This window comes from Tepidiphilus sp. HLB4, assembly GCF_054823945.1.
The window spans coordinates 1-55,581 of record NZ_JSYB01000016.1; the positions used below are offsets into that span (position 1 = coordinate 1).

A 55,581-nucleotide genomic window follows, 5' to 3' on the forward strand; every position below is an offset into this window, starting at 1 on the left:
AACGCCAGCTGCCCGACATCCCCGCCGTCGACCACTACGCCGGCAGCGAGAAGTTCATGCGCCGGGCGCTGGCCTTGCAGGCCGAGATGGGGCCCGTGTTCGACGTCACGCTCGATTGCGAAGACGGCGCACCGGCCGGCAATGAAAAGGCACACGCAAAGATGTGCGCCGAGCTCGCCGTCTCGAGCGAAAACCGCCACGGCCGCGTCGGCGTGCGCATCCACGATCTCACCCACCCGCACTGGCTGCGCGATCTGGAAACCATCCTGCCGATCGCCGCAGGCCGCCTTGCCTACCTCACCGTGCCCAAGGTGCGCTCGGCGCGCGACGTGCGCACCGTGCGCGAAGCGATGCGCCCGCTGTTGCCGCCCGGCACTCGGCCCCCGCCGCTGCACGTACTCATCGAAACGCCGGAGGCGCTCGCCGAAGTCGCGCGCATCGCCCATGAACCGGGCGTGGAATGCCTCGATTTCGGTCTGATGGATTTCGTCTCTTCGCACCGCGGCGCGATCGGGGCAGAGGCGATGCGCTCGCCCTTGCAGTTCGAACACCCCCTGATCCGCCGCGCCAAGGCCGAGATCGCCGCCGCCGCGCACGGTGCGACCATCGTGCCGGCGCACAACGTCTGCACCGAGCTAGAGGATGCCTCCCTCGTCTATGCCGACGCACATCGCGCCCGCACCGAGTTCGCCTTCCTGCGCATGTGGAGCATCCATCCCAACCAGATCCGCCCCATCCTCGAAGCGATGCAACCCAGCGCGGCAGAGATCGAAGACGCGGTGCGCATCCTCACCGCAGCCCAAGACGCCGCCTGGGGTCCGATCCGCGATGCGGGCCACCTTCACGACCGCGCTTCCTACCGCTATTATTGGGCCGTGCTGCAGCAGGCGCGGCGCACCGGCATCGCGCTCGCCGACGAAATCCTGCATCGATTCTTCGGATCCGAATCGTGAACCGCCCGCCCTTTTTCGCGCCACGGCGCTTTCCACGCTGGCTCGTCCCCTTGCTTCTGGCGCTGCCGGTGGCCGGGGCCAACGGGCAATCCTATCCTTCGCTTTCCGCGGAGGAATTCCGCGCCTGCCTCGAGCGCCTCGCCCCCGAAGCCGAGCGGCGCGGCATCCCGGCCGAGCGCTTTTCCGCCCTCACGGCCAGCCTCAGCCCCGACCCGAGCGTGATCGCCCGGCTGGATCGTCAGCCCGAATTCGTCATCCCCATCTGGCAGTATCTCGCCAACCTCGTCGATACGCGCCGCATCCAGACGGCGCAGGAGAAGCTGCACGAGAATGAAGGCTTGCTGCGCTACGTCGAGGCCACCTACGACGTCGATGCCGAGCTCGTCGTCGCCTTCTGGGCGGTGGAGAGCAATTTCGGACAGAATCTCGGGCGCGACGACCTGCTGCAATCGCTCGCCACCCTGTCGTGCTTCGGCCGGCGGCAGAGCTATTTCCGCCCCGAATTCCTCACGGCGGTCGACATCCTCGAACGTGGAGAAACCGGCGCCGAGCGCCTGCGGGGTTCCTGGGCCGGCGCCTTCGGACAGACCCAGTTCATGCCCAGCACCTTCGCGCGCTACGCCGTCGACTTCGACGGCGACGGCAAGCGCGACCTCTATCATTCCCTGCCCGACGTTTTCGCTTCCACCGCCAACTTCCTGAAGCAAGCCGGCTGGCGGCGCGGCGAACCCTGGGCGATCGAAGTCGTACTGCCGCCCTCGTTCGATGTCCAGCTCGCAGGGCGCACGAAAAAACGCCCGACGAACGAATGGCTCGCCATGGGTCTTCCCCGCGCCGACGGCAAACCCTGGCCGCGCACCCTACCGGAAAAAGCCGCCCTGCTCTTGCCGGCCGGCCGCCAAGGCCCGGCGCTTCTGGCCTTTCCCAACTACGACGCGATCTTTCGCTACAACGCGGCCGAATCCTATGCCCTGGCGATCGGGCTCCTCTACGATGCGCTGAAAGATCCCCTGAAAGCCGCCCGCTTCGATCCCAAGCAGCCTTTCGTGCAAGCCTGGCCCACCGACGACCCGCCGCTCACCCGTTCGGAAACGCTGGAGTTGCAAGAACGTCTCTCCACCCTGGGCTACGATCCGGGCACCATCGACGGCGTGGCCGGCGCCCAGACGCGGGAGGCACTGAGCCGTTTCCAGCAGGAATGCGGCGGCCAGGCACTCGAAGCCGATGGCTGGCCCGGCACGAAGGCGCTGGAGCAGCTGCGGCGCTTCGAAGGTGGCTGCAACAAAACGCACTGAAACCAAAGCAGGCCCATTGCGCTTCGCTTCGTTCGCCGTGATCAACTCATGGAAGTGTTTTCACCTCTAAGAGTGCGCCCGTGCCGGGCGCACGCATAAAAAAAGAAGCCACCCAATCGGGTGGCTTCTCTGCTGCCAGGCGGTCCAACGTCCCGCCGCGGCGGGGCAGACGTCAGGCCTTCTGAATGTTCGACGCTTGCTTGCCTTTCGGCCCTTGCGTGACTTCGAAGCTGACTTTCTCGCCTTCCTTCAGGGTTTTGAAGCCCGGCATGTTGATCGCGGAGAAATGCGCGAACAGATCCTCACCGCCGTCATCGGGGGTGATGAAGCCGAACCCTTTGGAATCGTTGAACCACTTGACAGTACCAGTTGCCATGATGAAGCTTCCTTCGTTACTACTTTATTGAAACGGGCCATTCGACCCACGGTGTGCCGAGCAGGAATCGCGAATCTCCGCAAGCGGTGAAGACGATGCGCGCTTCGAACACTGTCGCTACGATACGCGCCTTTTACGCCGGCGTCAATACATTTTTCCCTGCGTGCAGAATTTTTTTACGCCAGCGCCCGCAGCATCCTCACGATGGCGAAACCGCCTGCCGTCGCCAGGAGCGATCCGCCCACGTGCAGCGCCAGTGCGACGAGCGCGAGCGCGAGGCGCCCGTGCTGCAGCAAGGCGAAGACTTCGGCGCTGAAGGTAGAGAACGTGGTCAGGCCGCCACAGAATCCCGTGATGAGGAAGAGGCGCCACCCCGCCGGAATCCCCGGCCAGGCCGAAAACGCCGCGATCGCCGCGCCGATCACGAATCCGCCGATGAGGTTCGCCGCGAGCGTGCCCGGTGGCAGTTCGGGAAACCAGGCATTGAGCCGCACGCCCAGCTGCCAGCGCAGCAAAGCCCCCAGCGCCGCCCCCAGGGCAATCGCCACGGCCTGCGTCACGACCCCACCGCCGCTCATCGCCCGCTCCTCGCCGTCGGTTGTCGTTCAGCGGATTCCGCTGCTATCATTCGTGACATGCGACTCACTCCCGCCCAAATCGAGCGTATCCGTTCCGTCGTCGCCGATCTGGCTGGAGCGCAGGCCACCGTGCGGCTCTTCGGCTCCCGGCTGGACGACTCGGCGCACGGCGGCGATGTCGATCTGCTCGTCGAAGTCGTAGAGCCGGTCGCCGAACCGGCCCTACTCGCCGCCCGCATCGCGGGCCGGGTAAGCCGCCTGCTCGATGGCCGCAAGGTGGACGTCGTGCTCGCTGCGCCCAACCTGAAAGAGCTCCCGATCCATCACGTCGCCCGCCGCGCAGGAATCGTTCTGTGATCGCCGATCATCGCGCCGCCGAGCGTCTGCAGCAGTTGCTGCAACTGGCCGAACGCGAGCTCGCCCATCTCCTCCTCACCGACCGGCGTCTCTTTTCCGAACCTTTTACCCCTGTCCGAGCAGTGCAACTCGAAAGGGATCCGGACCTCGCCGAACGCGTCGATGCATTCGTCGCCCGATTCGGGCGCCTACAAGATACGCTGGGCGACAAAGCTCTGCCCACTTATCTCGTCGCGCACGGAGAGCGCATCGCCACCTTCATCGACAACCTCGACCGCGCCGAACGACTCGGGTTGATCCGCGATGCCCAACAGTGGATGGACATGCGCAAATTGCGCAATCTCATGATTCGCGAATACGTCGAGGATCCGGCAGTGCTCGCCTCGGCGCTGCAAGCCGCCCACGCCTTCGTGGCCGAGCTCGCCGCCGTCGTCGAACGCCTGCGCTCGGCCGCATCCTAATCTCTTTCCTCTTTCCCCTGCCGGCGCCAACGCCTGCGCAGCGGCGTTCCCTCGCCGGCGGCGGCATGGATCTCGGCCATGCGGCGCAGCTGCGCCGCGACTGCCTCGTTCACCGTGCGTGCTCGCCCGGTGGGAATGCGCCCGTCGGGTGCACCGGCGGGGAGGCCGGTGAGCAGGGCCATCGCCTCGTCCACCGTCTCCACCGTCCAGATCGAGAAACGGCCCGCCCGGACGGCCTCGACCACTTCCTCGCGCAGCATCAGATGGCGCACGTTGCCCCGGGGGATGATCACCCCCTGCTCGCCGGTGAGTCTCCGGCGGGCGCACAGGGCGAAGAACCCTTCGATCTTCTCGTTCACGCCGCCGATCACCTGCACCTCGCCAAACTGATTGACCGAGCCGGTCACCGCGATTCCCTGGGCGAGCGGCAGGCCGGAGATGGCCGACAGCAGGGCGCACAGCTCCGCGAGCGAAGCCGAATCGCCCTCGACGAAGGCGTAGGATTGCTCCATCACCAGGCTCGCCGACAGCGACAGCGGCTGATGGCGGCCGAAGCGCCCGGCAAGGAAAGACGCGAGGATCATCACCCCCTTGGAGTGGATGGCCCCGCCGAGCTCGGTCTCGCGTTCGATGTCGACGACCTCGCCCTCGCCGCCCAGGCGCACCGTGGCGGTGATGCGCACCGGATAGCCGTAGCTCTGATGCGCGACGTCGACCACCACCAGGCCATTGATCTGCCCGGCACGCGCGCCCTCGGTGGTGATGAGCAGCTCCCCCTCGAGCATCGCCTCGATCGTCTCCTCGGCGTGGCGCGCAAGGCGCCGCTCGCGCGCGCGGACCGCCGCGCATACGTGCGCCGCTCCAATCTCGTGCGCCCCCTCGGCGTGCGCCAAGGCGTCCGCCTCCCGCAGCAGATCCACCAGGGTTCGGGTACGCAAGGTCAGCCGATGGGCGTGTTCGGCCTCGCGGGCGGCCTGATCGAGCACGGCCGCGAGCGCCGCGGCCGAGGGCGGCCGCAAGGCGTTCTCCCGCGCCAGATGCAGCAGCAAGCGCGCCAGTCCCGCCTCGGCCTCGGGCGTGCGCGGCACGTCGTCGGCCGCCTCGGCCGGGATCTTGAAGAGATCCTGGAAGTCGTCGTCCAGATCGAACAAGGTATGGAAGGTATCGGCCGAACCGATGAGTATCACCTTGAGCGGGCAGTCGATCGGCTCGGGCTCCAGCATACGGACGCTGCCCCAACCGGCCGCCTCCGGAGGCGGTTCGATGCGCACCTCGCGCCGCTGCAGAGCGCGCTTCAAGGCGTCCCAGGCCGCCGGCTGGGCGAGCAGACGCTCGGCATCGAGCAGGAGGAACCCGCCGCGCGCCCGCGCGAGCGCCCCGGCGCGGATCAGCTGGAAATGCGTGATGCGCTCGCCGAGCTGCTGCAGCGTCTCGACCCAGCCCACGAGGTTGGCATAGCTCGGGTTGTCTTCGAACACCACCGGCGCACCCTCACCGGCCTCGTGCGCCACCAGCACGTGGATCTGGTAGCGGATGAGCGGAGAAAACGCCGGATTGCGTCCGCCCTCTTCCTCGTCCTCCAGCCACTCGCGCTCACCGTCGAGGATGTCCTGCTCGATCTCGTCGAGCAGGCCGATCACCGCGGACAAACCGGCGTATTTCTCCCGCAAAGGGGTGAGCAGGTGCCGCACCACCGGTTCGAGCGCCTCGCGCTCGGCGCGCCGGATCGCGGCATAGAGCGCTTCGCGCCAGGCGGGGAATTCGTCGAGCACTTCCACGAGGCGCTGGCGCCAGCGCTCCACTGCCTGTTCGATGCGCGCCTTCTCCTTGGCCGGCAGGGCTTCGTAGCGCTCCGGTTCGAGCGGCTCGCCCGCCTCGTCCACGGGGACGAAGGCCCAACCATCGCCGGTCTGCAGCAACTTGAGCCGATCCTCGGCGCACGCCTGCACGATCGCCTCGATCGCCCGGCTCTCGCGCTCCTTGTGCGCCGACTCCAGCGCCTCGATCCGTTCCTGATGGGCTTTCGCCTCGAAGGCCGCGTTCACCGCCGGTTCGAGCTGGCGCGTGAAATTCTGCAAGTCGTCGGAGAGCACGCGCGCCGTGCCCGCGGGCAACTTGAGCAGGCGCGGGCGCTGCGGGTCGGAGAAATCATAGCGGTAGGCGAGGTCTTCCGGCGCCGGTAGGCGGCGGGCCGTCTCCCCGATGTGATGCAGCGCGATCGCGTGTCGCCCCGTGCCCGGCAGACCGAAGAGGAACACGTGATAGCCACCCACGTGATTCATCGCCAGAGCGAAGCGCAGCGCTTCCTCGGCCCGCTCTTGCCCCAGCCCCACGGGCACCGTCTCGCCCGGCTCGGCCAGCACCGCCGCGATCGCGGCCGGATCCGTGACCCGGCGCAAAGACTCGGCCGGCAGGCGATGGCGCGCCCGCGGCATTTCCCCGTCGAATTCGTCCATCGCGCGCCGTCAGTCCGCCAGCGGTTCGATGCGCAGCCGCGTGACGGCCCCCTGCACCGCCGGCAGCGTTTCGATCGCCGCGATCGCCCGGTTCATCGCTGCCTCGCACGCCTCGTGCGTGGTCATCACGATCTCCGCCCGGCCGCAGGCCGGCGCCTTCTGGATCATGGCCGCGATGGAGATCTCCTCGGCAGCGAGCACGCGGGTGATCTCCGCGAGCACCCCGGGCCGGTCGGCCACCGCGAGCCGCAGATAGGAAGCGGTACGGCACTCCTCGATGGGCAGCGCCGCCACTTCGCGCACCTGATCGGGCTGGAAGGCGAGGTGCGGCACCCGGTGTTCGGGATCGGCCGTGTGCAGCCGCGTGACGTCGACCAGATCGGCGATCACCGCACTCGCGGTGGGCTCCGCCCCTGCCCCTTTGCCGTAGAACATCGTCTGCCCCACCGCGTCGCCCTTGACCAGGACCGCGTTCATGGCGCCGTTGACGTTGGCGAGAAGGTGATCGGCCGGCACCAGGGTGGGATGCACCCTCAGCTCGAATCCGCCTTCGCGGCGCTTGGCGATCCCCAGCAGTTTCAGACGATAGCCGAGCTCCTCGGCATAGGCCACGTCGCGCGGCTCGATCCGGGTGATCCCCTCCACGTAGGCGCGCTCGAACTGGATCGGCACGCCGAAGGCGATCGAGGCCATGAGCGTGGCCTTGTGCGCCGCGTCGATTCCTTCCACGTCGAAGGTCGGATCGGCCTCGGCGTAGCCGAGCTGCTGCGCCTCGGTGAGCGCCTGGGCAAAGGTCACGCCGCGCTCGCGCATCTGCGTGAGGATGTAATTGGTGGTGCCGTTGATGATACCGGCCACCCACTCGATGCGGTTGGCGGTGAGGCCCTCGCGCAGCGCCTTGATGATGGGGATGCCGCCGGCCACCGCCGCCTCGAACGCCACCATCACGCCCCTCTCCTGGGCCCGGGCGAAGATCTCGTTGCCGTGCACGGCAAGGAGCGCCTTGTTGGCGGTGACCACGTGCTTGCCCGCCTCGATCGCCGCGAGCACGAGCTCCCTGGCGAGGGTGTAGCCGCCGATGAGTTCGACCACGATGTCGATGTCCGGCGCGCGCACCACGGCGAAGGCATCGTCCGTCACCTCCGCCGCCCCGGCGGTGAGCGCCCGGGCGCGCTCCACGTCGCGGTCGGCCACCCGCGTGATGCGGATCGGCCGCCCGGCACGGCGCGTGATCTCCTCGGCGTTGCGCTGCAGCACGCGCCACGTCCCGCCACCGACGGTCCCGATCCCCAACAGCCCCACCTGCATCGCCTTCATCGTCATTTGTCATTTATCCTTTTTCGCTGAACCCATCACCACCTGATGCCGTCGCCGGTAGCGCTCCAGAAAGCGCTCGATGCGCCCGATCGACTCGTGCAGATCGTCGACGTGCGGCAGGAATACGATGCGGAAATGATCCGGTTGCGGCCAGTTGAACCCCGTGCCCTGCACCAGCAGCACCTTTTCCTCCTCCAGCAACTGGAGGATGAACTCCTGATCGTCGGCGATCGGATACACCTTCGGGTCCAGCCGCGGGAACATGTAGAGCGTCGCCTTGGCCTTGACCACCGACACGCCGGGAATCCGGCTCAAGAGCGCATGCGCCGTGTCGCGCTGGCGCGTGAGCCGCCCCTGCGGCGCCACCAGATCCTGGATGCTCTGATACCCGCCCAAGGCGGTCTGGATCGCCATCTGCCCCGGCACGTTGGAGCACAGACGCATCGAGGCGAGCATGTTGAGCCCCTCGATGTAATCGGCCGCGTGCCGCTTCTCGCCCGAAATCACCATCCAGCCGGCGCGATAGCCGCAGGCGCGGTAATTCTTGGACAGCCCGTTCATCGTGATGAAGAGCACGTCGTCGGCGAGCGAGGCGATCGAAGTGTGCGTGTTGCCGTCGTAGAGCATCTTGTCGTAGATCTCGTCGGCGAACACGATCAGCTGATGCTCGCGCGCGATCTGCACGATCCCCTCCAGGATCTCGCGCGGGTAGAGCGCGCCGGTGGGGTTGTTCGGATTGATGACCACGATCGCCTTGGTATGCGGCGAGACCTTCTTGCGGATGTCGGCCAGATCCGGCAGCCAGTCGGACGCCTCGTCGCACAGGTAATGCCGCGGCTTGCCGCCCGCCAGGCTCACCGCCGCCGTCCACAGCGGATAATCGGGCGAGGGCACCAGCACCTCGTCGCCGTGCTCGAGCAGCGCCTGCAGGCTCATCACGATGAGCTCGGAGACGCCGTTGCCCAGGATCACGTCCTCCACGTCCACCCCGGCGATCCCCTTCTGCTGCGTGTAGTGCACCACCGCCTTGCGCGCCGAGAAGAGCCCCTTGGAATCGGAATAGCCCCCTGCCTCGCGCAGGTTGCGGATCACGTCGACCACGATCTCCTCGGGCGGCTCGAAACCGAAGGGCGCGAGGTTGCCGATGTTGAGCTTGATGATCTTGTGGCCGTCTTCCTCCATCTGCTTGGCGCGCGCCAGCACCGGCCCGCGGATGTCATAGCAGACGTCGTCGAGCTTGGACGATTTCAGGATACGGCGCAAAGACGGCGGCGCGGCCTCGACCACCGCCTCCGGCGCTTCTTTCTCCGTCTGCCCCTGCCGTACCGGCACCACGTTTCCGCTGCGCATTCCCATGTTTGCGTCCTCGCACGAAAGCGCCCGCCTTGCCCGGCCGGGCGCGAAACGGTAATCTTAGCCAAAAATTACCGCCTTGCGGCAATTTCCCCGGGAAGAAGATCATGGAATTTCGCCTCGAGCAGCCCCGCGACATCCGCCTCGTCACCGCCCACGGCCCCGGCTGGGTCGAGATCGACCGCCAACGCCACGAAACCAACCTCATCCTCACCCCCGAAACCGTCGCCCCCTGGTTCGAGGGCGGGTTCGATGCGCTCGACGAACCGGCGCTCGAACCCCTCCTCGCCCTGCGCCCCGAGCTCGTGCTGATCGCCACCGGCGCCACCCTGCGCCGCCCCCCCGTGCCGCTGCTGCGCCGGCTCGCCGCCGCCGGCCAAGGTTTCGAATTCATGACACTCGCGGCCGCCTGCCGCACCTATAATGTCACCGCCAGCGAAGGCCGCCGCGTCGTCGCTGGCCTCATCCTCACCTGATACGGCAGGAGACGATCATGCTCGAACCCGGCACCCTTGCCCCCGATTTCACCTTGCCCGCCACCGGCGGCCAGGAAATCACCCTCTCGGCCCTGCGCGGCCGCCCCGTCGTCCTCTACTTCTACCCCAAGGACAACACCCCCGGCTGCACCAACGAAGCCATCGCCTTTCGCGACCTCACCCCCGAATTCTCCGCCCTCGGCGCCGTGATCCTGGGCGTGTCGCGCGACAGCGTCAAATCCCACGAGAACTTCAAGGCCAAGTACCAGCTCCCCTTCGAGCTCGTCTCCGATCCCGACGAGATCGCCTGCTCCGCCTACGACGTCATCAAGAACAAGACGATGTACGGCAAACCCGTGCGCGGCATCGAACGCTCCACCTTCCTCATCGGCCCCGACGGCCGCATTCTGCACCTGTGGCGCGGCGTCAAGGTCGACGGCCACGCCCAGGAAGTACTCACCGCCCTGCAAAAAGCCCTCGCCTGAACATCCGCCAAAGGACCGTCGATGCCCCGCCGCCGCCCGAACGCCGCCGAACGCAAGCTCTACGTCATCGACACCAACGTGCTCATGCACGACCCCACGGCGCTCTTTCGTTTCGAGGAACACGACCTCTTCCTGCCCATGGTGGCGCTCGAAGAGCTCGACACGCACAAGAAAGGGCTCTCGGAGGTGGCGCGCAACGCCCGCCAGGCAAGCCGCGCGCTCGAAGCCATCGTCAGCGGCCGCGAAGCCTCGCTCGCCGAAGGATTCGAGCTTGCCGGCCCCTCCGGCGGCCAGGCCACGGGCCGGCTCTACCTGCAGACCGAAGCGCTGGAAGTGGAACTCCCCACCAGCCTGCCGCTGTCGCGCGCCGACAACCAGATCCTCGCCGTGGTCAAGGCGCTCGCCCAGCGCCTCGCCCCGCGCCCGGTGATCCTCGTCTCCAAGGACATCAACCTGCGCATCAAGGCCCGCGCGCTGGGGCTCGCCGCCCAGGATTACCGCAACGACAAAATCCTCGAAGACACCGACCTCGTCTATCCCGGCGTGCGGGCGCTGCCGCCCGACTTTTGGGAGACGCACGCCAAAGGGCTCGAATCCTGGCGCGACGCCGGCCACGACTGGTACCGCATCCAGGGGCCGATCGTGCCCGAGCTCCTGCTCAACGAGTTCGTCTACCTCGAAGGGCCGCAGCCGCTCGAAGCCCGCGTCGTCGCCTTGGAAGGCAAGCGTGCCGTGCTGCGCACCCTCACCGATCGCCGTCACGAGAAAAACGCCGTCTGGGGCATCACCGCGCGAAATCGCGAGCAGAACTTCGCCTTCGACCTGCTGCTCGACCCCGAGATCGACTTCGTCACCCTCCTCGGGCAGGCCGGCACCGGCAAGACGCTCCTCACCCTTGCCGCTGCGCTCGCCCAGACCTTCGAGCAGAAGCGCTACACCGAAATCATCTTCACCCGCACCACCGTGCCCATCGGCGAAGACATCGGCTTCCTGCCCGGCACCGAAGAAGAAAAGATGACCCCCTGGATGGGCGCGCTGGAAGACAACCTCGAAGTGCTCCTGGGCGGCACCCACGAAGGCGGCGACTGGGGCCGCGCCACCACCGGGGATCTCGTGCGCAGCAAGGTCAAGGTGAAGAGCCTCAACTTCATGCGCGGACGCACCTTCGTGCGCAAGTTCCTCGTACTCGACGAGGCGCAAAACCTCACCCCCAAGCAGATGCGCACACTCATCACCCGCGCCGGCCCCGGCAGCAAGGTCGTGTGCATGGGCAACCTCGCCCAGATCGACACTCCCTACCTCACCGAAGGCAGCTCGGGGCTCACCTACGTGGTCGAGCGCATGAAAGGCTGGCCCCACGGCGGCCACGTGCTGCTGTCGCGCGGCGAACGCTCCCGGCTCGCGGACTATGCGGCGGAGGTGTTGTAGCCCCCACATCTCATCGGATCGGATTGCTTCATCTTGCATTCCTGCTCGGACAGCGTCATAATAAGCCGCAATGTCGACAAGGAGTAGGGAATGCGCCAGCCATCCCGCCACGCAGCGGGGTTCACCCTCGTCGAACTGATGGTCACGATCGTGGTGCTCGCGATCCTGCTCGCGATCGGCATCCCGGCGTTCGCCTCCCTCATCGCCTCGAACCGCCTCACCTCCGCCACCAACGAACTCATCGCCTCCCTGCAAGCAGCGCGCACCGAAGCACTGCGCCGTAACGCCCGCGTCACCGTCTGCCCCGCCGCCCCCAACGCCAACGCGTGCTCCGGCGCCTGGCGCGACGGCTGGATGGCCTTCGTCGACCAAACGCCAGGCAATGCGCCCGCCCCCGAGAGTGCCAACGACATCCTCTTTCGCGGCGGTCCCTTGCCCACCGGCATCGTAGCCGTGGCCAATGCCCCGCTTTCTTCTTACGTTTCCTTCAGCGCCGACGGCATGAGCAAACAGCTCAACGGCGATTTTTTCCCCGACACCTCGATCCTGCGCGTGTGCTCCACCAGCACCGCGCTCACGGACGACCGCCGGGCACGCGACATCCACCTCATTGGCTCCGGCAGAATCATCCTCGATCCCAACCCGCCCAGCGTTCCTTCGACCTGCCCGTCGCCCTGAGGATCCACGCCATGCCTTCCGTTTTTCGCCCCTCACGACAGCGCGGCTTCAGCCTGCTCGAAGTGCTGATCGCCGCCCTCATCTTCGCCATCGGGTTACTCGGGCTTGCCGGCCTGCAGGCCCGCATGCTCGCCGCGGCCAACTCCAGCTATGAACGCTCCGCGGCCGTCATGTCCGCCTATACCATCCTCGATGCCATGCGCGCCGCGGTGATGAGCACGACGGACCCAGGAACCCGCTCTACCCTCGCTGCTGCCTACGTCTCATCGAATTGGCGCTGCTCTTCCCCCAGCGGATCGACGCTCCCCCTCGCCGACCTCAAAACCTGGATCGACAGCATGCGCGGCACCTCGACCAATCTTCCGCTGGTACACCCTTCCGCCTGCGGCCGCGTCGTCGAGGTAGATGCCGCCACCTTCACCTACCGCGCCGAAGTCTGCTGGGACGACAGCGCTGGCGGTGACAACACCGACGGCGGAAACTGCCTCGGCGGCAAACCGGCCACCATCATTTCGGTCACGAGTCGTCTATGAAAATCCCCTCCCATGCTTCCCGGCATCAACTCGGCCTGACCCTCGTCGAGCTCATGGTCGCCCTCGTGCTCGGCCTCGTCGTCATCGGCGCAGTCGTCAATCTCTTCCTCACCAACCGGCAGACCTACCGCACCACCGAGAACCTCGCCCGCATGCAGGAAAACCTGCGCATCGCCTATGAGCTGATGGCCCGCGACGTGCGCGAAGCCGGAGCCACGGCCTGCGGCGCCACGAACATCGCCAACGTACTCAATGGAACATCCCCCACCTGGAGCTGGCAAGGAGAGACCCTCATCGCCTCCGCCCCCGGAGCAACGCTTCCTTCATTCGCCCCGGACAACGTCGCCGCCGGCAGTCCCGTGCTCTCCATCGCCAAGGGCAGCGATCCGACCAATGAAATTCACGTTACCGATCATGAGCCGGCATCAGCCACCCTTACCCTCTCCTCTACCACCGGCCTCGAGAAGGAAAACATCTTGTTCGTGTGTGAAGGGCCTGACGCCGCCATCTTCCAGGCGACCAACGTCAACAGCAGCAGCCTGAAGGTCGTCCACGACAGCGGCAAAAACGCCGACCCCGGCAACTGCACCAAGTGCCTCAGCACCCCCGTCGTCTGTGAAGGCGGACACGGCGCACCTAAACCCAAGGACTGCCGCAATTTCACCGGCGGCACCCTCCTGAAATTCCAGCGCATCCTTTGGTACGTCGGCACCAACGACCGCGGCGGCACCTCTCTCTACCGCAAAGTCGTCAACAACGACCTCGACAAAAACAAGGACAAGGGCGTGGAAATGGTTCCCGACATCGACCAGCTCACTCTGAGTTTTCTCGTCAAGAATGACACGACCTACCGACCCATCGCCAGCGTCACCGCCTGGCAAAACGTAGTGGCGGTACGCATCCTGGTACGCAGCGTCTCCACGGACAAAATCGGCACCGACGGTCAACCCCTGCGCCGTGAATACCCCTTCACCATCGCCCTGCGCAACCGCCTGAACTGAGGTTCCCGCCATGGCTTCTCCTCCTCTCATCTTTCCCCCGCCCGCAGCGCCCCTCGGACAACGCGGAGCCGCGCTCGCCACCACCCTCATCCTGCTCGTGATCGTCACCCTCGTCGCGCTCGGCGCCACCCGCTTCGTCGCCCAAGAAGAAAAAATGGCCGCTGGCATCCTCGACCGTGCCATCGCCTTCCAATCGGCCGAAGCCGGATTGCGCCGCGCCGAAGCGCTTGCGCTACCAAGCCCCCCGTCTACTGAAATCCTGAAACCCGATGGAAAATGCAATCAGACTCGTCAGAAACTCTGCACCAATGGCCTATGCGCCCCGCCCGACCCTGATTGCTCACCCCCCCGTTGGAAAGACTCATCCTTCACCGGTTGGATTTCGATTCTCGCCGGAACAGATACTACTTTGCCGGTGGTAGGTTTTTACGAATATATGGGAAGTTACAAAGACATCACCTGCATGGACGCGATTGGCGACAAAGAGGATGACAATGCATGCTTACTTGATCTCTATCAAGTAACCATCTGCGCAGCACGAAATGCCAGCACGACTTGCAAAGCAGCCTCGACCACCAGTTCTGGTGCGATCGTATTTCTTCAAAGCCATTATCAACGAACCCCTTGACGAGGGCAAACATCATGGCTCATATCCACCGTTTCGCCGCTACGGCCCTCGCCATCCTCTCCACGGCCGTATTCGGCAGTCCGCTGGACATTCCCAACATCCCTCCGGAGACGAGCACGAGCGTCGACCCCAACATCATGTTACTGCTCGACGATTCGGGATCGATGCAGTTCGAAATCCTGCCCGATTCTTTGACTTCGCTTACTTCACCGGAGACCTACTTCCTCTTTCCCCGCCCTACCGATCCCTATGGGGGATCTACTTACAATAAAGCCTACCTCGACTTGGACGACAAAGAAGACACTAACGTTACCCTTCGTTCCTCTAAGCGAAACGCACTCTTCTACAATCCTAGCGTCACCTACCAGCCCTGGCGTAAAGCAGATGGCAGTTCCTATCCTACTATCAATCCTGAAAGCGCTTCTTACGACCCGGCAGGAAGAAACAACTGCAAAATCAACCTGAAAACAGGGGACATGACGGGAAGTGACTGTTCGAAAACCACTTTATCTTACCCCATCACATTCTATGTCTATGTCGGCAGCGGCGATGACACCAACCGGACGAACTACATCCGCTATCAATACCGTTCCGGTGTCATGTATCAATGGAGAGTCGGAACCACGCGCAGAGAATGTACAACATGGTGGAATTGCCAAAATGTACCAGATGAGAAACGTGCCCCAGATCCCCTGCCCTGGGGCCGCTCCGTCGCCGACGAAGTACAGAACTTCGCCAACTGGTTCAGCTACCACCGCTCGCGCATCCTCGCGACCCAGGCCGGGGTGACCCGCGCCTTCGCCGAGCTCGGTGAAAACTACCGCGTCGGGTTCTGTACCATCAACACGTGCAAGAGCTCGAGCGCCACTCCCACCGTGCCAATCCCCCACGGTAAATTCACCGGTTCAAACAAAGCGGATTTCTTCAAGCAGGTCATCGAGGTGAAGATACCCATGCAGGGGACCCCCCTGCGTGGCGCCCTCGATTGGGCTGGTCAATATTATACAAAAGAAGAAGACAGTGGCCCCTGGGGCCCCAAAGTCACGGTTCAAGGCAAGCAGAAACAACTCTCCTGCCGCCAATCCTTCACCATCCTCACCACCGATGGTTATTGGACAGACGACTTCTCCGGCGCAGGCAACGCCGACAATGAATCGGGATCGAAAATCGAATCGCCTGACGGCAAGAAGACTTATACCTACCAAGCCAAGGCCCCCTTCAAAGACGACTATTCCAATACCCTGGCCGACGTGGCGATGAAATACTGGAAAGAAGATCTGCGCACCGACCTTCCCAACGATGTTCCCGCCGCCTCGTCCAACTTGGATGTGTGCAACGCCAACTCTCTGGATCCCACCTTCCCCGATCCTGCCTTCTGGCAACACATGACCACGTTCACCCTCTCTCTCGGCGTAAGCGGTACGCTGCCCCGCACGCCCGAGACCGTGGCAAAGCTGTGCAATGGCACGCAATCCTGGACCGACCCCACCAGTGCCAACGAAAAAAAGATCGACGACCTGTGGCACGCCGCCGTCAATGGCCACGGCAAGTTCTTCGCCGCCCAGAACCCGGACGAATTCGCTACAGGGCTCAAGGAAGCGCTGGGGGCCATCTCCACCCTGGTGAGTTCGGCCAGTAACGTGGCGGTCAATTCCAACCGTATCGATGGCAATACACTCACATTCTATGCCCGCTACTACCCCGGTGATTGGTACGGCGAACTCCTCGCCTACCCTGTCACGACGGACGGGGGTGACACGACGCCGAAATGGTCTGCCAGCATCCCCGCCGTCGGTTCCCGCAACATCTTCAGCTGGGACGGGAAAAAAGGCATTACCTTCGATTGGAGCTCTCTCACCAAAGCGCAAAAGACCGCCCTCGGTTCCCAAGACATCGTCGACTACCTGCGCGGCGAGCGGAGCAAAGAAGTGCAAAACGGCGGAACGCTCCGTAACCGCAAAAGCCTACTCGGCGACATCATCCACTCCAGCCCCGTATATGTCGACAACCAGAAAGACGGAGCCGAACGTGCGCAGACCGTCTTCGTCGGCGCCAACGACGGCATGCTGCACGCTTTCGACGCCACCAACGGCCAGGAACGCTTCGCCTACGTGCCCAACGCCGTGATCACGCCGGCGCTCGCCACCCTCGCCGATCCGGGGTACACGCACCGTTATTTCGTCGATGGGCCGATCGCCGTTACCTGGCCAGCACTCACCCCTGGCAAAAATATTCTCATCGCCAGCCTCGGTTACGGCGGCAAAGGGCTTTTTGCGCTCGACGTCACCACCCCCAACTCATTCTCGGAGAAAAACGTCCAATGGGAACTCGCCAACGATCCCGATCTCGGGCTAATGACGGGCGAGATGGTGCTGTCCAAGACAAACGGCGATCATACCGTTGTAATTTTCGGCAATGGCTATAACAGCACCAAAGAACACGCGGTACTCTTTATCGTCGATCTCTCTACGGGAAAAGTCATCAAGAAAATCGATACCGGCAGTGGTCCATCCAACGGGTTGTCTGCCGTGATCGGTTTTGATGCCAATCGCGACGGTACGGTCGATTACATTTACGCCGGCGATTTACAGGGGAATTTGTGGAAGTTCGATCTTTCCAGCACAGTCTCGAACGATTGGGACGTCGCAAAATACAACGGCCAGAAAGCACCACTGTTCGCCGCCGGGTCATCACAACCCATTACCGGTCGCCCAATGGTAGGGTACAACCCTGCTGATGGAAGTCGATGGGTCTTTTTCGGTACGGGGCGCTACCTGACGGCATCCGACATCTCCGACACGTCGACCCAAAGTTGGTACGGCATCATCGACGATGGGCAGAATGCCGTGACCCGCAGTCAACTCAAGGAGCGCAAGATCGTCGCAAGTGGAACGGACCCAAAAACGGGCGACCCGGTTCGTGCTTTTGAACTCGCCACCAGCAACGATATGAACGACAAGAAAGGCTGGTACGTCGACCTCGACCCCGGTGAGCGTATGATCTCGTCACAGGTACTGCGCGGTTCCGTACTCATCGCCAGCAGTATCATCCCCAACGATGACCCCTGTTCACCAGGCGGCACGGGCTACCTCAACGCAATCGACGCATTCACTGGCGCGGCGCTCGGTTATCCATTTTTTACCGACTACGGTACCCTTGCATCCGGCGGCAAGGACATTGCTATCGGTTCCATTGGTACAAGCTCTGGCATGCCCGGCGGGCCAACAATTATCGGTTCCCAAATTGAACTTCCACTTTCGAGTGGCACTAAAAATAAATATAAAATTTATCCCTCTAACAAACGAATCAACTGGCGCGAACTGATCCGGGAGTAAGCCATGCCTCGCACGCTACGCCGCAGCCGCGGCTTCACCCTGATCGAGCTGATGATCGTGGTCGCCATCGTCGCCATCTTGGCCGGGATCGCCTACCCCAGCTACCAGCGCCACGTGCTGCAGACCCGCCGCACGGCGGCGCAGGGGTGTCTGATGGAATTGGCCCAGTGGATGGAGCGCTACTACACCACCAAGATGACGTACAAGAATGCGGCGCTACCGGCGCTCTCGTGTACGACCGAGTTGAGCAGCTTCTATACCTTTGCCTTGGACGGGACACCGTCCGACACGAGCTATAAACTGAAGGCCACGGCCAAAGGAGCGCAGACGCGGGACACCGACTGCACGCCGCTCACCCTGGATAGCGCCGGCACCAAGGGCCCGGCTGGCTGCTGGCGCTGACCCCACACGATGGAGTGCGCTTTACGGAGCCAGGCTCGAGGGGCGGTACGGGGTACAATGGCACGGCCGCATTCGACGAGTCGAGCATGACCCCATCCCTGCCAGCGCGTCCCCTTTTCCTCGCCGCCGCCCTCGCCGTGGCGGCGCTGCTCTCTTTCGGCCTCTACCTGCAGCACGGCCTCGGCCTCGAGCCCTGCCCGCTGTGCATCCTGCAGCGCATCGCCTTCTTCGGGGTAGGATTCTTCGCGCTCCTGGGCACGATGTTCGGCACCCGTAAGCTCGCGGCCCGGGTCTGCGCCGGTGCAATGCTGCTGTGCGCCCTGGGGGGGCTGGGCACGGCGCTGTGGCAGAGCTGGCTGCAGCGGCACCCGCCCGCCGACCCTTTCGCCTGTGGCCCCGGGCTGGATTACCTGGTGGAGACGCTGCCACTCGCCGAATGGCTGCCCAAGGTGTTCGCTGGCGAGGGGCAATGCACGGCCATCGATTGGACTTTCCTGGGGCTTACCATCGCCAACTGGTCGGCGCTGTGGTTCGCGTTCTTCGCAGGGTTCGCGGCGTGGCTCGCGCTGCGCCGCGGCTGAATCAAGAGAGAACCTCCACGATCCGCCCGCCCAGCTCGCAGCGCCAGGTGCCGCCTTCGAGCCCGAGGCAGCGGCGCACCTCCAGGCGCACGCGCAGCGGACGCGCCGGCATGCCGTGCACCCCGCCGGGCTGCTCGAGCTGAACGGCAAGGATTTCCTCCGCGGAGGGGACGTAGTTGGTACGTAGCGCCATGCCGCCCACCGAGAGGTCGAAGCAGACGGCGTCGTGCACTTCACCCCGAGGGGAGAGCACCCGGGCAGGAATGCCGCCGGGCAGAGGGATACGGCGCTCGCAGCGCCGTTCGATGAACTGGCCTACCATGAAGGAAACCTCCCAAGCCAACGAGATGCAGTTTAGCTTGGGATGCGGAGGAAGGCAATGCGGAACAAAGGAAAAAAGGCTTACGCGAGCGATCACGTAAGCCTTTCGAATTCTTGGTCGGGGCGGCGGGATTTGAACTCGCGACCCCTTGCACCCCATGCAAGTGCGCTACCAGGCTGCGCTACGCCCCGACGAGTTCGCCATTATACCCGAGCCGGCGAAAAATACAACAAGGCCAGAATTCCTGCTGCAGCGCACAGAGACGGCATGTTATCCTTGCACGCATCCAATGCGACGCTCGAACAAGGAAAGCAGTAATGGCACTTTATGCCTTGGGCGACAAACGCCCGCAGCTCGGGCCAGATTGCTGGGTGGCCGATAGCGCCGAAGTGATCGGCGACGTGCGGCTGGGGCACGAAGTCTCGATCTGGTTCAATGCCGTGCTGCGCGGCGACAATGAACCGATCATCATCGGTAACGGCACGAACGTGCAAGACGGCGTGATCCTGCACGACGACGAAGGAATCCCGCTCACCATCGGCGCCGGCGTGAGCATCGGCCACATGGCCATGCTGCACGGGTGCACCGTGGGGGACGGCTGCCTCATCGGCATCAACGCGGTGATCCTCAACCGGGCGGTGATCGGGGCGCAGTGCATCATCGGCGCGAACGCACTCATCCCCGAAGGCAAAGTCATTCCTGATCGCAGCCTGGTGGTGGGCTCGCCGGGACGGGTGATCCGCACCCTGACCGACGAAGAAGTCGCGCGGCTACAGGCCAACGCGGCGCACTACCGCGAGGCGGCGCGGCGCTACCGCACGGCGCTCACACGCATCGGCTGAAGTTCAGGGAGTCGTCGCCTTGGACGGCAGGGTGAGAAGCACTTCGTCGGGGCGCAGGTAGTTGAGCGAGCCGCGCGCCACTGCTTCGAGCGCCTCACCACCGTTTTTCAGCTCTTCGATTTCGGCCGCGGCGGCGGCATTGCGCGCCGCGAGTGCTTCGTTGCGCTGGATGATCTCATTGAGGCGGGCGTCGAGCCGCTGTCGGTGCAGCAGACCGTCGCGGCCGAGCCACAGCTGATACTGCACGACCGCAAGCAGTACGACGAGGATCAGCCGCACCCACAGGCTCACGCCCCCTCCCGCCTCATCGAGTGCGCAGGTTGTAGAACGCCGCCAGCCCCGGATAGCGGGCGGTATCGCCGAGGTCTTCCTCGATGCGCAGCAGCTGGTTGTACTTCGCCAGGCGGTCGGAGCGCGACAGCGACCCGGTCTTGATCTGCCCGGTGGAAAGCCCCACGGCGATGTCGGCGATGGTCGAATCTTCCGTTTCGCCGGAGCGGTGCGAGATCACGGCGGTGTATCCGGCGCGCTTGGCCATTTCTACGGCGGCGAAGGTCTCGGTGAGCGTGCCGATCTGGTTGATCTTGATGAGGATGGAATTGGCCACACCCTCGCGGATGCCGCGCTCGAGCAGTTGCGTGTTGGTGACGAAGAGATCGTCGCCTACGAGCTGGACTTTCTTGCCCAGGCGCTCGGTAAGGATCTTCCACCCCGTCCAGTCGCCCTCGGCCATGCCGTCCTCGATCGAGACGATGGGGAATTTGTCGACCAGCGCCGCGAGATAGTCGGCAAAGCCCTCGGCGGAGAGCTTGAGCCCTTCACCGGCGAGCACGTATTCGCCGTTTTTGTAGAATTCGGAGCTGGCGCAGTCGAGCGCGAGCAGCACGTCGCGCCCCGGCTCGTAGCCGGCGGCGGAGACGGCTTCCAGGATGAGTGAGAGCGCCTCTTCGGTATTTTTCACGTTCGGCGCGAAGCCGCCTTCGTCGCCCACGGTGGTGGGGTGCCCCTTGCGATCGACGAGTTTCTTCAGATGCTGGAAGACTTCGGCGCCGCAGCGAAGCGCCTCGCGGAAAGATTCCATGCCCACCGGCATGATCATGCACTCTTGGATGTCGAGGCTGTTGTTGGCGTGCGCCCCGCCGTTGATGACGTTCATCATCGGCACCGGCATCTGCTTGGGCCCGGAACCGCCGAAGTAACGGTAGAGCGGCAGCCCCGCCTCCTCGGCTGCGGCCTTGGCCACCGCCATCGACACGGCGAGCATCGCGTTCGCCCCGAGGCGGGATTTGTTCTCGGTGCCGTCGAGCTCGATGAGGGTCTGGTCGATGAAGGTTTGCTCTTCGGCATCGAGCCCCAGCAGCGCTTCACAGATCTCGGTGTTGACGTTCTCCACGGCGCGCAGCACTCCCTTGCCGAGGTAGCGGGCGGGGTCGCCGTCGCGCAGCTCGATGGCCTCGCGCGAACCGGTGGAGGCACCGGAAGGGACGGCGGCGCGTCCCATCACGCCGGATTCGAGCAACACGTCCGCTTCGACGGTGGGGTTGCCGCGGGAATCGAGAATCTCCCGCGCGACGATATCGACGATGGCACTCATTTCATGCTCCAGACAGAATGAACAAATCTTTCAGGCGGACGGCAGGCCTTCGACCACCAGCATGTCGAACTCGGCCAGCCCTTCACGCGCCGCCCGCGCTTTGCGATAGGATTCCGAGTCATAAAACGCTTGCGCCGCCTCGAACGAAGGGAATTCGACGACGACCACGCGCTGCGGCTGCCATTGCCCTTCGAGCACGGCAAAGCGCCCGCCGCGCGCGAGATAACGCCCACCGTGCTCGGCCACCGCCGGGGCGGAAAGCTCACGATAACGCGCAAGCGCCTCATGGTCGGCACGACGCGCGACGACGATCACATAGGCTTTCGCATTCATTGCATCATCTCCTGTTCGATGAACCCTCTTTGCTTCGCCACCCGGTCGAGCGCGACGAGCGTGGTGAGGAGCTCGGCCAGACGCGGGATGGGCCAGGCGTTAGGGCCGTCGGAGAGGGCCTTGTCGGGATCGGGGTGCGATTCCATGAAGAGCCCGGCGATGCCGGCAGCCACCGCTGCCCGGGCGAGCACGGGGACGAATTCGCGCTGCCCGCCCGAAGCCTGCCCCTGCCCGCCGGGCAGCTGCACCGAGTGGGTGGCGTCGAACACCACGGGGCAGCCGGTGGCACGCATGATGGCGAGCCCCCGCATGTCGACCACGAGGTTGTGGTAGCCGAAGCTCACGCCGCGCTCGCACACGAGGAGGGTGTCGGCTCCCCCGTTGGCTTCCTTGGCCTTGGCCACCACATTGACCATGTCCTCGGGGGCGAGGAACTGCCCTTTCTTGATATTGACCGGCTTGCCGCTCGCGGCCACCGCCTGGATGAAGTCGGTCTGGCGGCAGAGGAAGGCCGGCGTTTGCAGCACGTCGACCACTTCGGCCACCGGCGCCACTTCGGCTTCGGTGTGCACGTCGGTGAGCACCGGCACGCCCACGCGCTCGCGCACCTCGGCCAGGATCTCCAGCCCTTTGGCCATGCCCAAACCACGGAAAGATTTGCTGGAAGTGCGGTTGGCCTTGTCGTAGCTCGACTTGTAGATGAAGGGCACGCCGAGCGCGGCAGTGATCTCCTTGAGCGCCTGCGCCGATTCGAGCGCCATCTGGCGCGACTCGATCACGCAGGGGCCGGCGATGAGGAAGAAGGGCCGGTCGAGCCCGACTTCGAATCCGCACAGTTTCATGCCGCCTCCTTGCTCGATGCGATCGCCGTGGGACGCCCGGCGCGCCGGCGCGCTTCCAGCGCCGCCTGCACGTAGGCGATGAAGAGCGGATGGCCTTCGCGCGGGTTGGACGTGAATTCGGGGTGGAACTGGCAGCCGACGAACCAGGGGTGCACGTCCTGCGGCAGTTCGATCATCTCGCACAGATCGGTGCCGGGGGCGCGACCCGAGACCACGAGCCCCTTTTCTTGCAGCAGCGGCAGCAGGCGGTTGTTCACCTCGTAGCGGTGGCGGTGGCGCTCGAGCACCTGCGGCGCGCCATAGATCTGCCGCGCGAGCGTGCCTTCGGCGAGCAGGCACACCTGGCCGCCCAGGCGCATGGTGCCGCCCAGGTCGGATTCTTCGCTGCGCCGCTCGATCTTGCCGCTGCGGTCCTGCCATTCGGTGATGAGGCCGACCACGGGGTACGGCGTGTCGGGGTCGAACTCGGTGGAGTGCGCTCCTTCGAGGCCGGCGACGTGGCGGGCGAATTCGACCACCGCGAGCTGCATGCCGAGGCAGATGCCGAGGAAGGGGATCCGGTGTTCGCGCGCGTACTGGATGGCGAGGATCTTGCCTTCGGTGCCACGCCGCCCGAACCCGCCGGGCACGAGAATGGCGTCCATGCCGGCGAGCGCGGCACAGCCTTCGTCTTCCAGGGTTTCGGAATCGATGTAGTGGATGTTCACCCGGCAGCGGGTGTGCAGCCCGGCGTGGGTGAGCGCTTCGACCAGCGACTTGTACGATTCGGTGAGATCGACGTACTTGCCGACGAAGGCGATGTCGACCTCGGCGCGCGGGTGTTCCCAGGCATCGACGATGCGCTGCCACACGGAGAGATCGGCCGGGCGGGCGAGGAGGTCGAGCTTGTGGCAGACGATCTCGTCGAGCATCTGCTCGTGCAGCAGCAGGGGGATGCGGTAGATGGTGTCGGCATCGCGCGACTCGATCACCGCCTGCGGGCGCACGTTGCAGAAGAGCGCGATCTTGCGCCGTTCTTCTTCGGGAATGGCCCGGTCGGCGCGGCAGAGCAGGATGTCGGGCTGGATGCCGATCTCGCGCAATTCCTTCACCGAGTGCTGCGTGGGCTTGGTCTTGAGCTCGCCGGCGGCGGCGATGTAGGGCAGCAGCGTGAGATGGATGTAGCACACGCCCTGAGGGCCCAGCTCGATGCCCATCTGGCGGATGGCCTCGAGGAAAGGCAGCGATTCGATGTCACCCACGGTGCCGCCCACCTCGACGATGGCCACGTCCGCCCCTTCGGCGCCGCGCTCGATGAAGCGCTTGATCTCGTCGGTGATGTGCGGGATCACCTGCACGGTCTTGCCGAGGTATTCGCCGCGGCGCTCCTTGCGGATGACGGATTCGTAGATCTGGCCGGTGGTGAAGTTGTTGCGCCGGCTCATCTTGGCGCGGGTGAAGCGCTCGTAGTGACCGAGGTCGAGGTCGGTCTCGGCGCCGTCTTCGGTGACGAAGACCTCGCCGTGCTGGAACGGGCTCATGGTGCCCGGATCGACGTTGATGTAGGGGTCGAGCTTGAGGTGGGTGATGCGGATGCCGCGCGATTCGAGAATGGCCCCGAGCGAGGCGGCGGCGATCCCCTTGCCGAGCGAGGAGACCACGCCGCCGGTCACGAACACGTACTTGGTCATGGGAACGTGGATTGGCTGGAAAAGCGAATGATAGCCGATCCCGGCCGCTTCGCGAACGCCGTGCGCTTCAGCGGATCAGGGTGCGCAGCACGTCGCGGAAGAGGTCCGTGCCGCCGCGTTCGAGCCACTCGAAGGCCACCATCTCGCGGCAGACCACCACGGCCCCAGCCTGGCGCATCCGCTCGAGGGCGAGCAGCCGATCCTCGGCACGGCGCGAGCCGACCGCCTCGGCCACCACGAACACCTGCTTGCCCGCCTCGAGCAGGTCGAGCACCGTCTGCAGCACACAGACGTGCGCCTCGGTGCCGGCCACGATCACCTGCCCGGCGCGCCCTACGGCGGTGCCCTCGAGCACGCCGTCGCGTACCGCCGAGAAAGCGGTCTTGCGCACCCGCTCGGCCGCGGGCGGCAGCAGTTCGAACAGCTCGGGCACGGTCTGACCGATCTTCTCGGGGAAGTGCTCGCTCACCACCACCGGCACCTGCAGCTTGCCGGCGAGCCGCAGCAGCCAGGCGGCGGATTCCCGTACCTGCTCCTCGTGCTCGATCACCGGCAGCAGGCCGCTCTGGATGTCGACCACGAGCAGGGCGCTTTCCCTGACATGCATCTTCATCCTCGCCCCCTCAATCGCGCAGTTCGGGACGATCGCGGAAGTGCTCGAGCGCCTCGGGATTGGCGAGCGCCTCGACGTTTTTCACCGGCTGACCGTGCACCACCTGGCGCACCGCGAGCTCGACGATCTTGCCGCTCTTGGTGCGCGGGATGTCGGGCACCTGCACGATCTTGGCCGGAACGTGGCGCGGCGTGGTGTTGTCGCGGATCACGCGGCGGATCTTTTCCTGCAGCGCCTCGTCGAGCACCAAGCCTTCGCGCAGGCGCACGAAGAGCACCACGCGCACGTCGCCCTGCCAGTCCTGACCGATGACGATGGATTCCTCCACCTCGGGCAGTTTCTCCACCTGGCGGTAGATCTCGGCCGTGCCGATGCGCACCCCGCCGGGGTTGAGCGTGGCGTCCGAGCGGCCGTAGATGATGAAGCCGCCGTGGATCGTTTCCTCGCAGTAATCGCCGTGGCACCACACGCCGGGGAAGCGCTCGAAGTAGGCGGCGCGGTACTTGCTGCCGTCCGGGTCGTTCCAGAATCCCAGAGGCATCACCGGGAAGGGACGGGTGCACACGAGCTCGCCTTTCTGCCCGACGACGGGGTTGCCGTTCTCGTCGAACACCTGCACCGCCATCCCCAGCCCCTTGCACTGGATCTCGCCGCGCCACACGGGCAGCGTCGGGTTGCCCAGCACGAAACAGGAAACGATGTCGGTGCCGCCGGAGATCGACGACAGGCAGAGGTCGCGCTTGATGCGGGTGTAGACGTAATCGAAGCCCTCGGGCATGAGGGGGCTGCCGGTGCTGAACATCGTGCGCACCGTGTCGAGTCGGTGCGTTTCGATGGGCGCGAGCCCTTTCTTCGCCGCCGCATCGAGGAATTTCGCTGAAGTGCCGAAATGCGTCATGCGCTCGGCGTCGGCGTAGTCGAAGAGGATGGTGCCGTCCTTGACGAAGGGCGAGCCGTCGTAGAGGAGCAGCGTCGCCTCCGAGGCCAGGCCCGAGACGAGCCAGTTCCACATCATCCAGCCGCAGGTGGTGAAGTAGAAGAGCCGGTCGTCGGGCTTGACGTCGCCGTGCAGCTTGTGCTCCTTGAGATGCTGCAGCAGCACCCCGCCGGCGCAGTGCACGATGCACTTGGGCAGCCCCGTGGTGCCGGAGGAATAGAGGATGTAGAGGGGATGATCGAACGGCAGGCGCACGAAGTCGATCTCGGTCGCGTCGCGGTGCGGCGCGGTGAACTCGGCCCAGCCCTGCGCGCGGTCGATCATCGAGAGATCGGGCAGCGCCTCCAGATACGGCGTGACCACCACCCGGCGCACCGAGGGAAGGCCGGCCACCACTTCGGCCACCTTGCCGCGGATATCGACCGCCTTGCCGTTGTACCAGTAGCCGTCGACGGTGAAGAGCACCTTGGGCTCGGTCTGGCCGAAACGATCGAGCACTCCTTGCACGCCGAAATCGGGGGAAGCCGAAGTGAAGATCGCTCCCAGGCTCGCCGTGGCGAGCATGGCGATGACCGTGTGCGGCATGTTGGGCATGTAGGCCGCGACCCGGTCGCCGCGCGTCACCCCCGCTTCGGCCAGGGCCCGGGCCACACGGGCCACTTCGAGATACAGCTCTTCCCAGCTCCAGCGCTGCTTGACCCGGTCCTCGCCCCAGAACACCATCGCCTCGCGCCCGTCGCGCCGGCGCAGCAGGTTCTCGGCGAAATTGAGCCGCGCCTGCGCAAACCAGCGCGCCCCAGGCATCTTGTGGCCATCGACGAGCACCACCTCGCCGCGCTCGCCGATCACCCCGCCTTCGTCCCACACCGAAACCCAGAATTCCTCGGGATGCTCGATGCTCCAGCGGTGCAAGGCCGCGTAGTCGGGGAAATTCCGGCTCCAGCGCGCTTCGACGTGGCGGGTAAACGCCGTGATCGTGGCGCTCGCCACCCGTTCGGCCGAAGGTACCCAGATGGGGTTCGTCTCGCTCATTTCCTTCCTCCTTTTGGTTGATTTTTATGGGTATTTTTGGCCTTTCGGCTCAGCCGGGAGAACCCGACAGCGCCCGACGCAGATCATCGGGCAAGGGCGTAGAACGGCCGGTGGCGGCGTCCACCCACACCATCTTACCGGAACCGGTGGCGTAGAGGGTCTCGTCGCCCACCAGGCGCAGCTCGTACCAGCTCGTCACGCTCGAGCGCCCCGGCTCGCCGGCATATACCGTGACCTCGCACACGGCCGGATAGGTCACCGGCTTGAGGAAATTGCAGTCCGCATGCACCAGCACCGGCGAGGGCGACACACCGGCCACCACCCGATAGCCCAGCGCTTCGAGCCATTCCACTCGTGCCTGTTCGAAATAGCGAAAATAGATCGTATTATTGACATGGCCGAAGGCATCCATGTCGCCCCAGCGCACGGGGATTTTGGTCGTGAGTACTTTCCGGGCATGGGCCGGGCGTTGTGTCATGATCGCGTCTCCTCGAAAGCGTGATTGATCGTCGGCCCGTTTTCTGCCAACATACGGCAGCGTATGGCCTCTCATCCTATTGTAGCGCGAGGACTCCCGAAGATGGAACGAGAAGCGATGGAATTCGACGTAGTGATCGTCGGCGGCGGCCCGGCCGGGCTCGCGGCAGCGATCCGCCTCAAGCAGCTCTGCGCCGAGAAGGGGCAGGATTTCTCCGTGTGCGTGATCGAGAAAGGCGCGGAGCTGGGCGCGCACACCATGTCGGGCGCCGTGCTCGATCCGCGCTCGCTCACCGAGCTCATTCCCGACTGGAAGGAACGCGGCGCGCCGGTCAAGACCGAGGTGCGCGAAGACCGCTTCCTCTTCCTCAAGGAAGGCGGGGCGATGAAGGTGCCCAACGCCCTGCTGCCGCAATGTTTCCAGAACCATGGCAACTACATCGTCCGCGCCGGCTTCCTCGTCAAGTGGCTGGGCGAGCAGGCCGAAGCCATGGGAATCGACGTCTACCCCGGCTTTGCCGCCGCCGACGTGCTCTACGACGAAGAAGGCCGCGTGCTCGGCGTCGTCACCGGCGACATGGGGCTGCAGAAAGACGGCACTCCTGGCCCCAACTACCAGCCGGGCATGGAGCTGCGGGCGCGCTACACGCTCTTCGCCGAAGGCTGCCGCGGGCACCTGGGCAAGCGGCTCGAACAGCGCTTCAAGCTGCGCGAAGGGCGCGATCCGCAAGCCTACGGCATCGGCATCAAGGAGCTGTGGGAGATCGATCCGGCCAGGCACGAACCGGGACTGGTGATGCACACCGCCGGCTGGCCGCTCGACCCTGACACCTACGGCGGCTCCTTCTGCTACCACCTCGACGAGGGCCCTCTGGTGGCGATCGGCTTCGTCGTCGGGCTCGACTACCGCAATCCCTATCTCTCGCCCTTCGAGGAATTCCAGCGGCTCAAGACCCACCCTGCCATCCGCTCCATGCTCGAAGGCGGCAAACGCATCGCCTATGGCGCACGGGCGCTAGTGGCCGGCGGCCTGCAAGCGCTGCCCAAGACGGTCTTTCCCGGCGGCGCGCTCATCGGCGACGATGCGGGTTACCTCAACGCCTCGCGCATCAAGGGCATCCACGCGGCCATCAAGTCCGGGATGCTTGCGGCGGAAGCCGCCTTCGCTGCGCTTGCCGCCGGTCGCGCGCACGACGAGCTCTCCGACTACCCGCAGGCCTTCGAGCGCAGCTGGCTGCACGAGGAGCTCTACCGCGCCCGCAACTTCAAGCCGCTCATGAAGAAGGGCCTATGGGCCGGGTCGCTGCTCTTTGGCATCGACCAGATGGTGTTCCGCGGCAAGGCACCCTGGACGCTGCACCGCGACACGCCCGACCACGCCCTGCTCAAACCCGCGGCCGAATGCAAACCGATCGCCTATCCCAAGCCCGACGGCGTGCTCACTTTCGACCGGCTCTCCTCGGTCTTCCTCTCCAACACCAACCACGACGAGGACCAGCCCTGCCACCTCGTGCTGCGCGATCCCAAGGTGGCGATCGACGTCAATCTCAAGATCTACGATGCCCCCGAGCAGCGCTACTGCCCGGCCGGCGTCTATGAGATCGTGAGAGAAGACGGCACGCCGCGCCTGCAGATCAACGCGCAGAACTGCGTGCACTGCAAGACCTGCGACATCAAGGATCCGACGCAGAACATCGACTGGGTCCCCCCGCAGGGCGGCGAAGGGCCGATCTACGTCGGCATGTGAGTCCGGGCGCCGCAGGGCTGCGGCGCCTTCACGGCCTCATTCGAACACGCGGCGCGCGTTCAGCGGCTGCACCGGGCGGTTGTTGCGGCCGGTGAGCGACAAGAAGGCGCGCAGCTGCTCCTCGCTCGCCTCGGCGACTTCCGACATCACGTACCAGCGCACGCCCTCGATGCAGGGCGGCGTGGTGAGCGAGCCGTTGTAGCGATAGAAATCGGTCGTGGGCGGCAGCAGCTTGCCCGGATCGAGCGACACGCTCGCCCCGCCCTTTTTCTGCGCGGCGGCGAGGATCTCGCCGAGCGCCGGATTGTCCTCGCCACGCCGGAACCACACCGCCACCACCGCGACGTTGCCGTCCTTGTCTTTATGCACCAGCTGGACCTCCAGCGGATAATGGTTGCCGCCGTCGGTATGCTCGCTGGGGGAATGGAACTGGATCGCCGTCAGCGCGAAGCGGTGCTGTTCGTCCGTGATCGCCGCCTTGCCGGAGACGACCTGCAGCGTCAGCACGCCGTTGTCGCGCCGCAGCCGGCCATTCACCGGCCCGTAGGCGAACTCGATCGCCCGCAGATCGGTGGTGAGCACATCCTCGCGCCGGATATCGATCGGCGACTGGTTCTTGCCGATGCCGCACCAGAAATAATCCCGCGACAGCTTCGCCCATTGGGACGGACCGTTCGTCTGACCATATCCCCAAGCGCCAGGAGAGCGAACCGAGCGTTTGGTCGACGAAGCCCCCGCAGCCGCGGGCTGCTGCACCGGCGGCGGGGATTTTTCCCCTTCGGCCGCCGGCGCCTCGGTCTTGGGCTCGCCGGCGGACGCCTCGGGCGCTGCCTCCTGGGCCTGCAGCGGCAAGGCTGCCGCAAGGCACACGATCCCCCACATCCATCGCTTCGCACGGGAAACCCGCAATGCCATGAGAAATTCTCCTGATCGAATGCACCGGCCGCGGGAGCATCCCACGCCGCTTCGTCCAGTGGCGAATTATCGCCCATCCCGCCCTGGATTGCACCTCCCGCCCCCCAAAGCGGCCGTTCCGGTAAAATAGGACGAAACCTTCAGAGAGCAACGATGACCTCCCACCCTTATCCCCACCCCCTCATCGCCCGCGAGGGCTGGCCCTTCCTCGCCGGAGCGGTCCTGCTCGCCCTCGCCGTCCAGGTCATGGCCGGCTTCTGCTGGGCCTGGCCCCTGTGGCTGCTCGCGCTCTTCGTGCTGCAGTTCTTCCGCGACCCGCCTCGCCCCATCCCCACCGAGCCGCTGGCGGTGCTCTCTCCCGCCGACGGGCGCATCGTGGCCATCGAGCCGGCGCACGACCCCTGGCGCGACTGCGACGCGCTCAAGATCAGCGTCTTCATGAACGTGTTCAACGTGCATTCCAACCGTAGTCCGGTCGACGGCACGGTGCTCGCGCGCTGGTACCACCCCGGCAAGTTCCTCAACGCGGCGCTCGACAAGGCATCCTGCGAAAACGAGCGCAATGCGCTGCACCTGCGCAGCGACACCGGGCACGAGCTCACCTGTGTGCAGGTGGCTGGGCTCGTGGCGCGCCGCATCCTCTGTTACGTCGAACCGGGCGATCGGCTCACTCGCGGGCAGCGCTACGGCTTCATCCGCTTCGGCTCGCGCGTCGACCTCTACCTGCCGCCGGGCAGCCGCCCGCGAGTCGTCTTCGGGGAAAAAGTCAAGGCGACGAGCACGATCCTCGCCGAATTTCCGGCGGCAGAACGCGAGGGCGCCCGATGAGCGAAGAACACGAATACACCACGCCGCCCAAGCGCCGCGGCATCTACCTTCTGCCCAACCTCTTCACCACGGCGGCGCTCTTTGCCGGTTTCTATGCCGTGGTGCAGGCGCTCGACGGGCAGTTCCAGACGGCGGCGGTAGCGATCTTCGCCGCCATCGTGCTCGACGGGCTCGACGGGCGCATCGCGCGCCTCACCCACACCCAGAGCGAGTTCGGCGCGCAATACGATTCCCTCTCCGACATGGTCTCTTTCGGCGTCGCCCCCGCCGTGCTGAGCTACACCTGGGCGCTGCAGCCGCTGGGCAAGATCGGCTGGATCGTCGCCTTCCTGTACTGCGCCGGTGCCGCACTGCGCCTGGCGCGCTTCAATACCACCCTCGGCGTGATCGACAAGCGCTACTTCCAGGGCCTGCCCAGCCCGGCCGCCGCCGCCCTGGTAGCCGGCTTCGCCTGGGTGGCCCACGATCTGGGTTGGACCGGAGCCGAACTGCGCTGGCCCGCCGCTCTCCTCACGGCCTTTGCCGGCATCAGCATGGTCACCAACATCCTCTACTGGAGCGGCAAGAGCATCGACCTGCGCCGCTCCTTTCCCTTCGTTGCCGCCGCAAGCGTGGTGCTCGCTTTCGCCCTCGTGTCGATCTACCCGGGGCTGCTCTTCCTTCTCTTTCTCGGCTACGCGCTCTCCGGCTACGTGCTCGCCTTCTGGCGCTGGCGCCACAAACGGCGCCACAGCGCCGACGCCTCGCCCCAGCCATAGCTTTTTTCGATGGCAAAAACGCTTGCTTCGATGCGAATTTCCGTGTAGATTTTGCTCCATGAAGATGCCAAGCGACCTCCTTCGCTCCTTCCTTCTCACGGCCGGCCTGCTGCTGGGCCCGCTGCTGCGCCTCGCGCGCTAAATACACACTCCCCTCTCCCCTGCCGTTTGCCTTCTCTGCCCCGACCCGCCGGTCGCGGCAAAGGCCGGATTTCGTCCTTTTATCTCAGGAGCCACATGATGAAAGACCCATTGATCATTTTCGACACCACCTTGCGCGATGGCGAACAAAGCCCCGGTGCCTCCATGACCAAGGAAGAAAAGTTGCGCATCGCCCGCCAGCTCGAGCGCATGCGCGTCGACGTCATCGAAGCCGGTTTCGCTGCTGCCTCCCCCGGCGACTTCGAAGCGGTACGGGCTGTGGCCGAAGCGATCAAGGAATCCACCGTCTGCTCGCTCGCCCGTGCCAACGAAGCCGACATCGAACGCGCCGCCGAGGCGATTCGCCCGGCCAAGCGCCAGCGCATCCACACCTTCATCGCCACCAGCCCCCTGCACATGGAAAAGAAACTCGGCATGCGGCCGGATGAAGTGCTCGAGCAGGCGGTCCGCTCCGTGCGCCTGGCACGAAACTACTGCGACGACGTCGAGTTCTCCACCGAAGACGGCAGCCGCTCCGAGCTCGACTTCCTCTGCCGCATCCTCGAAGCGGTGATCGAGGCCGGTGCCACCACCGTGAACATCCCCGACACCGTGGGCTATGCCGTCCCCGAAGAGTACGCCCATCTCATCAAGACGCTGCGCGAGCGCGTCCCCAACGCCGACAAGGCGATCTGGTCAGTGCACTGTCACAACGACCTGGGGCTGGCAGTGGCGAACTCGCTCGCGGCGGTGCTCGCCGGAGCGCGTCAGGTGGAGTGCACCATCAACGGCCTGGGCGAGCGGGCCGGCAACGCCGCGCTCGAAGAGATCGTCATGGCGGTGCGCACGCGCCACGACGTCTTCCCCTGCGACACGCGCATCGACACCACGCAGATCGTCCCCACTTCCAAGCTCGTGTCCACCATCACGGGTTTCCCGGTGCAGCCCAACAAGGCCATCGTCGGAGCGAACGCCTTCGCGCACGAATCGGGCATCCACCAGGATGGCGTGCTCAAGCACCGCGAAACCTACGAGATCATGCGCGCCGAGGATGTGGGCTGGAGCGCCAACAAGATCGTGCTCGGCAAACACTCCGGGCGGCGCGCCTTCCGCGCCCGCCTGGAAGAACTGGGTATCGAAATCGGATCGGAAGAACAGCTCAACCAGGCTTTCGCCCGCTTCAAGGAGCTCGCCGACAAAAAGCACGAGATCTTCGACGAAGACCTCTTCGCCCTCATGGCCGAAGAACCGGCGCCCAGCGAAGCAGAGCGCATCCGGCTCGTCTCGGCCGTGATCCACTCCGAGACGGGCGAAGCGCCGCACGCCAAGCTCACGCTCGCGATCGACGGCAAGGAATACGCCACCGAATCCGACGGCTCCGGGCCGGTGGATGCCGCCTTCAAGGCGATCGAAGCCCTGGTGCACAGCGGCGCCGAGCTGGTCCTCTATTCGGTCAATGCCATCACGCAAGGGACCGACGCCCAGGGCGAAGTCACGGTGCGGCTGAGCAAGGGCGGACGTATCGTCAATGGCCTGGGAGCCGACACCGACATCATCGTCGCCTCCATCAAGGCCTACCTCAACGCCCTCAACAAGCTGAGCCACGACGCCGTGCGCATCAACCCGCAGCTGTGAGCCTTACGCTGCCCCGTCTTCTCCCTGCCGCCCCGCGCGGCGGGCGAAGACGAGCAGCGCGGCGAAGAGTGCCAAGGCAAGGAACGTCTCCCCTTTGGCGAAGAACCCCACCCCCTGCGAATCGCCCCAGCGCAGCACGCCCTCGGCGACGTAGAAAATCGTCACGAGCGAGGCCCACTGCGCCGTGTAGCGCCGGCCGCGCCACAATCCCGGCAAGGCGGCAGCGATCGGCAGCGCCTTGAGCGTGAGCCAGGAGCCACCGAGGCGCAGCGGCGCGAGCCACCCTTCCCACAGCACGCACCACAGCGCCAGCGCCAAGGCGAGCACAAAGGCCACTCGCGCCCAGCATCGGGTTTTTCCCCTACAATGGCCGTCCATTCCGTCCCCTTTTTCAGTCCGCCGGAGCGGATGTGCCGATACCGCCCCTCTCCCTGCCCTCGCCCCGCCAAGTCGCACGGTTCGCCCGGCGCTTCGTCCTGGGACTGCGCCGCGCCGACTGCCTGATGGTGGCCGCCGCGCTCACCTACACCACGCTGCTCGCGCTCGTGCCGCTCCTTACCATCACGGTGGTCGTCTTTCGCAACTTTCCCGCTTTCGAGGAAATCGGTCTCGCGCTGCGCGACTTCCTCAGCGCCAACCTGCTGCCCGAGGCCGCCGCCAAGCTGGTGACGTTCTACACCCGCGAGTTCGTCGTCAATGCCGCCCGTCTCTCGGTGATCGGCACCCTGATGCTCATCGTCACGGCGCTGCTGCTGCTCGCAACCATCGAATCGGCCTTCGACCGCATCTGGCGCCTGCGCCGCCCGCGTCCAATCGCAGCACGGCTGGTCACCTACTGGTTCGTCCTCACCGCCGGGCCCCTTCTGTTCGGCTCCGGAGTCTATCTCACGACCCGGCTCGCACGCGAATCGCTGCGCATGGCCGGGCTCGGGGCGCTTGCCACGCCGCTCGTCTCTTTCGTATTGATCTGGGCCTTCCTCTGGGCACTCTACCAGCTCGTGCCGCGCCACCCCGTGCGTTCCCGCCACGCCGGCACCGCCGCCTTTCTCGCCACCCTCGCCTTCCTGCTGGTACAGCGCGGATTCACCGCCTTCATCTCCCGTTTCGCCACCTATGATCTCGTCTATGGCGCCTTTGCCGCTATTCCCATCTTTCTCGTGTGGATTTACGTCCTGTGGGCCGTCATTCTCGCAGGCGCCGTCTTCGGCGCCACGCTCGCCCGGCTGCCGGCTCAATCTTCCGGAAACGGATCGACCTCGTACTGAAACACCTCGACGCAGCGCGTCTGCGCCTCGAAGCGGATGAAACGCACCTGGCTCAGAAGCCACTGCCCCACCGCCGGCTCGCTCGCCATCGCCAGCCGCGAGCCGGCAATCGTCCCCGTGGGGCAGATCAAGGCCGGCTGCACCCGCAGCGGCGGCGTCTTGCGCACCGCCAGGGCCATCTGGGCAGGAAAGCCCGGAGGAGCGGGTTTCCCGTGGCTGAGCGCCACCACTTCCGGCTCGAACCCCACCGCCTGGATCCCCATCTGCAGCCCGTGGGGATGCTGCCTGAGCCAGCGCACCAGCGCCAGGATCCAACGCAGATCACCGCCGGCGCGGATCGCCACCACCTGGCCGGGGAAGAACAGGGCCTGCTCACGATCGGTCCAGCGCAGTTCATAGCCGCTGATGCTCACGTCGGTCACGCGCACGGGCCGGATGTGGGTTGGCAAACCCATGCGCTGCCGCAGCACATCTTCCCAGCCGACCAGCAGTTCGGCCATCGCGTCGAACGGTTTGCGCGGCAGACGCTGCTGCCAGCCATAGCGCCAGCGATCGAGCAACTCGCGCAGCAGCGCCACCCGGCCGTCGGCCGTCACTCCGCCTTCCACGCGGCGGCGCATCGTCCAGTCTATGCCGTCGAGCTGCCGGATCTCCTCTTCCGCCCGCTTGGCGAGCTCCTCGAGCGAGAAGGAGAGGCTCGGCTCGGGGCTATCCGCGCGCTTGAAAAACCATGCCTTCGGCTCGGGCGGCTCGTCGAGCTGCAGCGACATCACGAAGCCGTCCTCTTCTGCCTCACCGGGGCGATGCAAGACGATGACCGGATCGTTCGACTGCACCCAGCGCAAGGCCCACAGCAGCTCGCGCGCGTCCATGAAGCGGGGATCGGCCGCCGCGAGCGCGAGCAGCCAGGCGAGCTCGCCCCGGATGGCCGCATTTGCTTCATGCAGGAGGGAGAGGCAGAGCCCCGTCAAGGTACGCCAGAAACCGGCGGGCAAACCGACGCGGCTCACCAGCGCGAGCAGATAGGTGCGCAATGCGAACGCGGCGAAGATGTTCGCCACCCGCGGGTTGCGGCGCGCCTCCTCCACCCCGTTTTCCAGGCGGTCCATGGCCGTGGAGAGCACGCGCTGCAGCACCACCATGAGGTCGGAAGGCAGGGGAAAGGCCAAATCCCCTGCCTGCTGCAGCGTCTCGTCGATGGAAGCGAGCAAGGGGCGCGCTTCTTCGGCCATCCAGGCGGGATCATCCCGGATCACGACGCGCGCCATCCGCGCCCGCAATTCCTCGACCTGCTGTTCGTCGATCATGAAAAAACCACACTGCGTAGTATGGAACCGATTCTACACCGGCCGAGATTTTTCGCTACAATCGTCGGGCTCGCGGGCCAGGGTGGTGAAATCGGTAAACACAGCGGACTTAAAATCCGCCGCCGCGAGGCTTGGGGGTTCGACTCCCCTCCCTGGCACCAACGAATCACTTCAGCGCCTCGAGCCCCTCGATGCGCGTGCCGGGACCGATGCCGCGCTCGCGGAACCACCCTCCAGGCATCTCCAGCGCGTAGCGCGCCGGCGCTGCAGCGCAGTGCGAATCCAAGGTGCGCGGTGCCATCTCCTCCACGTTGAGGATGCGCCCTGCTTCGTCGAGAAAGGCCACCGACAACGCGATGGGGGTATTTTTCATCCACATGCACTGACGCCCCGCCGCAGGGAAGACGAACACCATCCCCTCGTTCGCCCCCAGGTGCTGGCGAAACATCAGGCCGCGTTCGCGCGAGGGCTCGTCGGCCGCCACCTCGGCCACGATCCGGTACATGCCAATCGTCAGCTCCGCGCGCGGCTGCGCCCAAACCGTCAGCGGTAGCGCCATCCCGGCCAGCACGGCCAAAACGCAGGACTTCAGCGACATCGTTCCGTTCCTCCGGGCACTCCGGGTAGATGCGGCGCACGCCCTCTTGACCATCGCTCTCTTTGCCCCCATAGTTTCATCGGATTTCCTTGTGGAGCACTCCCCATGAACGACACCGTGCATGTCGTCTGCCCGCACTGCTTCGCCGTCAATCGCGTCCCCACCGACCGTCTGCACCAAGGGCCCAACTGCGGCAAATGCCACCAGCCGCTCTTTCCCGGCCACCCCGTCGAGCTCGACGAAGCGCGCTTCGACGCCTATCTGACGAAGAACGACCTTCCCGTGCTGGTCGATTTCTGGGCCCCCTGGTGCGGTCCCTGCCGCATGATGGCTCCGGCCTTTGCCCATGCCGCCAGCCAGCTCGCCCCGCGCGTGCTGCTCGCCAAGCTCAACACCGACGAGGCCCAGGAAACGGCCGCGCGCTACGGCATCCGCAGCATTCCGACGATGATCCTCTTTCACCAGGGACGGGAAGTCGCGCGGCACTCCGGCGCCGTGGGCACGGCCGAGATCGTGCGCTGGACACAAAGCCATCTCTGACGATCCCGGCCTTGGGATGCCGGCTCAAGGCCGTTCGATGAGCTCGATCTTGTAGCCGTCCGGATCCTCGACAAAGGCGATCACGGTGGTGCCATGCTTCATCGGCCCGGCGTCGCGCACCACCTTCCCGCCGCGGGCGCGGATCTCGTCGCAGGCCGCCTTGGCGTCGGGCACGGCAATGGCGATGTGCCCGAACGCGTTGCCCATTTCATAATGATCGACTCCCCAGTTGTAGGTGAGCTCGATCACCGCCCCCTCGCTCTCGTCCTGATAGCCGACGAAGGCCAGGGTGAATTTCCCCTCGGGGTACTCTTCGCGGCGCAGCAGCCGCATGCCGAGCACCTTGGTATAGAACTCGATCGAACGGTCGAGATTGCCGACGCGGATCATGGTATGCAGGATACGGGGCATGGTGTCTCTCCTTCTTCTGGTTAGGTTAGGGAATCAACTCCGAGGGCGCTCCCACGACAAACCTCGGGCTTCGAGCGCGGCGACGATGTCGCGCATCGCCGCCTCGACCACCGCTCTGGGACCCTTGAAACCGAGCTCGAGCCGGCGCCGTCCTCCCGTTTCTTCGGGCACCGACGGCAGCGAAAAGAGCGTGCCTTCAGGATAGCGCACGGTGAGCGCCTGCATCAGATCGACCAGATCCCCCTCATGCGCGTCCCACACGTAGACGGAATCCTCGACGTAGTCCTCGCGATGAAAGAGGTGCGCGTATTGGGTGTCGAGCACCCATTCGACCATCGGCCAGGCCATCACCGGAAAGCCTGGCACGAAATGGTGATCGGCAACGGAAAAACCCGGGATCTGGTTGTAGGGGTTGGGGATGATGCGCGCGCCGCGGGGAAAGCGCCCCATTTCCAGACGCTGCGGCGTGGTGCGCTCGCCAAAGCGCGCGCGGATCAGCGCCTCGGCCTCGGGATGCAGCTCGAGCGGCACGCCCAGGGCGTGCGCCACACACTGCCGCGTATGATCGTCCGGCGTGGCACCGATGCCGCCGAAACTGAAGACGATGTCTTCGCTCGCAAGGCTGCGGCGAAACGCCTCGGTGAGCCGCTGCGGATCGTCTCCCAGGTAGTGCACCCAGGCAAGGCGCAGCCCCCGCGCGTGCAGCAGCTCGCGCAGCTTGGCGAAGTGCTTGTCCTCGCGACGGCCCGAGAGAATCTCGTCGCCGATGATGTAGGCCCCGAATGCGCTCATCTTTTCCCCTTGGGCAAGTCCATCTCCACGATCCAGGCACCTCGCTCGAGCCGCAGCCGCCGCAGCGCCTCCAGCCCGGCATGCACGAAGAGCAGCCCCGTGAGCGCCGGCGCGAAGAGATTGAGCAGCGGCACATAGGCAAGTGCCGCACCGATCGCCCCGAGCCAGAAGAAGGTTCCCCCTTCGCGCGCCTCCAGCGCCCGCAGCTCTTCGGCGTCGGCGTGCTCCATCAGGCAATCATAGCTAAAGGTGCGCTTGTTGAGCCAGGCCGTCAAGAGCCAAGGCAGGACCAGCGCCGCACCGGGAATCCACCAGAAGATCAGGCTCACGAGAAACCCGACCAGGAAGAGGCCGGAGGCGCCCAGCGTATTCCACAGGCTGCGCATGACGCTGCCGCCGTGGCGGCGTTCCAGATCGGCGTATTCCTCGCGACCGACCAAGGCGACGACGCGCGGCATCACCCAGATGCCCACGATCACGAGCAGGGTGACGTACATGAGCGGCAGCACGCCCAGCACCAGCAGCACCTTGAGGGCGAAGAATCCGGCCATCGCCAGCATTCCCGCCTGCGCACCTTCCGGCGAGGCGTCGAACCAGCCCGCCAGCCACGCCGTGAGCGGCTCCCAGGCAAGCGCAAGCGCCGCGATCCAGACCAAGCCCGCCGCGAGCAGCGGCCAGAACATCTCCCACAGGATCTTGCCCCGCCCCAGGGTGGCGAGCGAGCGCAACAGCGCGATGCGGATGAGATCCATCGTTCCTCAGTGCAGCCGCGGCATCACGCCGCGCAGTCCGCGCATCACCTTGCCCATTCCGCCCTTGGAGAACTGTTTCATCACGCGCTGTGTCTGGTCGAACTGCTTGAGCAGGCGATTGACCTCCTGCACCGTCACACCTGCGCCGGCGGCGATGCGCCGCTTGCGGCTCGCCTTGATGATGTCGGGGTTGGCCCGCTCCTGCGGCGTCATGGCGTCGATGATGCCCTGGATGCGGCGGATCGCCTTCTCTTCCATGCCGCCCTGCAGCTGCCCGGCCGCCTGGGCGAATTGCGCCGGCAGCTTGTCGAGCAAAGCCCCGATGCCGCCCATCTTGCGCATCTGCACGATCTGCTCGCGGAAATCGTTGAGATCGAACCCCTTGCCGGTGCGCAGCTTCTGCGCGAGCTCCTTGGCTTTCTGTTCGTCGACGCTGCGCCGCGCCTCTTCCACCAGGCCGAGGATGTCGCCCATGCCGAGGATGCGGCTCGCCATGCGATCGGGATAGAAGGGTTCAAGGCCCGAGAGCTTCTCACCCACGCCGGCAAACTTGATCGGCTTGCCGGTGACGGCGCGCACCGACAGCGCCGCCCCGCCGCGCGCATCGCCGTCGAGCTTGGTGAGCACCACGCCGGTGAGTGGCAGCGCCTCGTTGAAGGCGCGCGCGGTATTGACTGCGTCCTGCCCCAGCATGGCGTCGACCACGAAGAGCGTCTCGGTCGGATTCAAGGCCGCGTGCAGCGCCTTGATCTCCTCCATCATCGCCCGGTCGATCGCCAGGCGCCCAGCGGTATCCACCAGCAGCACGTCGTGGAAATGCCGCTCGGCCCAATCCTTGGCCGCGCGCGCGATCGCCTCGGGCTGCTGCTCGGGCGAGGAAGGGAAGAAATCGACCCCGGCCTGCTCGGCCACCGTGCGCAGCTGCTCGATCGCCGCCGGCCGGTAGACGTCGGTGGAGACCACCAGCACTTTCTTCTTTTTCTCTTCCTTGAGCCATTTGGCGAGCTTGCCCACGGTGGTGGTCTTCCCCGCCCCCTGCAGCCCCGCCATGAGGACGATCACCGGCGGGCGCGCCTCGAGCTTGAGCCCCTCGCCCTGGCCGCCCATGAGCGCCACGAGCTCGTCGTGCACCACGCCGATGAGCGCCTGGCCCGGCGTGAGCGAACCGATCACTTCCTGCCCGACGGCCTTTTCCTTCACGCGGGCGATGAAGTCCTTGACCACCGGCAGGGCCACGTCGGCTTCCAGCAGCGCCATGCGCACCTCGCGCAGGGCCTCCTGGATGTTCTCCTCCGTGAGCCGCGCCTGGCCGCGCAGCGTCTTGACGACTTTGGACAGTCTTTGCGTCAGGTTGTCGAGCATGGGCACAAAACCTCGGCATTCTTCGAGTAAACTAGGATCATGGATTCGATTCTACCCCATCTGCTGGCCTTCCTCCTGTACGGCCTCGGGGCGATCGCCGTAGGGCGGCGCTGCCGCCGCCAACCGGAAGAAGGAGGCCGCTGCCCGCGCCCACTCGACCGGGCCCTGCTCACCGCCGCCATCCTCGCGCACGGCTGGGGCGCGGCCGCCCTGCTGCTGTCGGACCAAGGACTGCGGCTCGGGTTCGCGCCGGCGCTTTCGCTCACGGTGTGGCTCGCCGCCCTCTTCTTCTGGATCGAATCTTTCTACGCCCCCATCGGCTGGCTCTACACCGTACTCACGCCGATCGCCGCCCTGGTGTGCCTGCTCGTGCCCTGGCTGCCCTTGCCTGCCGCGCCTGTCGCCACCGACAACCCGTGGCTGCGCCTGCACCTGGTCGTGGCGCTGCTCTCCTATGCGCTGTTCACGCTCGCCGCGCTGCACGCGGTGCTGATGTCGGTGCTCGAGCGTGCCCTGCACCGGCGCGAACCCGCGGCCTGGCTCGGACGGATGCCGCCGCTGCTCGTGATGGAGACGCTGCTCTTTCGCGTGATCGGCGTAGCCTTCGCCCTGCTCACGGTCACGGTGCTCACCGGCGTCGTTTTTTCCGAAGCGCTCTTCGGCCAGCCGCTGCGCCCCGACCATAAAACCATCTTCACCCTGCTCGCCTGGGCGATCTTCGGCGTGCTACTCTTGGGGCGACACGCCTGGGGTTGGCGCGGGCGCGTGGCCCTGCGCTGGACCTGGGCCGGTTTCGTCACCTTGGCGCTCGCCTACCTCGGCACCCATTTCGTTCTGGAATACCTCCTGCACCGTCAATGACGCCGATGGACGACTCCATGCTCGCCGACCTGCTGTGGCAATGGATCGGATTGGCCGTGCTGCTCCTTACCTCCGGTTTTGCTTCCATGAGCGAGACGGTGATGATGGCAGCCAACCGCTACCGCCTGAAAGCCCGCGCGGACAACGGCGAGCGCGGCGCTCAGCTCGCCGCGGCGCTCACCGCCCACCCCGAGCGGATGCTGAGCGTGATCCTGCTCGTCAACAATGCCGTCAACGTCGGTGCGGCCACGCTCGCTTCCGTCATCACCATCGAGCTCTTCGGCCAGAACGAGACGATGCTCGCCGTAGGCAGCTTCGTGCTCACCTTCCTCATCCTCGTCTTCTCCGAGATCACCCCCAAGGTGATCGGCGCGCGCTACGCCGACCTGCTCGCCCCCTACATCGCCTATCCGCTCACCGCTGCCTTGCGCCTCGTGGGCCCGGTGGTGGATTTCGTCAATCTCTTCGTCAAGGCGCTGCTGTGGCTGCTGCGCCTGCCGCGACGGGCCACGCCGCAGGCGCCGAGCCTGGAAGAGCTGCGCAGCATCGTGCTCGAGTCGCGCGTGCTGCGCTCGGAGAAACACCGCGACGTCCTGCTCAAGCTCTTCGATCTCGAGCGCATCACGGTGGCCGACGTGATGATCCCGCGGCAGGCGATCGAATTTCTCGATCTCACCGACGACGAGGAGACGCTGCGCGCGCAACTGGCCACCGCCTACCACACGCGCCTACCGGTGATCGAAGGCAATCCCGACGAGGTGCTCGGCATTTTGCACGTGCGCCAGCTGCTCGCCGAGACGCTCACCTCAGGATTCTCCCGTGAGGCCATCCGCCGCAGCCTCTCGCCGCCCTACTTCGTGCCGGAAGAGACCAACGCCATGACGCAGCTGCAGTTCTTCCAGGAACATCACCAGCGGCTGGCTCTGGTGGTCGATGAATACGGCGAGTTGCAGGGTCTGGTGACGCTCGACGACATCATCGAGGAGATGGTCGGCAAATTCACCACCAGCCGCCCCGGCAGCGACACCGTGCTGCAATGGCAGGAAGACGGTACGGTGATCGTCGATGGCACCACGCCGGTGCGCGAGCTCAACCGGGCGCTCGGGCTGGATCTGCCCACCGACGGCCCCCGCACCCTCAACGGCCTGATCCTCGAATATCTCCAGGAGATCCCCGAATCGGAAGTGTCGCTGCGTATTGGCGACGTCCGCATGGACGTTTTACAATGTCATGATCGGCGTATCCGCTCGGTACGCCTCTATGCGCCAACGGCCGGGGAAGCGGATACATCCGAAAGCAGCTCCGGCGAACGCTCAAGCGAGGAAGGACGATGATCGAGACGACGGGTTTGGTGCGGGCGTTGATCCAGAAAGGCTGGGTCGACGAGAAGACCGTCGAGCAGGCCCATGCCAAGGAAGAGGCCGGCCCCAATGGTCTGCTGCTCACCCTCATCAAGTCGGGCCTGCTCGATGAGCGCAAGGTCGCCCAGTTCGCCGCAGAGACGTTTGGGCTGCCCGTGCTCGACATTGCTGCCGTCGACCCCGGCGCCCTGCCGAAGAAGCTGATCGATCCGCAGATCGCCAACCGCTATCAAGTCGTCGCCCTGTCACAGCGCAAGGGCAAAACGGTGATCGCCGTGGCCGACCCCACGCTCGTGCGCGTCTACGACGAGATCCGATTCCAGACCGGCCAGACGATCGAACTCGTCGTCGCCCCTGCCCTCGCGCTCGCCCGTTTCTGCGACAAGCTCTACGAATCACTCAACAACGCCCTCTCCACCCTCGTCCAAGACGGCGACGGACTCCTGGAAGCCGTTTCCTTGAGCGAAGTCACGCCCCAGGCAGACGAAGGCGAGGTCGATGTCGAAGATGCCCCCGTCGTGCGTTTCATCCAGAAGATCCTCATCGACGCGATCAACGAAGGCGCCTCCGACATCCATTTCGAACCCTACGAGAAGTTCTACCGCATCCGCGTACGCCAAGACGGCGTGTTGCGCGAGATCGCCCGCCCGCCGCTCGCGCTCAAGGAAAAAATCGCGGCGCGCCTCAAGATCATCTCCAAACTCGACATCTCGGAGAAGCGCGTTCCCCAGGACGGGCGCACCAAACTGGTGCTGAGCAAGAACAAGGCGATCGATTTCCGCGTCTCGACCCTGCCCACCCTGTGGGGAGAGAAGATCGTGCTGCGCATCCTCGATTCGAGCCAGGCGATGCTCGGCATCGACGCGCTCGGCTACGAGCCCGATCAGAAGGCGGCGCTGCTGGAAGCGATCGAGCGTCCCTACGGCATGATCCTCGTCACTGGCCCCACCGGCTCGGGCAAGACCGTCTCGCTCTACACCTGCCTCAACCTGCTCAACAAGCCCGAAGTCAACATCTCCACCGCCGAAGACCCGGTGGAGATCAACCTGCCCGGCATCAACCAGGTCAACATCAACGACAAAGTGGGGCTGACCTTTGCCGCGGCGCTGCGCGCCTTCCTGCGCCAGGACCCGGACATCATCATGGTGGGCGAGATCCGCGACCTGGAGACCGCCGACATCGGTGTGAAGGCTGCCCAGACCGGCCACCTGCTCCTTTCCACCCTGCACACCAACGACGCGCCCAGCACGGTCGAGCGGCTGCGCAACATCGGCATCGCCCCTTTCAACATCGCCTCCTCGGTGATCCTCATCACGGCGCAACGGCTGGTGCGGCGTTTGTGCACTTGCAAGAAACCGATCGACGTCCCCCTGGAAGCGCTCGTTTCGGCCGGTTTCAGCGAAGAGGAGCTCGACGGGAGCTGGCAGCCCTACGGCCCGGTCGGCTGCGAGAAATGCCGCGGTTCCGGCTACAAGGGACGCACGGGCATCTACGAGGTGATGCCCATCAGCGAGGAAATCCAGCGCCTCATCATGGCCAATGCCTCGGCCATGGAGATCGAAGCCCAAGCCCGGCGCCAAGGGGTGCGCAGCCTGCGTCAGGCGGGGCTGCTCAAAGTCAAGCACGGCATCACCTCGCTCACCGAAGTGCTTGCCGCCACCAACGATTGACCCTGTTGCGAGAGGTTTCCCATGGCAACTACGACCGCCAAACCCAAAGAGCTGCTGTTCAGCTGGGAGGGTAAAGATGCCCAGAACAAACCGGCCCGCGGGGAGATCCGCGCCCCGAGCGAAGCCTCGGCCCGCACGGCGCTGCGCCGCCAAGGAGTGGTCGTCACCAAGATCACGAAAATCAAGCAACGGCGCGGTCGCGTCGGCGAGAAGGATCTGGTCCTCTTCACCCGGCAGCTCTCCACCATGATGAAGGCGGGCGTGCCGCTGCTGCAATCCTTCGACATCGCCATCAAGGGCTCGACCAACCCGGCCTTGACGCGGCTATTGAATCTCATCCGCGAAGACATCGCCGCCGGTTCGAGCCTCGCGGCCGCCTTCGCCAAGTACCCCATGTATTTCGACCGCCTCTTCGTCTCGCTGGTGGCCGCCGGCGAACAGGCCGGTATCCTCGACGATCTGCTCGAACGCCTGGCCTCCTATCAGGAAAAGATCCTGGCAATCAAAGGCAAGATCAAATCGGCCCTCTTCTATCCCACGGCCGTCGTGGTGGTGGCGATGCTCGTCATCGCGGTGATGATGATTTTCGTCATCCCCCAGTTCAAGGACATCTTCACCAGCTTCGGTGCCGATCTTCCCGCCCCGACACAGATCGTCATCGACCTATCGGAGTTCTTCGTCGCCAATTGGTATTACATGCTGGTGGCGGTGATCCTGCTCGTGGTCGGTTTCGGGATGCTGCACCGACGATCTCCCGCCTTCCGTGCCCTGATCGACCGCATGATCCTGCGCATCCCCGTGATCGGGGACATCATCCGCAAGGCCACCATCGCACGCTGGACGCGGACGCTGGCCACCATGTTCGCCGCGGGCGTGCCGCTCAACGAAGCGCTCGTGTCGGTGGGCGATGCCGCCGGCAACATCGTCTATCGCGAGGCCACCGAAAAGATCACCCAGGCGGTCACCTCGGGCATCTCGCTCACCGTGGCCATGACCGACAGCGGGGTCTTCCCGGCGATGGTCACGCAGATGGTCTCCATCGGCGAGGAATCGGGCCAGCTCGACGCCATGCTCAGCAAGGTGGCCGAATATTACGAGCGGGAGGTCGACGAGGCGGTCGCTTCGCTCTCCCAGCTGCTCGAACCGATCATCATGGTCTTTCTCGGCGTCGTCATCGGCGGCATCGTCGTGGCCATGTATCTGCCCATCTTCAAGATGGCCCAGACCATATGAGCGCCGTGGCCGGGCTGCCGCTCGGCGTGCAGCTCCTCGCGGCGCTGCTCGTCGGTGCGATGGTGGGCAGTTTCCTCAACGTGGTGATCCACCGCCTGCCGCGCATGCTGGAGCGCGACTGGCAGGCGCAGGCGCGCGAGCTCCTGGGCCTGCCAGTCGAGGCGCAGCCGCGTTACGACCTCGCACGACCGGCTTCGCACTGCCCGCACTGCGGGCACGCCATCTCCGCCTGGGAGAACGTTCCGCTCGTGAGCTGGATCGTGCTGCGCGGGCGCTGCCGCCACTGCCGCGCCCCCATCGGCTGGCGCTATCCGCTGGTGGAGCTCCTCGGGGCGCTCGCGGCGGCGGCCGCCGTCTGGTGTTTCGGCCCAACCTGGCAGGCGCTCGCTGCCGCCGGTTTTCTCTGGTGCGCGATCGCGCTCGCCTTCATCGATCTCGACACGCGGCTGCTGCCCGATGCGCTCACGCTGCCCTTGCTGTGGGCGGGGCTGCTGGTCAATCTGCACGGCACATTCGTTCCCTTGCCCGATGCCGTACTGGGGGCGGTGGCCGGTTATCTGGTCCTGTGGAGCATCTATTGGCTCTTCAAACTCCTCACCGGCAAGGAAGGCATGGGCTACGGCGACTTCAAGCTGCTCGCCGCCATCGGCGCCTGGCTCGGCTGGACGGCGCTTCCCCTCGTGCTGCTGCTCTCCTCGCTTGCCGGCGCCGTGATCGGGGTCTCGCTCAAGGCACTGGGGCGTCTGAAGGAAGGAGAGCCTCTGCCTTTCGGCCCTTTTCTCGCCGCCGGCGGCGTCATCGCCTTGCTTGGGGGACGCGAGATCTTGCACTGGTGGCTCGGCGCCCCCATTTTGCGGTAGACTTCCTCGTTTGTCTGCATCGGTTCCACGTCGTTCCAACCAAGGAGACTCGGCGATGCCCATCTATGAATACCGCTGCGCCGATTGCGGCGCCCAACACGAGCACCTGCAGAAACTCAGCGATGCGCCAATCACCCGCTGCCCCGATTGCGGCAGCACTCACTACGCCAAACTCGTCTCCGCCGCCGGCTTCCAGCTGAAAGGCAGCGGCTGGTACGCCACCGACTTCAAGGGAGGCGGCTCATCGAGCACATCCTCCTCCAGCGAAGGTGGCGAAAAAACCGCCGCCACGGCCGGAGGGGGCTGCTGCGGCGGCGCCTGCGGCTGCCACTGAGCCTGACGGGCGAAAGGAACGAGGACGACGATGCGCCGCTACTTCGTGACGGGTCTGCTCGTCTGGCTGCCCATCGTCGTCACCTTCGCCGTCCTCGCCTGGATCGTCGGCACGCTCGATACCCTCATCGACTGGCTGCCCGAGCGTTGGCGACCCGAGACGCTGCTGGGCTACCGCATCCCGGGGCTCGGCGTCGTGGCCGCGGTAAGTCTGGTCTTCGCCACTGGCATCGTCGCTGCCAACGTGCTCGGGCAGCGCCTCATCGAGCTGTGGGAGGCGCTCATCCGGCGCATCCCCATCGTCAAGAGCCTCTATTCGAGCGTCAAGCAAGTTTCGGAAACGCTCTTCTCCGAAGGTGGCCAGGCCTTTCGCACCGCCGTGCTCGTCGAATATCCCCGCCGCGGGGCCTGGACGGTGGCCTTCGTCACCGGAGAGCCTCCGGCAGCGGTGGTCGGCGGCACCGGCGTCGCCGAACCCATGATCGCCGTCTATGTACCGACCACCCCCAACCCCACTTCTGGTTTCCTTCTCTTGGTGCCCGAGAGCGAGGTCATCCCGCTCGAGCTCGGCATCGACGAAGCGCTCAAGTACGTGATCTCTCTGGGCACCATCACGCCGACGGCGATGCCGCCCTCGGCTCATTCCCCCGACGCGGGGACATGACCATTTCACCCTTCGAACGAAACGGATCGTCCATGCGCACCCACTACTGCGGACAAATCAATACCGAACACCTCGATCAGACCGTCACCCTCTGCGGCTGGGTCCATCGCCGACGCGATCACGGCGGCGTCATCTTCCTCGACCTGCGCGACCGCGAAGGGCTGGTGCAGATCGTCTGCGATCCCGACTCCCCCGAGACGTTCCGCACCGCCGAATCCCTGCGCAACGAATACGTCGTGCGTGTCACCGGCACGGTGCGCCGCCGTCCCGCCGGCACCGAGAACCCGAATCTGCCCACCGGCGAGATCGAGGTGCTGTGCCGCGAGCTGGAAGTGCTCAACGCCGCCGCGCCCCTGCCTTTTCAGCTCGACGAGACCAACCTTTCGGAGACGGTGCGCCTGACGCACCGCGTCATCGACCTGCGTCGCCCGGCGATGCAGGCAAACCTCCTGCTGCGCTACCGCACCGCGCGCGCCTTCCGTCGTTTCCTCGACGCGCACGGTTTCGTCGACATCGAAACGCCCATGCTCACGCGCAGCACCCCCGAGGGGGCGCGTGACTACCTCGTGCCTTCGCGCGTGCATCCGGGCCACTTCTACGCCCTGCCGCAATCGCCCCAGCTCTTCAAACAGATGCTCATGGTCTCGGGGTTCGACCGCTACTACCAGATCACCAAGTGCTTCCGCGACGAAGACCTGCGCGCCGACCGTCAGCCCGAATTCACCCAGGTCGATATCGAGACTTCCTTCATGACGGAAGCGCAGATCACGGCACTCGCCGAAGCCATGATCCGCGAGGTCTTCGCCGAGGCGCTCGGCGTGCGGCTGCCCGATCCCTTCCCGCGCCTGAGCTATGCCGAGGCGATGGCGCGTTTCGGTTCGGACAAACCCGACCTGCGCGTGACGCTGGAGCTCACCGACGTCACCGACGCCGTGCGCGACGTCGCTTTCAAGGTCTTCTCCGGCCCGGCCAATTCCGGCGGTCTGGTGATGGCGCTGCGCATCCCCGGCGGGGCGCAGCTCACCCGAGGCGAGATCGACGAGTACACCAAATTCGTCGGCATCTACGGTGCCAAGGGGCTTGCCTACATCAAGGTAAACGACGCGAGTCGCCCCGACGAAACCGGCTTGCAATCCCCCATCGTCAAGAACCTGCACGAACAGGCCCTGCGCGCCATCCTCGAGCGCACCGGCGCGCAAAGCGGCGATCTCATCTTTTTCGGCGCCGACAAGCCCAAAGTGGTCTACGATGCGCTGGGGGCGCTGCGCACCAAGATCGGGCACGAGAAAGGCTTCCTCACGGGGGCCGACTGGGCGCCGGTGTGGATCACCGATTTTCCCATGTTCGAATACGACGAGGAAGAAAAGCGCTGGACGGCGCTACACCACCCCTTCACCTCACCCAAGGACGAAGACCTCGAGCGACTGGAATCCGACCCGGGCAGCGTGCGCGCCAAGGCCTACGACCTGGCGCTCAACGGCTGGGAGATCGGCGGCGGTTCGGTGCGCATCCACCGCGAGGAGGTGCAGCGACGCGTCTTTGCCGTGCTCGGCATCGGCGAGGAGGAGGCGCGCGCCAAGTTCGGCTTCCTGCTCGACGCGCTCAAGTACGGCGCTCCGCCCCACGGCGGCCTCGCCTTCGGGCTCGATCGGATCGTGGCGATGATGGCGCGCGCCGAATCGATCCGCGACGTGATCGCCTTCCCGAAAACGCAGCGCGCCCAGTGCCTGCTCACCCATGCCCCCAGCCCGGTCGATGAGAAACAGCTGCGCGAGCTGCACATCCGGCTGCGCATCGAACCGGAAAAATCGGCCAAGAACGCCTGATTCCGCCAAACCCAAGGACGACGCGATGACCCGAGAACCGCTCACCGCCGCGCAGAAAGCCGACGTGCTCGCCGAGGCGCTGCCCTACATCCGCCAGTTCTTCGACAAGACGCTCGTCATCAAGTACGGTGGCAACGCCATGACCGACGAGCGCCTCAAAGACAGCTTCGCGCGCGACGTGGTGCTCTTGAAGCTCGTCGGCATGAACCCGGTGGTGGTGCACGGCGGCGGGCCGCAGATCGAGCGCCTGCTCGAACGCATCGGCAAGAAAGGGGAATTCATCCAGGGGATGCGAGTCACCGACGCCGAGACCATGGACGTGGTCGAGATGGTGCTCGGCGGCCAGGTGAACAAGGAGATCGTCAACCTCATCAACCGGCACGGCGGCAAGGCGGTCGGTCTCACCGGCAAGGACGCCGGCGGCTTCATCCGCGCCCGCCGCATGCGCCTGCGCCAGCGCGACGACGGCGAAGCGCTCATCGACATCGGCCAGGTGGGCGAGGTGAGCCATATCGACCCTTCGATCATCCAGTTCCTCGATCGCGGCGACTTCATCCCCGTGATCGCCCCGATCGGCGTCGATGAGGAAGGGCAGACCTACAACATCAACGCCGACCTGGTGGCGGGCAAACTCGCCGAGGTGCTGCGCGCCGAAAAGCTCATCCTCATGACCAACACGCCCGGCGTGCTCGACAAGAACGGCAATCTCCTCACGGGGCTCACGCCACGCGAAATCGACGAATTGGTGGCCGACGGCACGCTCTCGGGCGGGATGCTGCCCAAGATCGCCTCCGCGCTGGAAGCGGCCAGGAACGGCGTGCGCTCGGTGCACATCATCGACGGGCGCGTCGAGCACGCGCTGCTCGTCGAGATCCTCACCGACCATGGGGTCGGCACGATGATCCGGGCCGAGTAGGCGGAGGATGACGGCGGCTCAGCCGCCGAGCTTCTCCGCCACGAAGTCGGCGAGCGTGCCGAGCGTGGCGAAGGTGGTGCCGTCGATCTCCTCGTCGCCTATGATGAACCCGAAACGCTCTTCGAGGAGATGGATCACGGCGAGCACGCCCATGGAATCGAGCTCGGGAATGGCTCCCAAAAGAGCGCTGTCGCGGCCGAGTTCGACCAGACGCTGCGGTGGCAATTCGAGCGCCTCGCCCAAGATTTCGAGGATCCTCGTTTCGATGTCCAACCTCGTTCCCCTTCATTCCGGCAACGCCGCCCACGGGCGGCGAAACGATCATTATAAAGGGAGGTCGCTCCGCCATGCATCCACCGTTCCTGCTGTGGCATCTGCCGCGCTACCACGCTGAACGGCGCCCTGATGCCCGGGCGCTCACCTCTGGCGGCGAGCACCTCACCTACGCCCGGCTCGCGCGGGAGATCGAACGCTGCGCCGCGGCGCTGCAGGCGCTGGGCATCCGCCGCGGCGATCGCGTCGCGGTCTGGCTCGACAAACGGCCCGAGACGGTCATCGCCTGTTTCGGCGCAGCCGCCGCCGGCGCCATCTTCGTGCCGATCAACCCCCTCCTCAAGGCCGAGCAGGTGCACTACCTGCTGCGCGACAGCGGCGCGCGCTGCCTCGTCTCCGCCCCCACGCGCCTGCGCACCCTGCTGCCCTGGCCCGAAGGCGTGGCGCCGGGGGTGCTCGCCGTGGATGAACCGGGCCAGGGCGTACCGCCCGATGCCCATTCCTGGCGCGAATGCCTGGCGCAGGCCGGTGCCTTCGCCGCGCCGCCCGCCACCGAGAACGACGTCGCCGCCATCCTCTACACTTCCGGCAGCACGGGGCGCCCCAAGGGCGTGGTGCTGTCGCACCGCAACCTCGTCGCCGGCGCCCAATCGGTGGCGAGCTATCTGGAAAATTCCCCCGAAGACGTGCTGCTCGCGGCGCTGCCGCTCTCGTTCGACGCGGGCTTTTCCCAGCTCACCACGGCCTTCTGCGCCGGAGCGCGGGTGGTGCTGCTCAACTACCTGCTGCCCGTCGACGTGCTGCGCACCATGGAGCGCGAGCGCGTCACCGGGCTCACCGCCGTGCCGCCGCTGTGGGTGGCGCTCGCCGAGCTCGACTGGCCGGCTCCTGTCGCCGCCCACCTGCGCTATTTCGCCAATACCGGCGGAAAACTGCCGCGACGCGTGCTCGAGCGCCTGCGCGCCCTCGCGCCCCAAGCCAAACCCTATCTGATGTACGGCCTCACCGAGGCCTTCCGCGCCACCTACCTGCCGCCGGAAGAAATCGACCGCCGACCCGACTCGATCGGCCGCGCCATTCCCAACGCCGAAGTGTTCGTACTGCGCGAGGACGGCACCCCCTGCGCCCCGCGCGAAGTGGGTGAGATCGTGCAGCGCGGTCCCCTGGTGGCGCAGGGCTACTGGAACGACCCCGAGCGCACCGCCGAACGGTTCCGGCCGCTACCCCCTGCCGTCGATCCGCGTCCGTCGCCAGTGCCGGCGCGCGAGTGGGCGGTCTACTCCGGCGACTACGGCTGGCTCGACGAAGAAGGGTATCTATATTTCGCAGGGCGGCGCGACGAGATGATCAAGACCTCCGGCTATCGCGTCAGCCCCACCGAGATCGAAGAAGCGCTCATCGCCTCCGGGCTCGTGCGCGAGTGCTGCGCCTGCGGGCTGGAAGACGAGCGGCTCGGCCAGATCATCGCCGTGGCGCTGCAGCCGGCGGTCGAACCCTTCGACCTGGAAGCCCTGCGCCGCCATTGCCGCCAGCACCTGCCGCCCTACCAGATGCCGCAGGTCTTCCTCCTGTCCGATCAGCCCCTGCCGCGCAACCCCAACGGCAAGCTCGACCGGCCGGCGATCCGCGAACGGCTCGCCCGCTACGCCAAGACCCAGACGCAAGTATGATCCCGGAACACGCACCGATGCGCGAATTTCCCGTCGATGCGCGCGGTGAGCTCACCGTGGGCGGACTGCCGCTCACCCGGCTCGCCGAGCGCGTCGGCCGCACGCCTTTCTACGCCTACGACCGAAGCCGGATAGGTGCGCGCGTGGCCCGCGTACGCGAGGCGATCGGCCCCGAAGTGCGCCTGCACTACGCCATCAAGGCCAACCCCTTCCCGCCGCTCGTGGCGCTGCTCGCGCGCGAGACCGACGGTTTCGACGTGGCCTCCGGCGGCGAGATGGCGCTTGCCCTCGACTGCGGCATGGCCCCCGAGCGCATCGCCTTTGCCGGTCCCGGAAAGCGCGACGAAGAGCTGCGCCAGGCGCTGGCCGCGGAGATCACGATCACGCTCGAATCCGAGCGCGAACTGCCGCGCGTGCTCGCCCACGCCGAGTCGCTCGGCATCGCACCGCACCTCGCGCTGCGCCTCAACCCCGATTTCGAGCTCAAGCGCGCCGGCATGAAGATGGGCGGCGGGGCCAAACCCTTCGGCATCGACCTCGAGCGCGCTCCCGCCCTGCTCGAATCCCTCCAGGCTGCCGGCCTCGCCCTCGAGGGGCTGCACCTCTACGCCGGCTCGCAGAGCCTCGATGCCGAAACGCTCGTGGCCGTGCAGCGCGCTTCCTTCGATCGCCTCGTGCGCCTTGCCGAACGGCTCCCTGCGCCGCCGCGCTGGCTCAACCTCGGCGGCGGGTTCGGCATCCCCTATTTTCCCGGCGAGCAGCCGCTCGCGCTCGAACCGGTGGGCGAGAACCTGCGCGCGCTCGCCGCCGAGCTGCACCGTCTCCTGCCCGCAACCGAGCTCGTCATCGAACTGGGGCGCTACCTCGTAGGCGAGGCAGGCCTCTACGTCTGCCGCGTGCTCGACAAGAAACGCTCGCGCGACACCACCTTCCTCGTGGTCGACGGCGGCCTGCACCAGCATCTGGCCGCGAGCGGCAACTTCGGCCAGGTGATCCGCAAGAACTACCCCGTGGCGATCGGCAACAAGATGCACCTGCCGGCGAGCGAACGGGTCACCGTGGTCGGGCCGCTGTGCACCCCACTCGACATCCTCGCCCAAGAGGTGCTGCTGCCGCCGGCCGAACCGGGCGATCTCTTCGTGGTCTATCAATCCGGTGCCTACGGCGCGAGCGCGAGCCCGCGCGCCTTCCTCTCCCATCCCGACGTGACCGAAACCCTCGTATGAAACGAACACTTCCCTTTCCGTTGCCCGATGGCGACGACGCGCTCTTTTGCTTGGTGCGCCATGGCGAAACCGACTGGAACCGCGACAAGCGCATCCAGGGGCATCTCGACGTGCCGCTCAACGACACCGGCCGCCGCCAGGCGCTGGCGGTGCGCCGTGCCCTCTCCGGCATCTCCTTCGCCGCCCACTATGCGAGCGACCTCGCGCGCACGCTCGAGACCGCCCGCCTCATCCTCGGCGAAGACGCGCCCCTTCAGCCGCATCCGGGCCTGCGCGAGCGGCACTGCGGCCACTTCCAGGGCCTTCTGCCCGAAGAAGCCGAACGGCTCGATCCCCAAGGCTACGCCCGCTACGCGAGCCGTGATCCCCACTACCGACCGCTCGGCGGTGAAGCGCTTCTCGAAACCTTCACCCGCATCGGCCGCACGCTCGACGAACTCGCCCACGCCCATCGCGGTGAAGCCGTGCTCCTCGTCACCCACGGCGGCGTGCTCGACGCCGTGCGCCGCCACGTCGAGGGGCTGCCGCTCGAGCGCAAGCGCGACTTCCCCATCCCCAACTGCGGCCTGTCGTGGGTGCGCTGGGGGCAGCAGCGCGCCATCCTCGCCTGGGCCGAGACCTCGCACCTCGAAGCCCCGGCGCGCGACGAGATCGCCGCGATGTGACCCCGCGCCCCGTGCTAGAATTTCCCGTTTCCGAACCCCGACGGAGTCCCCCATGTTCCGCAAAGCCGATGGCCTCGCCCAGGTCGACCCGGAGCTCTTCGCCGCGATCGAAGCCGAAAACCGCCGGCAGGAAGAGCACATCGAACTCATCGCCTCCGAGAACTACGTCTCCTACGCTGTCATGCAGGCGCAGGGTTCGCAGCTCACCAACAAGTACGCGGAAGGCTATCCCGGCAAGCGCTACTACGGCGGCTGCGAACACGTCGACGTCATCGAGCGCCTGGCCATAGAGCGGCTGAAGAAACTCTTCGGCGCGGAAGCCGCCAACGTGCAGCCCCACTCCGGCTCGCAGGCGAACCAGGCGGTGCTCATGGCCTTCGCCAAGCCCGGCGACACCATCATGGGCATGAGCCTGGCGGAGGGCGGACACCTCACGCACGGCATGCCGCTCAACCTCTCCGGCAAATGGTTCAACGTCGTCGCCTACGGGCTCAACGAGCGCGAGGAGATCGACTACGACCGCATGGAGCGGCTGGCGCACGAGCACAAACCCAAGGTCATCGTCGCCGGCGCCTCGGCCTATTCGCTGCGCATCGACTGGGAGCGTTTCGCCAAGGTTGCCCGCGATGTGGGGGCGATCTTCTGGGTCGACATGGCCCACTACGCCGGCCTCATCGCCGCCGGTTTCTACCCCAACCCCGTGCCGCACGCCGATGTCGTCACTTCCACCACCCACAAAACCCTGCGTGGGCCGCGTGGCGGCGTCATCCTCATGAAGGCCGAGCACGAAAAGGCGATCAACTCCGCCATCTTTCCCGGCCTGCAGGGCGGTCCCCTCGTGCACGTCATCGCTGCCAAGGCCGTGGCCTTCAAGGAGGCCATGAGTCCCGAGTTCAAGCGCTATCAGGAACAGGTCGTGCTCAACGCCCAGGTGATGGCGCGCGTGCTCGGCAACGAGCGGGGCCTGCGCATCGTCTCCGGCCGCACCGAATCGCACCTCTTCCTCGTCGACCTGCGTCCCAAGGGCGTCACGGGCAAGGACGCCGAAGCGGCGCTGGGGCGGGCCCACATCACGGTCAACAAGAACGCCATTCCCAACGACCCGGAAAAACCCATGGTCACCTCGGGCATCCGCATCGGCACCCCGGCCATGACCACCCGCGGCTTTGGCGAACTCGAAGCCGAACAGGTCGCGCACCTCATCGCCGACGTGCTCGATGCGCCGAGCGACGAAACCGTGCTCGCCCGCGTGCGGGAACGAGTGGCCGAGCTCTGCCGTCGTTTCCCCGTCTACGAGCATTGATTCCTCGCGATGAAATGCCCTTTCTGTGGTGACGCGGACACGCAGGTGCTCGATACGCGCGAAGGCGACGACGGCAGCGTCGTGCGTCGCCGCCGCCGCTGCGCCAACTGCCAGCGCCGTTTCACCACCTACGAACGGGTCGATCTCAAGCCCCCGGTCGTCGTCAAGCGCGACGGCTCGCGCGAGGACTTCGACCGGGAAAAGCTCACCGCCAGTTTGCGGCTGGCCTTGCGCAAGCGCCCCGTGCCCGCCGAGACGATCGAACGCACCATCGAGCGCATCGAAGCGGAGCTCCTCTCGAGCGGCGCGAGCGA

Annotated in this window: 58 protein-coding genes and 2 tRNA genes (1 of these 60 only partly in view); 36 read left to right on the forward strand and 24 right to left on the reverse strand. The window is 65.7% G+C overall.

Annotated features, from left to right (window positions below; translation table 11 throughout):
* Nucleotides 1-953 (forward strand): HpcH/HpaI aldolase/citrate lyase family protein (locus OA56_RS03850; protein ID WP_461583561.1); only part of this gene is annotated, 953 nt, incomplete at its 5' end.
* Between the two features lie 50 nt (nt 954-1,003).
* The gene (locus OA56_RS03855; RefSeq protein ID WP_141055898.1) at nt 1,004-2,248 is read left to right on the forward strand and encodes a lytic murein transglycosylase; all 1,245 of its coding nucleotides are present in this window, start codon (nt 1,004-1,006) and stop codon (nt 2,246-2,248) included.
* Nucleotides 2,249-2,420: 172 nt separating this feature from the next.
* On the opposite strand, the gene OA56_RS03860 is transcribed toward OA56_RS03855, so the two are convergent.
* Both OA56_RS03860 and crcB read right to left on the reverse strand, forming a co-directional pair.
* Nucleotides 2,421-2,624 carry a cold-shock protein gene (locus OA56_RS03860; RefSeq protein ID WP_028874475.1) on the reverse strand — a complete coding sequence of 68 codons (204 nt, stop codon included), beginning with the start codon at nt 2,622-2,624 and terminating at the stop codon, nt 2,421-2,423.
* A gap of 176 nt (nt 2,625-2,800) precedes the next feature.
* Nucleotides 2,801-3,202: a fluoride efflux transporter CrcB gene (crcB, locus tag OA56_RS03865; protein ID WP_461583563.1), complete on the reverse strand. Its 402-nt coding sequence runs from the start codon at nt 3,200-3,202 to the stop codon at nt 2,801-2,803.
* A 57-nt stretch (nt 3,203-3,259) separates the two neighbouring features.
* Here crcB and OA56_RS03870 point away from each other — a divergent pair, with 57 nt between their 5' ends.
* Both OA56_RS03870 and OA56_RS03875 read left to right on the forward strand, forming a co-directional pair.
* The gene (locus OA56_RS03870) at nt 3,260-3,559 is read left to right on the forward strand and encodes a nucleotidyltransferase domain-containing protein (protein WP_072247953.1); all 300 of its coding nucleotides are present in this window, start codon (nt 3,260-3,262) and stop codon (nt 3,557-3,559) included.
* Nucleotides 3,556-4,020 carry a hypothetical protein gene (locus OA56_RS03875; protein WP_461583565.1) on the forward strand — a complete coding sequence of 155 codons (465 nt, stop codon included), beginning with the start codon at nt 3,556-3,558 and terminating at the stop codon, nt 4,018-4,020. The genes OA56_RS03870 and OA56_RS03875 overlap by 4 nt, the downstream gene beginning before the upstream one ends.
* On the opposite strand, the gene OA56_RS03880 is transcribed toward OA56_RS03875, so the two are convergent.
* The 3 genes from OA56_RS03880 to OA56_RS03890 are packed head-to-tail and all read right to left on the reverse strand — an operon-like array spanning nt 4,017 to nt 9,056.
* A complete protein-coding gene (locus tag OA56_RS03880) occupies nt 4,017-6,476 on the reverse strand; it encodes a Lon protease family protein (protein ID WP_055423845.1) in 2,460 nt (819 codons plus the stop codon). The genes OA56_RS03875 and OA56_RS03880 overlap by 4 nt on opposite strands.
* 9 nt (nt 6,477-6,485) lie before the next feature.
* Nucleotides 6,486-7,793: a homoserine dehydrogenase gene (locus OA56_RS03885; RefSeq protein WP_055423854.1), complete on the reverse strand. Its 1,308-nt coding sequence runs from the start codon at nt 7,791-7,793 to the stop codon at nt 6,486-6,488.
* Between the two features lie 9 nt (nt 7,794-7,802).
* The gene (locus tag OA56_RS03890) at nt 7,803-9,056 is read right to left on the reverse strand and encodes a pyridoxal phosphate-dependent aminotransferase (protein ID WP_461583656.1); all 1,254 of its coding nucleotides are present in this window, start codon (nt 9,054-9,056) and stop codon (nt 7,803-7,805) included.
* 197 nt (nt 9,057-9,253) lie between these two features.
* Here OA56_RS03890 and OA56_RS03895 point away from each other — a divergent pair, with 197 nt between their 5' ends.
* The 10 genes from OA56_RS03895 (at nt 9,254) to OA56_RS03940 (ending at nt 18,693) form a co-directional block, all read left to right on the forward strand.
* Nucleotides 9,254-9,622, forward strand: coding sequence for an Mth938-like domain-containing protein (locus OA56_RS03895; RefSeq protein ID WP_055423844.1), 369 nt, complete (start codon nt 9,254-9,256; stop codon nt 9,620-9,622).
* Nucleotides 9,623-9,639: 17 nt separating this feature from the next.
* The gene (locus OA56_RS03900; protein ID WP_461583568.1) at nt 9,640-10,107 is read left to right on the forward strand and encodes a peroxiredoxin; all 468 of its coding nucleotides are present in this window, start codon (nt 9,640-9,642) and stop codon (nt 10,105-10,107) included.
* A 21-nt stretch (nt 10,108-10,128) separates the two neighbouring features.
* Nucleotides 10,129-11,535 (forward strand): PhoH family protein, encoded by a 1,407-nt coding sequence (locus tag OA56_RS03905; RefSeq protein ID WP_461583570.1) that lies wholly within the window; start codon nt 10,129-10,131, stop codon nt 11,533-11,535.
* A gap of 90 nt (nt 11,536-11,625) precedes the next feature.
* The gene (locus tag OA56_RS03910) at nt 11,626-12,213 is read left to right on the forward strand and encodes a GspH/FimT family pseudopilin (RefSeq protein WP_461583572.1); all 588 of its coding nucleotides are present in this window, start codon (nt 11,626-11,628) and stop codon (nt 12,211-12,213) included.
* A gap of 11 nt (nt 12,214-12,224) precedes the next feature.
* The gene (gene pilV, locus OA56_RS03915) at nt 12,225-12,746 is read left to right on the forward strand and encodes a type IV pilus modification protein PilV (protein ID WP_461583574.1); all 522 of its coding nucleotides are present in this window, start codon (nt 12,225-12,227) and stop codon (nt 12,744-12,746) included.
* Complete coding sequence (locus OA56_RS03920) at nt 12,743-13,747, forward strand: PilW family protein (RefSeq protein ID WP_461583576.1); 1,005 nt, start codon at nt 12,743-12,745, stop codon at nt 13,745-13,747. The genes pilV and OA56_RS03920 overlap by 4 nt, the downstream gene beginning before the upstream one ends.
* A gap of 10 nt (nt 13,748-13,757) precedes the next feature.
* Entirely contained in the window at nt 13,758-14,375 is a 618-nt protein-coding gene (locus tag OA56_RS03925) for a pilus assembly PilX family protein (protein WP_461583578.1), read from the forward strand.
* A 14-nt stretch (nt 14,376-14,389) separates the two neighbouring features.
* Nucleotides 14,390-17,710, forward strand: coding sequence for a pilus assembly protein (locus OA56_RS03930; RefSeq protein ID WP_461583580.1), 3,321 nt, complete (start codon nt 14,390-14,392; stop codon nt 17,708-17,710).
* A gap of 3 nt (nt 17,711-17,713) precedes the next feature.
* Nucleotides 17,714-18,112, forward strand: a complete 399-nt coding sequence (locus OA56_RS03935; protein ID WP_461583582.1) for a type IV pilin protein — start codon at nt 17,714-17,716, stop codon at nt 18,110-18,112.
* Between the two features lie 86 nt (nt 18,113-18,198).
* Complete coding sequence (locus tag OA56_RS03940) at nt 18,199-18,693, forward strand: disulfide bond formation protein B (protein WP_461583584.1); 495 nt, start codon at nt 18,199-18,201, stop codon at nt 18,691-18,693.
* 1 nt (nt 18,694) lies between these two features.
* Here OA56_RS03940 and OA56_RS03945 read toward each other — a convergent pair whose 3' ends face one another.
* Both OA56_RS03945 and OA56_RS03950 read right to left on the reverse strand, forming a co-directional pair.
* Complete coding sequence (locus tag OA56_RS03945; RefSeq protein ID WP_461583586.1) at nt 18,695-19,015, reverse strand: PilZ domain-containing protein; 321 nt, start codon at nt 19,013-19,015, stop codon at nt 18,695-18,697.
* A 114-nt stretch (nt 19,016-19,129) separates the two neighbouring features.
* A tRNA-Pro gene (locus OA56_RS03950) sits at nt 19,130-19,206 on the reverse strand.
* A gap of 126 nt (nt 19,207-19,332) precedes the next feature.
* On the opposite strand from OA56_RS03950, the gene OA56_RS03955 reads away from it, so the two are divergent.
* Nucleotides 19,333-19,857, forward strand: coding sequence for a gamma carbonic anhydrase family protein (locus OA56_RS03955; protein ID WP_461583588.1), 525 nt, complete (start codon nt 19,333-19,335; stop codon nt 19,855-19,857).
* Between the two features lie 3 nt (nt 19,858-19,860).
* On the opposite strand, the gene OA56_RS03960 is transcribed toward OA56_RS03955, so the two are convergent.
* From OA56_RS03960 to OA56_RS03995, 8 genes are all read right to left on the reverse strand, one after another.
* Nucleotides 19,861-20,148, reverse strand: coding sequence for an FtsB family cell division protein (locus OA56_RS03960; RefSeq protein ID WP_051240668.1), 288 nt, complete (start codon nt 20,146-20,148; stop codon nt 19,861-19,863).
* Between the two features lie 13 nt (nt 20,149-20,161).
* Complete coding sequence (gene eno, locus OA56_RS03965; RefSeq protein ID WP_461583591.1) at nt 20,162-21,451, reverse strand: phosphopyruvate hydratase; 1,290 nt, start codon at nt 21,449-21,451, stop codon at nt 20,162-20,164.
* Nucleotides 21,452-21,481: 30 nt separating this feature from the next.
* A complete protein-coding gene (locus OA56_RS03970; protein WP_082438416.1) occupies nt 21,482-21,784 on the reverse strand; it encodes a DUF1330 domain-containing protein in 303 nt (100 codons plus the stop codon).
* Nucleotides 21,781-22,626: a 3-deoxy-8-phosphooctulonate synthase gene (gene kdsA, locus OA56_RS03975; protein WP_055423830.1), complete on the reverse strand. Its 846-nt coding sequence runs from the start codon at nt 22,624-22,626 to the stop codon at nt 21,781-21,783. The genes OA56_RS03970 and kdsA overlap by 4 nt, the downstream gene beginning before the upstream one ends.
* A complete protein-coding gene (locus tag OA56_RS03980) occupies nt 22,623-24,296 on the reverse strand; it encodes a CTP synthase (RefSeq protein ID WP_461583594.1) in 1,674 nt (557 codons plus the stop codon). The genes kdsA and OA56_RS03980 overlap by 4 nt, the downstream gene beginning before the upstream one ends.
* 67 nt (nt 24,297-24,363) lie before the next feature.
* Nucleotides 24,364-24,909, reverse strand: coding sequence for an isochorismatase family protein (locus OA56_RS03985; RefSeq protein ID WP_461583596.1), 546 nt, complete (start codon nt 24,907-24,909; stop codon nt 24,364-24,366).
* Between the two features lie 10 nt (nt 24,910-24,919).
* Entirely contained in the window at nt 24,920-26,878 is a 1,959-nt protein-coding gene (locus OA56_RS03990) for an acetoacetate--CoA ligase (protein ID WP_461583599.1), read from the reverse strand.
* Between the two features lie 49 nt (nt 26,879-26,927).
* Entirely contained in the window at nt 26,928-27,356 is a 429-nt protein-coding gene (locus tag OA56_RS03995; protein WP_461583601.1) for an acyl-CoA thioesterase, read from the reverse strand.
* 102 nt (nt 27,357-27,458) lie between these two features.
* Between OA56_RS03995 and OA56_RS04000 the strand changes: the two genes are divergently transcribed.
* Complete coding sequence (locus OA56_RS04000; protein WP_461583603.1) at nt 27,459-29,102, forward strand: electron transfer flavoprotein-ubiquinone oxidoreductase; 1,644 nt, start codon at nt 27,459-27,461, stop codon at nt 29,100-29,102.
* A 36-nt stretch (nt 29,103-29,138) separates the two neighbouring features.
* Here the strand turns inward: OA56_RS04000 and OA56_RS04005 are convergent, their stop codons facing one another.
* Nucleotides 29,139-30,017 carry a carbonic anhydrase gene (locus OA56_RS04005; RefSeq protein ID WP_141055712.1) on the reverse strand — a complete coding sequence of 293 codons (879 nt, stop codon included), beginning with the start codon at nt 30,015-30,017 and terminating at the stop codon, nt 29,139-29,141.
* A gap of 153 nt (nt 30,018-30,170) precedes the next feature.
* Between OA56_RS04005 and OA56_RS04010 the strand changes: the two genes are divergently transcribed.
* From OA56_RS04010 to OA56_RS04020, 3 genes are all read left to right on the forward strand, one after another.
* Nucleotides 30,171-30,845 carry a phosphatidylserine decarboxylase gene (locus OA56_RS04010; protein ID WP_461583605.1) on the forward strand — a complete coding sequence of 225 codons (675 nt, stop codon included), beginning with the start codon at nt 30,171-30,173 and terminating at the stop codon, nt 30,843-30,845.
* A complete protein-coding gene (pssA, locus tag OA56_RS04015; RefSeq protein WP_461583607.1) occupies nt 30,842-31,603 on the forward strand; it encodes a CDP-diacylglycerol--serine O-phosphatidyltransferase in 762 nt (253 codons plus the stop codon). Before OA56_RS04010 ends, pssA begins: the two co-directional genes overlap by 4 nt.
* Before the next feature lie 240 nt (nt 31,604-31,843).
* Nucleotides 31,844-33,379, forward strand: a complete 1,536-nt coding sequence (locus OA56_RS04020) for a 2-isopropylmalate synthase (protein WP_461583658.1) — start codon at nt 31,844-31,846, stop codon at nt 33,377-33,379.
* Between the two features lie 3 nt (nt 33,380-33,382).
* On the opposite strand, the gene OA56_RS04025 is transcribed toward OA56_RS04020, so the two are convergent.
* Complete coding sequence (locus OA56_RS04025) at nt 33,383-33,715, reverse strand: DUF2069 domain-containing protein (RefSeq protein WP_461583609.1); 333 nt, start codon at nt 33,713-33,715, stop codon at nt 33,383-33,385.
* A gap of 74 nt (nt 33,716-33,789) precedes the next feature.
* Between OA56_RS04025 and OA56_RS04030 the strand changes: the two genes are divergently transcribed.
* Entirely contained in the window at nt 33,790-34,644 is an 855-nt protein-coding gene (locus OA56_RS04030; protein ID WP_461583610.1) for a YihY family inner membrane protein, read from the forward strand.
* Here the strand turns inward: OA56_RS04030 and OA56_RS04035 are convergent.
* Nucleotides 34,611-35,951 carry a hypothetical protein gene (locus OA56_RS04035; RefSeq protein WP_461583614.1) on the reverse strand — a complete coding sequence of 447 codons (1,341 nt, stop codon included), beginning with the start codon at nt 35,949-35,951 and terminating at the stop codon, nt 34,611-34,613. The two genes, OA56_RS04030 and OA56_RS04035, sit on opposite strands and share 34 nt — an antisense overlap.
* A 76-nt stretch (nt 35,952-36,027) precedes the next feature.
* Between OA56_RS04035 and OA56_RS04040 the strand changes: the two genes are divergently transcribed.
* Nucleotides 36,028-36,112, forward strand: a tRNA-Leu gene (locus tag OA56_RS04040).
* Between the two features lie 5 nt (nt 36,113-36,117).
* Here OA56_RS04040 and OA56_RS04045 read toward each other — a convergent pair.
* Nucleotides 36,118-36,549 carry a DUF192 domain-containing protein gene (locus OA56_RS04045; RefSeq protein WP_055423816.1) on the reverse strand — a complete coding sequence of 144 codons (432 nt, stop codon included), beginning with the start codon at nt 36,547-36,549 and terminating at the stop codon, nt 36,118-36,120.
* Between the two features lie 105 nt (nt 36,550-36,654).
* Here OA56_RS04045 and trxC point away from each other — a divergent pair, with 105 nt between their 5' ends.
* On the forward strand, nt 36,655-37,089 hold the full coding sequence (trxC, locus tag OA56_RS04050) for a thioredoxin TrxC (RefSeq protein ID WP_055423815.1): 435 nt from the start codon (nt 36,655-36,657) through the stop codon (nt 37,087-37,089).
* Nucleotides 37,090-37,113: 24 nt separating this feature from the next.
* Here the strand turns inward: trxC and gloA are convergent, their stop codons facing one another.
* The 4 genes from gloA to ffh are packed head-to-tail and all read right to left on the reverse strand — an operon-like array spanning nt 37,114 to nt 40,406.
* Entirely contained in the window at nt 37,114-37,500 is a 387-nt protein-coding gene (gloA, locus tag OA56_RS04055; protein ID WP_055423814.1) for a lactoylglutathione lyase, read from the reverse strand.
* A gap of 33 nt (nt 37,501-37,533) precedes the next feature.
* Entirely contained in the window at nt 37,534-38,292 is a 759-nt protein-coding gene (locus OA56_RS04060; RefSeq protein ID WP_141055690.1) for a competence/damage-inducible protein A, read from the reverse strand.
* Complete coding sequence (locus OA56_RS04065) at nt 38,289-39,044, reverse strand: EI24 domain-containing protein (RefSeq protein WP_461583618.1); 756 nt, start codon at nt 39,042-39,044, stop codon at nt 38,289-38,291. Before OA56_RS04065 ends, OA56_RS04060 begins: the two co-directional genes overlap by 4 nt.
* Before the next feature lie 6 nt (nt 39,045-39,050).
* Nucleotides 39,051-40,406 (reverse strand): signal recognition particle protein, encoded by a 1,356-nt coding sequence (gene ffh, locus OA56_RS04070; protein ID WP_461583620.1) that lies wholly within the window; start codon nt 40,404-40,406, stop codon nt 39,051-39,053.
* A gap of 39 nt (nt 40,407-40,445) precedes the next feature.
* Here ffh and OA56_RS04075 point away from each other — a divergent pair, with 39 nt between their 5' ends.
* Genes OA56_RS04075 through argB form a run of 9 tightly spaced genes read left to right on the forward strand, consistent with a single transcriptional unit; the run spans nt 40,446 to nt 50,130 of the window.
* A complete protein-coding gene (locus OA56_RS04075) occupies nt 40,446-41,267 on the forward strand; it encodes a cytochrome C assembly family protein (protein ID WP_461583622.1) in 822 nt (273 codons plus the stop codon).
* 5 nt (nt 41,268-41,272) lie between these two features.
* Entirely contained in the window at nt 41,273-42,601 is a 1,329-nt protein-coding gene (locus OA56_RS04080; RefSeq protein WP_461583624.1) for an HlyC/CorC family transporter, read from the forward strand.
* Nucleotides 42,598-44,298, forward strand: a complete 1,701-nt coding sequence (gene pilB, locus OA56_RS04085; protein ID WP_461583626.1) for a type IV-A pilus assembly ATPase PilB — start codon at nt 42,598-42,600, stop codon at nt 44,296-44,298. The genes OA56_RS04080 and pilB overlap by 4 nt, the downstream gene beginning before the upstream one ends.
* Nucleotides 44,299-44,319: 21 nt before the next feature.
* Complete coding sequence (locus OA56_RS04090; RefSeq protein WP_461583628.1) at nt 44,320-45,531, forward strand: type II secretion system F family protein; 1,212 nt, start codon at nt 44,320-44,322, stop codon at nt 45,529-45,531.
* Nucleotides 45,528-46,391, forward strand: coding sequence for a prepilin peptidase (locus OA56_RS04095; RefSeq protein ID WP_141056377.1), 864 nt, complete (start codon nt 45,528-45,530; stop codon nt 46,389-46,391). Before OA56_RS04090 ends, OA56_RS04095 begins: the two co-directional genes overlap by 4 nt.
* A 55-nt stretch (nt 46,392-46,446) precedes the next feature.
* Complete coding sequence (locus OA56_RS04100) at nt 46,447-46,725, forward strand: FmdB family zinc ribbon protein (RefSeq protein WP_055423806.1); 279 nt, start codon at nt 46,447-46,449, stop codon at nt 46,723-46,725.
* Between the two features lie 30 nt (nt 46,726-46,755).
* On the forward strand, nt 46,756-47,388 hold the full coding sequence (locus OA56_RS04105) for a DUF502 domain-containing protein (RefSeq protein ID WP_461583631.1): 633 nt from the start codon (nt 46,756-46,758) through the stop codon (nt 47,386-47,388).
* A 32-nt stretch (nt 47,389-47,420) separates the two neighbouring features.
* A complete protein-coding gene (gene aspS / locus OA56_RS04110) occupies nt 47,421-49,214 on the forward strand; it encodes an aspartate--tRNA ligase (RefSeq protein ID WP_461583633.1) in 1,794 nt (597 codons plus the stop codon).
* A gap of 25 nt (nt 49,215-49,239) precedes the next feature.
* Entirely contained in the window at nt 49,240-50,130 is an 891-nt protein-coding gene (gene argB, locus OA56_RS04115; protein ID WP_461583635.1) for an acetylglutamate kinase, read from the forward strand.
* A gap of 18 nt (nt 50,131-50,148) precedes the next feature.
* Here the strand turns inward: argB and OA56_RS04120 are convergent, their stop codons facing one another.
* Complete coding sequence (locus tag OA56_RS04120; protein WP_055423802.1) at nt 50,149-50,403, reverse strand: acyl carrier protein; 255 nt, start codon at nt 50,401-50,403, stop codon at nt 50,149-50,151.
* Between the two features lie 74 nt (nt 50,404-50,477).
* Here OA56_RS04120 and OA56_RS04125 point away from each other — a divergent pair, with 74 nt between their 5' ends.
* The 5 genes in view from OA56_RS04125 to nrdR are tightly spaced (at most 52 nt apart) and all read left to right on the forward strand, a layout consistent with a single transcriptional unit that may run on beyond the window.
* A complete protein-coding gene (locus OA56_RS04125; RefSeq protein WP_461583638.1) occupies nt 50,478-52,073 on the forward strand; it encodes an acyl-CoA ligase (AMP-forming), exosortase A system-associated in 1,596 nt (531 codons plus the stop codon).
* A gap of 17 nt (nt 52,074-52,090) precedes the next feature.
* On the forward strand, nt 52,091-53,299 hold the full coding sequence (locus OA56_RS04130) for a pyridoxal-dependent decarboxylase, exosortase A system-associated (protein WP_461583639.1): 1,209 nt from the start codon (nt 52,091-52,093) through the stop codon (nt 53,297-53,299).
* Complete coding sequence (locus OA56_RS04135; RefSeq protein WP_461583641.1) at nt 53,296-53,964, forward strand: histidine phosphatase family protein; 669 nt, start codon at nt 53,296-53,298, stop codon at nt 53,962-53,964. Before OA56_RS04130 ends, OA56_RS04135 begins: the two co-directional genes overlap by 4 nt.
* Before the next feature lie 52 nt (nt 53,965-54,016).
* Complete coding sequence (glyA, locus tag OA56_RS04140) at nt 54,017-55,267, forward strand: serine hydroxymethyltransferase (protein WP_461583643.1); 1,251 nt, start codon at nt 54,017-54,019, stop codon at nt 55,265-55,267.
* A 9-nt stretch (nt 55,268-55,276) separates the two neighbouring features.
* Nucleotides 55,277-55,581: the 5' portion of a transcriptional regulator NrdR gene (gene nrdR / locus OA56_RS04145; RefSeq protein WP_055423797.1), read on the forward strand. 208 nt of this gene lie beyond the right edge of the window; 305 of the gene's 513 nt are visible here — the first part of the coding sequence; its start codon is at nt 55,277-55,279; its stop codon lies beyond the right edge, outside the window.

Bases quoted from the DNA above. Each gene is read 5' to 3' on its own strand.
- OA56_RS03860 (WP_028874475.1), bottom strand. From the start codon at position 2,624: ATGGCAACTGGTACTGTCAAGTGGTTCAACGATTCCAAAGGGTTCGGC.
- crcB (WP_461583563.1), bottom strand. From the start codon at position 3,202: ATGAGCGGCGGTGGGGTCGTGACGCAGGCCGTGGCGATTGCCCTGGGG.
- OA56_RS03870 (WP_072247953.1), top strand. From the start codon at position 3,260: ATGCGACTCACTCCCGCCCAAATCGAGCGTATCCGTTCCGTCGTCGCC.
- OA56_RS03880 (WP_055423845.1), bottom strand. From the start codon at position 6,476: ATGGACGAATTCGACGGGGAAATGCCGCGGGCGCGCCATCGCCTGCCG.
- OA56_RS03885 (WP_055423854.1), bottom strand. From the start codon at position 7,793: ATGAAGGCGATGCAGGTGGGGCTGTTGGGGATCGGGACCGTCGGTGGC.
- OA56_RS03895 (WP_055423844.1), top strand. From the start codon at position 9,254: ATGGAATTTCGCCTCGAGCAGCCCCGCGACATCCGCCTCGTCACCGCC.
- OA56_RS03900 (WP_461583568.1), top strand. From the start codon at position 9,640: ATGCTCGAACCCGGCACCCTTGCCCCCGATTTCACCTTGCCCGCCACC.
- OA56_RS03905 (WP_461583570.1), top strand. From the start codon at position 10,129: ATGCCCCGCCGCCGCCCGAACGCCGCCGAACGCAAGCTCTACGTCATC.
- OA56_RS03910 (WP_461583572.1), top strand. From the start codon at position 11,626: ATGCGCCAGCCATCCCGCCACGCAGCGGGGTTCACCCTCGTCGAACTG.
- pilV (WP_461583574.1), top strand. From the start codon at position 12,225: ATGCCTTCCGTTTTTCGCCCCTCACGACAGCGCGGCTTCAGCCTGCTC.
- OA56_RS03920 (WP_461583576.1), top strand. From the start codon at position 12,743: ATGAAAATCCCCTCCCATGCTTCCCGGCATCAACTCGGCCTGACCCTC.
- OA56_RS03925 (WP_461583578.1), top strand. From the start codon at position 13,758: ATGGCTTCTCCTCCTCTCATCTTTCCCCCGCCCGCAGCGCCCCTCGGA.
- OA56_RS03930 (WP_461583580.1), top strand. From the start codon at position 14,390: ATGGCTCATATCCACCGTTTCGCCGCTACGGCCCTCGCCATCCTCTCC.
- OA56_RS03935 (WP_461583582.1), top strand. From the start codon at position 17,714: ATGCCTCGCACGCTACGCCGCAGCCGCGGCTTCACCCTGATCGAGCTG.
- OA56_RS03940 (WP_461583584.1), top strand. From the start codon at position 18,199: ATGACCCCATCCCTGCCAGCGCGTCCCCTTTTCCTCGCCGCCGCCCTC.
- OA56_RS03945 (WP_461583586.1), bottom strand. From the start codon at position 19,015: ATGGTAGGCCAGTTCATCGAACGGCGCTGCGAGCGCCGTATCCCTCTG.
- OA56_RS03955 (WP_461583588.1), top strand. From the start codon at position 19,333: ATGGCACTTTATGCCTTGGGCGACAAACGCCCGCAGCTCGGGCCAGAT.
- eno (WP_461583591.1), bottom strand. From the start codon at position 21,451: ATGAGTGCCATCGTCGATATCGTCGCGCGGGAGATTCTCGATTCCCGC.
- OA56_RS03970 (WP_082438416.1), bottom strand. From the start codon at position 21,784: ATGAATGCGAAAGCCTATGTGATCGTCGTCGCGCGTCGTGCCGACCAT.
- kdsA (WP_055423830.1), bottom strand. From the start codon at position 22,626: ATGAAACTGTGCGGATTCGAAGTCGGGCTCGACCGGCCCTTCTTCCTC.
- OA56_RS03980 (WP_461583594.1), bottom strand. From the start codon at position 24,296: ATGACCAAGTACGTGTTCGTGACCGGCGGCGTGGTCTCCTCGCTCGGC.
- OA56_RS03985 (WP_461583596.1), bottom strand. From the start codon at position 24,909: ATGAAGATGCATGTCAGGGAAAGCGCCCTGCTCGTGGTCGACATCCAG.
- OA56_RS03990 (WP_461583599.1), bottom strand. From the start codon at position 26,878: ATGAGCGAGACGAACCCCATCTGGGTACCTTCGGCCGAACGGGTGGCG.
- OA56_RS03995 (WP_461583601.1), bottom strand. From the start codon at position 27,356: ATGACACAACGCCCGGCCCATGCCCGGAAAGTACTCACGACCAAAATC.
- OA56_RS04000 (WP_461583603.1), top strand. From the start codon at position 27,459: ATGGAACGAGAAGCGATGGAATTCGACGTAGTGATCGTCGGCGGCGGC.
- OA56_RS04005 (WP_141055712.1), bottom strand. From the start codon at position 30,017: ATGGCATTGCGGGTTTCCCGTGCGAAGCGATGGATGTGGGGGATCGTG.
- OA56_RS04010 (WP_461583605.1), top strand. From the start codon at position 30,171: ATGACCTCCCACCCTTATCCCCACCCCCTCATCGCCCGCGAGGGCTGG.
- pssA (WP_461583607.1), top strand. From the start codon at position 30,842: ATGAGCGAAGAACACGAATACACCACGCCGCCCAAGCGCCGCGGCATC.
- OA56_RS04020 (WP_461583658.1), top strand. From the start codon at position 31,844: ATGAAAGACCCATTGATCATTTTCGACACCACCTTGCGCGATGGCGAA.
- OA56_RS04035 (WP_461583614.1), bottom strand. From the start codon at position 35,951: ATGATCGACGAACAGCAGGTCGAGGAATTGCGGGCGCGGATGGCGCGC.
- OA56_RS04045 (WP_055423816.1), bottom strand. From the start codon at position 36,549: ATGTCGCTGAAGTCCTGCGTTTTGGCCGTGCTGGCCGGGATGGCGCTA.
- trxC (WP_055423815.1), top strand. From the start codon at position 36,655: ATGAACGACACCGTGCATGTCGTCTGCCCGCACTGCTTCGCCGTCAAT.
- gloA (WP_055423814.1), bottom strand. From the start codon at position 37,500: ATGCCCCGTATCCTGCATACCATGATCCGCGTCGGCAATCTCGACCGT.
- OA56_RS04060 (WP_141055690.1), bottom strand. From the start codon at position 38,292: ATGAGCGCATTCGGGGCCTACATCATCGGCGACGAGATTCTCTCGGGC.
- OA56_RS04065 (WP_461583618.1), bottom strand. From the start codon at position 39,044: ATGGATCTCATCCGCATCGCGCTGTTGCGCTCGCTCGCCACCCTGGGG.
- ffh (WP_461583620.1), bottom strand. From the start codon at position 40,406: ATGCTCGACAACCTGACGCAAAGACTGTCCAAAGTCGTCAAGACGCTG.
- OA56_RS04075 (WP_461583622.1), top strand. From the start codon at position 40,446: ATGGATTCGATTCTACCCCATCTGCTGGCCTTCCTCCTGTACGGCCTC.
- OA56_RS04080 (WP_461583624.1), top strand. From the start codon at position 41,273: ATGGACGACTCCATGCTCGCCGACCTGCTGTGGCAATGGATCGGATTG.
- pilB (WP_461583626.1), top strand. From the start codon at position 42,598: ATGATCGAGACGACGGGTTTGGTGCGGGCGTTGATCCAGAAAGGCTGG.
- OA56_RS04090 (WP_461583628.1), top strand. From the start codon at position 44,320: ATGGCAACTACGACCGCCAAACCCAAAGAGCTGCTGTTCAGCTGGGAG.
- OA56_RS04095 (WP_141056377.1), top strand. From the start codon at position 45,528: ATGAGCGCCGTGGCCGGGCTGCCGCTCGGCGTGCAGCTCCTCGCGGCG.
- OA56_RS04100 (WP_055423806.1), top strand. From the start codon at position 46,447: ATGCCCATCTATGAATACCGCTGCGCCGATTGCGGCGCCCAACACGAG.
- OA56_RS04105 (WP_461583631.1), top strand. From the start codon at position 46,756: ATGCGCCGCTACTTCGTGACGGGTCTGCTCGTCTGGCTGCCCATCGTC.
- aspS (WP_461583633.1), top strand. From the start codon at position 47,421: ATGCGCACCCACTACTGCGGACAAATCAATACCGAACACCTCGATCAG.
- argB (WP_461583635.1), top strand. From the start codon at position 49,240: ATGACCCGAGAACCGCTCACCGCCGCGCAGAAAGCCGACGTGCTCGCC.
- OA56_RS04125 (WP_461583638.1), top strand. From the start codon at position 50,478: ATGCATCCACCGTTCCTGCTGTGGCATCTGCCGCGCTACCACGCTGAA.
- OA56_RS04130 (WP_461583639.1), top strand. From the start codon at position 52,091: ATGCGCGAATTTCCCGTCGATGCGCGCGGTGAGCTCACCGTGGGCGGA.
- OA56_RS04135 (WP_461583641.1), top strand. From the start codon at position 53,296: ATGAAACGAACACTTCCCTTTCCGTTGCCCGATGGCGACGACGCGCTC.
- glyA (WP_461583643.1), top strand. From the start codon at position 54,017: ATGTTCCGCAAAGCCGATGGCCTCGCCCAGGTCGACCCGGAGCTCTTC.